General features: G+C 51.3%; 52 protein-coding genes, 1 tRNA gene, 1 other RNA gene and 1 pseudogene (1 of these 55 cut by a window edge). 19 read left to right on the top strand and 36 right to left on the bottom strand.

Annotation, left to right across the window (positions count from 1 at the left end):
• Window positions 1-1,191, bottom strand: the 5' portion of a protein-coding gene (locus JK198_RS03115) for a penicillin-binding protein activator (protein WP_212707085.1). 921 nt of this gene lie to the left of the window's left edge; only the first 1,191 of its 2,112 coding nucleotides appear in the window; it begins with the start codon at window positions 1,189-1,191; the stop codon falls past the left edge of the window.
• A gap of 62 nt (window positions 1,192-1,253) precedes the next feature.
• On the opposite strand from JK198_RS03115, the gene rsmI reads away from it, so the two are divergent.
• The 3 genes from rsmI to JK198_RS03100 all read left to right on the top strand — a co-directional run bounded on the left by rsmI (window position 1,254) and on the right by JK198_RS03100 (window position 3,271).
• A complete protein-coding gene (gene rsmI / locus JK198_RS03110; RefSeq protein ID WP_212707086.1) occupies window positions 1,254-2,129 on the top strand; it encodes a 16S rRNA (cytidine(1402)-2'-O)-methyltransferase in 876 nt (291 codons plus the stop codon).
• A gap of 33 nt (window positions 2,130-2,162) precedes the next feature.
• Window positions 2,163-2,537: RNase P RNA component class A (rnpB, locus tag JK198_RS03105), an RNA gene on the top strand.
• A 482-nt stretch (window positions 2,538-3,019) separates the two neighbouring features.
• Window positions 3,020-3,271, top strand: coding sequence for a hypothetical protein (locus JK198_RS03100; RefSeq protein ID WP_212711464.1), 252 nt, complete (start codon window positions 3,020-3,022; stop codon window positions 3,269-3,271).
• Between the two features lie 97 nt (window positions 3,272-3,368).
• On the opposite strand, the gene JK198_RS03095 is transcribed toward JK198_RS03100, so the two are convergent.
• Window positions 3,369-4,253: a LysR family transcriptional regulator gene (locus tag JK198_RS03095; protein WP_212707087.1), complete on the bottom strand. Its 885-nt coding sequence runs from the start codon at window positions 4,251-4,253 to the stop codon at window positions 3,369-3,371.
• Window positions 4,254-4,364: 111 nt separating this feature from the next.
• Between JK198_RS03095 and JK198_RS03090 the strand changes: the two genes are divergently transcribed.
• The 7 genes from JK198_RS03090 to JK198_RS03060 all read left to right on the top strand — a co-directional run bounded on the left by JK198_RS03090 (window position 4,365) and on the right by JK198_RS03060 (window position 11,530).
• Window positions 4,365-5,330, top strand: a complete 966-nt coding sequence (locus JK198_RS03090; RefSeq protein WP_212707088.1) for an ABC transporter substrate-binding protein — start codon at window positions 4,365-4,367, stop codon at window positions 5,328-5,330.
• Window positions 5,331-5,488: 158 nt separating this feature from the next.
• Complete coding sequence (locus JK198_RS03085; protein ID WP_212707089.1) at window positions 5,489-6,580, top strand: LLM class flavin-dependent oxidoreductase; 1,092 nt, start codon at window positions 5,489-5,491, stop codon at window positions 6,578-6,580.
• A 19-nt stretch (window positions 6,581-6,599) separates the two neighbouring features.
• Window positions 6,600-7,766, top strand: a complete 1,167-nt coding sequence (locus tag JK198_RS03080; RefSeq protein WP_212710177.1) for an acyl-CoA dehydrogenase family protein — start codon at window positions 6,600-6,602, stop codon at window positions 7,764-7,766.
• Between the two features lie 105 nt (window positions 7,767-7,871).
• Entirely contained in the window at window positions 7,872-8,969 is a 1,098-nt protein-coding gene (locus JK198_RS03075) for an ABC transporter substrate-binding protein (protein ID WP_212707091.1), read from the top strand.
• On the top strand, window positions 8,950-9,948 hold the full coding sequence (locus JK198_RS03070) for an ABC transporter permease subunit (RefSeq protein WP_212707092.1): 999 nt from the start codon (window positions 8,950-8,952) through the stop codon (window positions 9,946-9,948). Before JK198_RS03075 ends, JK198_RS03070 begins: the two co-directional genes overlap by 20 nt.
• Window positions 9,942-10,727 (top strand): ABC transporter ATP-binding protein, encoded by a 786-nt coding sequence (locus JK198_RS03065; RefSeq protein ID WP_212707093.1) that lies wholly within the window; start codon window positions 9,942-9,944, stop codon window positions 10,725-10,727. Before JK198_RS03070 ends, JK198_RS03065 begins: the two co-directional genes overlap by 7 nt.
• 20 nt (window positions 10,728-10,747) lie before the next feature.
• Window positions 10,748-11,530, top strand: a complete 783-nt coding sequence (locus JK198_RS03060; RefSeq protein WP_212710175.1) for a class II aldolase/adducin family protein — start codon at window positions 10,748-10,750, stop codon at window positions 11,528-11,530.
• A gap of 38 nt (window positions 11,531-11,568) precedes the next feature.
• On the opposite strand, the gene cybC is transcribed toward JK198_RS03060, so the two are convergent.
• The gene (cybC, locus tag JK198_RS03055) at window positions 11,569-11,955 is read right to left on the bottom strand and encodes a cytochrome b562 (protein WP_212707095.1); all 387 of its coding nucleotides are present in this window, start codon (window positions 11,953-11,955) and stop codon (window positions 11,569-11,571) included.
• A 73-nt stretch (window positions 11,956-12,028) separates the two neighbouring features.
• Window positions 12,029-13,369 (bottom strand): metalloprotease PmbA, encoded by a 1,341-nt coding sequence (pmbA, locus tag JK198_RS03050; RefSeq protein WP_212707096.1) that lies wholly within the window; start codon window positions 13,367-13,369, stop codon window positions 12,029-12,031.
• Window positions 13,370-13,482: 113 nt separating this feature from the next.
• Here pmbA and yjgA point away from each other — a divergent pair, with 113 nt between their 5' ends.
• Window positions 13,483-14,028 (top strand): ribosome biogenesis factor YjgA, encoded by a 546-nt coding sequence (gene yjgA / locus JK198_RS03045; RefSeq protein WP_212707097.1) that lies wholly within the window; start codon window positions 13,483-13,485, stop codon window positions 14,026-14,028.
• Window positions 14,029-14,068: 40 nt separating this feature from the next.
• Here the strand turns inward: yjgA and mpl are convergent, their stop codons facing one another.
• On the bottom strand, window positions 14,069-15,427 hold the full coding sequence (gene mpl / locus JK198_RS03040) for a UDP-N-acetylmuramate:L-alanyl-gamma-D-glutamyl-meso-diaminopimelate ligase (RefSeq protein ID WP_212707098.1): 1,359 nt from the start codon (window positions 15,425-15,427) through the stop codon (window positions 14,069-14,071).
• A 157-nt stretch (window positions 15,428-15,584) separates the two neighbouring features.
• On the opposite strand from mpl, the gene fbp reads away from it, so the two are divergent.
• Window positions 15,585-16,592 carry a class 1 fructose-bisphosphatase gene (gene fbp / locus JK198_RS03035; RefSeq protein WP_212707099.1) on the top strand — a complete coding sequence of 336 codons (1,008 nt, stop codon included), beginning with the start codon at window positions 15,585-15,587 and terminating at the stop codon, window positions 16,590-16,592.
• A gap of 57 nt (window positions 16,593-16,649) precedes the next feature.
• Here fbp and JK198_RS03030 read toward each other — a convergent pair whose 3' ends face one another.
• Window positions 16,650-18,206, bottom strand: a complete 1,557-nt coding sequence (locus tag JK198_RS03030) for a methyl-accepting chemotaxis protein (protein WP_249213245.1) — start codon at window positions 18,204-18,206, stop codon at window positions 16,650-16,652.
• 251 nt (window positions 18,207-18,457) lie between these two features.
• Here JK198_RS03030 and ppa point away from each other — a divergent pair, with 251 nt between their 5' ends.
• Window positions 18,458-18,988, top strand: a complete 531-nt coding sequence (gene ppa, locus JK198_RS03025) for an inorganic diphosphatase (RefSeq protein ID WP_212707100.1) — start codon at window positions 18,458-18,460, stop codon at window positions 18,986-18,988.
• Between the two features lie 59 nt (window positions 18,989-19,047).
• Here the strand turns inward: ppa and JK198_RS03020 are convergent, their stop codons facing one another.
• The 3 genes from JK198_RS03020 to JK198_RS03010 are packed head-to-tail and all read right to left on the bottom strand — an operon-like array spanning window position 19,048 to window position 24,946.
• On the bottom strand, window positions 19,048-19,395 hold the full coding sequence (locus tag JK198_RS03020) for a gamma-glutamylcyclotransferase (protein WP_212707101.1): 348 nt from the start codon (window positions 19,393-19,395) through the stop codon (window positions 19,048-19,050).
• A gap of 2 nt (window positions 19,396-19,397) precedes the next feature.
• A complete protein-coding gene (locus JK198_RS03015; RefSeq protein ID WP_212710173.1) occupies window positions 19,398-23,234 on the bottom strand; it encodes a translocation/assembly module TamB domain-containing protein in 3,837 nt (1,278 codons plus the stop codon).
• Entirely contained in the window at window positions 23,231-24,946 is a 1,716-nt protein-coding gene (locus JK198_RS03010; protein WP_249213247.1) for an autotransporter assembly complex family protein, read from the bottom strand. The genes JK198_RS03015 and JK198_RS03010 overlap by 4 nt, the downstream gene beginning before the upstream one ends.
• A 501-nt stretch (window positions 24,947-25,447) precedes the next feature.
• On the opposite strand from JK198_RS03010, the gene JK198_RS03005 reads away from it, so the two are divergent.
• Window positions 25,448-26,791, top strand: a complete 1,344-nt coding sequence (locus JK198_RS03005) for a hemolysin family protein (protein ID WP_212707104.1) — start codon at window positions 25,448-25,450, stop codon at window positions 26,789-26,791.
• Window positions 26,792-26,825: 34 nt separating this feature from the next.
• Here JK198_RS03005 and JK198_RS03000 read toward each other — a convergent pair whose 3' ends face one another.
• From JK198_RS03000 to fklB, 3 genes are all read right to left on the bottom strand, one after another.
• Entirely contained in the window at window positions 26,826-27,032 is a 207-nt protein-coding gene (locus JK198_RS03000) for a DUF1107 domain-containing protein (protein ID WP_212710172.1), read from the bottom strand.
• A 392-nt stretch (window positions 27,033-27,424) separates the two neighbouring features.
• The gene (gene cysQ / locus JK198_RS02995) at window positions 27,425-28,165 is read right to left on the bottom strand and encodes a 3'(2'),5'-bisphosphate nucleotidase CysQ (protein ID WP_212707106.1); all 741 of its coding nucleotides are present in this window, start codon (window positions 28,163-28,165) and stop codon (window positions 27,425-27,427) included.
• Between the two features lie 214 nt (window positions 28,166-28,379).
• The gene (fklB, locus tag JK198_RS02990; RefSeq protein ID WP_212707107.1) at window positions 28,380-29,000 is read right to left on the bottom strand and encodes a peptidylprolyl isomerase; all 621 of its coding nucleotides are present in this window, start codon (window positions 28,998-29,000) and stop codon (window positions 28,380-28,382) included.
• 322 nt (window positions 29,001-29,322) lie between these two features.
• Here fklB and JK198_RS02985 point away from each other — a divergent pair, with 322 nt between their 5' ends.
• Window positions 29,323-29,865, top strand: a complete 543-nt coding sequence (locus tag JK198_RS02985) for a LysM-like peptidoglycan-binding domain-containing protein (protein WP_212707108.1) — start codon at window positions 29,323-29,325, stop codon at window positions 29,863-29,865.
• A 74-nt stretch (window positions 29,866-29,939) separates the two neighbouring features.
• Here JK198_RS02985 and rplI read toward each other — a convergent pair whose 3' ends face one another.
• From rplI to rpsF, 4 genes are read right to left on the bottom strand one after another with little or no spacing between them, the layout of a single operon-like run.
• Window positions 29,940-30,389 carry a 50S ribosomal protein L9 gene (rplI, locus tag JK198_RS02980; RefSeq protein ID WP_212707109.1) on the bottom strand — a complete coding sequence of 150 codons (450 nt, stop codon included), beginning with the start codon at window positions 30,387-30,389 and terminating at the stop codon, window positions 29,940-29,942.
• Window positions 30,390-30,428: 39 nt separating this feature from the next.
• Window positions 30,429-30,656, bottom strand: a complete 228-nt coding sequence (gene rpsR, locus JK198_RS02975) for a 30S ribosomal protein S18 (RefSeq protein WP_000135199.1) — start codon at window positions 30,654-30,656, stop codon at window positions 30,429-30,431.
• 4 nt (window positions 30,657-30,660) lie between these two features.
• Window positions 30,661-30,975, bottom strand: coding sequence for a primosomal replication protein N (priB, locus tag JK198_RS02970; RefSeq protein WP_343876917.1), 315 nt, complete (start codon window positions 30,973-30,975; stop codon window positions 30,661-30,663).
• Window positions 30,976-30,984: 9 nt separating this feature from the next.
• Window positions 30,985-31,380, bottom strand: coding sequence for a 30S ribosomal protein S6 (gene rpsF, locus JK198_RS02965; RefSeq protein WP_212707111.1), 396 nt, complete (start codon window positions 31,378-31,380; stop codon window positions 30,985-30,987).
• A 239-nt stretch (window positions 31,381-31,619) separates the two neighbouring features.
• Between rpsF and JK198_RS02960 the strand changes: the two genes are divergently transcribed.
• Entirely contained in the window at window positions 31,620-32,087 is a 468-nt protein-coding gene (locus tag JK198_RS02960) for an Ivy family c-type lysozyme inhibitor (RefSeq protein WP_249213244.1), read from the top strand.
• A gap of 76 nt (window positions 32,088-32,163) precedes the next feature.
• On the opposite strand, the gene rlmB is transcribed toward JK198_RS02960, so the two are convergent.
• The 14 genes from rlmB to nnr form a co-directional block, all read right to left on the bottom strand.
• Complete coding sequence (gene rlmB, locus JK198_RS02955; protein ID WP_212707112.1) at window positions 32,164-32,898, bottom strand: 23S rRNA (guanosine(2251)-2'-O)-methyltransferase RlmB; 735 nt, start codon at window positions 32,896-32,898, stop codon at window positions 32,164-32,166.
• Window positions 32,899-32,969: 71 nt separating this feature from the next.
• Window positions 32,970-35,474, bottom strand: a complete 2,505-nt coding sequence (gene rnr, locus JK198_RS02950) for a ribonuclease R (protein WP_212707113.1) — start codon at window positions 35,472-35,474, stop codon at window positions 32,970-32,972.
• A 14-nt stretch (window positions 35,475-35,488) separates the two neighbouring features.
• Window positions 35,489-35,932, bottom strand: a complete 444-nt coding sequence (gene nsrR, locus JK198_RS02945; RefSeq protein WP_212707114.1) for a nitric oxide-sensing transcriptional repressor NsrR — start codon at window positions 35,930-35,932, stop codon at window positions 35,489-35,491.
• Window positions 35,933-36,127: 195 nt separating this feature from the next.
• Window positions 36,128-37,426 (bottom strand): adenylosuccinate synthase, encoded by a 1,299-nt coding sequence (locus JK198_RS02940; RefSeq protein WP_212707115.1) that lies wholly within the window; start codon window positions 37,424-37,426, stop codon window positions 36,128-36,130.
• 127 nt (window positions 37,427-37,553) lie between these two features.
• Complete coding sequence (locus JK198_RS02935; protein ID WP_212707116.1) at window positions 37,554-37,742, bottom strand: DUF2065 domain-containing protein; 189 nt, start codon at window positions 37,740-37,742, stop codon at window positions 37,554-37,556.
• 58 nt (window positions 37,743-37,800) lie between these two features.
• Window positions 37,801-38,808, bottom strand: a complete 1,008-nt coding sequence (gene hflC / locus JK198_RS02930; RefSeq protein WP_212707117.1) for a protease modulator HflC — start codon at window positions 38,806-38,808, stop codon at window positions 37,801-37,803.
• A complete protein-coding gene (gene hflK / locus JK198_RS02925) occupies window positions 38,808-40,043 on the bottom strand; it encodes an FtsH protease activity modulator HflK (protein ID WP_212707118.1) in 1,236 nt (411 codons plus the stop codon). The genes hflC and hflK overlap by 1 nt, the downstream gene beginning before the upstream one ends.
• A gap of 93 nt (window positions 40,044-40,136) precedes the next feature.
• Window positions 40,137-41,417, bottom strand: a complete 1,281-nt coding sequence (hflX, locus tag JK198_RS02920) for a ribosome rescue GTPase HflX (RefSeq protein ID WP_212710171.1) — start codon at window positions 41,415-41,417, stop codon at window positions 40,137-40,139.
• Window positions 41,418-41,492: 75 nt separating this feature from the next.
• Window positions 41,493-41,792 carry an RNA chaperone Hfq gene (hfq, locus tag JK198_RS02915; protein ID WP_212710170.1) on the bottom strand — a complete coding sequence of 100 codons (300 nt, stop codon included), beginning with the start codon at window positions 41,790-41,792 and terminating at the stop codon, window positions 41,493-41,495.
• A 99-nt stretch (window positions 41,793-41,891) separates the two neighbouring features.
• Entirely contained in the window at window positions 41,892-42,842 is a 951-nt protein-coding gene (gene miaA / locus JK198_RS02910) for a tRNA (adenosine(37)-N6)-dimethylallyltransferase MiaA (RefSeq protein ID WP_212707121.1), read from the bottom strand.
• Complete coding sequence (mutL, locus tag JK198_RS02905; RefSeq protein WP_212710169.1) at window positions 42,835-44,727, bottom strand: DNA mismatch repair endonuclease MutL; 1,893 nt, start codon at window positions 44,725-44,727, stop codon at window positions 42,835-42,837. The genes miaA and mutL overlap by 8 nt, the downstream gene beginning before the upstream one ends.
• A 50-nt stretch (window positions 44,728-44,777) precedes the next feature.
• Window positions 44,778-46,322 carry an N-acetylmuramoyl-L-alanine amidase gene (locus JK198_RS02900; protein ID WP_249213246.1) on the bottom strand — a complete coding sequence of 515 codons (1,545 nt, stop codon included), beginning with the start codon at window positions 46,320-46,322 and terminating at the stop codon, window positions 44,778-44,780.
• A 38-nt stretch (window positions 46,323-46,360) separates the two neighbouring features.
• Window positions 46,361-46,837: a tRNA (adenosine(37)-N6)-threonylcarbamoyltransferase complex ATPase subunit type 1 TsaE gene (gene tsaE / locus JK198_RS02895; protein WP_212707124.1), complete on the bottom strand. Its 477-nt coding sequence runs from the start codon at window positions 46,835-46,837 to the stop codon at window positions 46,361-46,363.
• A gap of 2 nt (window positions 46,838-46,839) precedes the next feature.
• Entirely contained in the window at window positions 46,840-48,348 is a 1,509-nt protein-coding gene (nnr, locus tag JK198_RS02890; RefSeq protein ID WP_212707125.1) for a bifunctional ADP-dependent NAD(P)H-hydrate dehydratase/NAD(P)H-hydrate epimerase, read from the bottom strand.
• An 815-nt stretch (window positions 48,349-49,163) separates the two neighbouring features.
• Between nnr and JK198_RS02885 the strand changes: the two genes are divergently transcribed.
• Window positions 49,164-50,021 (top strand): branched-chain amino acid aminotransferase, encoded by an 858-nt coding sequence (locus tag JK198_RS02885; RefSeq protein ID WP_212707126.1) that lies wholly within the window; start codon window positions 49,164-49,166, stop codon window positions 50,019-50,021.
• A gap of 170 nt (window positions 50,022-50,191) precedes the next feature.
• On the opposite strand, the gene JK198_RS02880 is transcribed toward JK198_RS02885, so the two are convergent.
• From JK198_RS02880 to JK198_RS02860, 5 genes and pseudogenes are all read right to left on the bottom strand, one after another.
• On the bottom strand, window positions 50,192-50,518 hold the full coding sequence (locus JK198_RS02880) for a hypothetical protein (RefSeq protein WP_212707127.1): 327 nt from the start codon (window positions 50,516-50,518) through the stop codon (window positions 50,192-50,194).
• 114 nt (window positions 50,519-50,632) lie between these two features.
• Window positions 50,633-50,708, bottom strand: a tRNA-Gly gene (locus JK198_RS02875).
• Between the two features lie 138 nt (window positions 50,709-50,846).
• Window positions 50,847-51,395, bottom strand: a complete 549-nt coding sequence (gene pgsA / locus JK198_RS02870) for a CDP-diacylglycerol--glycerol-3-phosphate 3-phosphatidyltransferase (RefSeq protein WP_212706649.1) — start codon at window positions 51,393-51,395, stop codon at window positions 50,847-50,849.
• Window positions 51,396-51,464: 69 nt separating this feature from the next.
• Entirely contained in the window at window positions 51,465-53,297 is a 1,833-nt protein-coding gene (gene uvrC / locus JK198_RS02865; protein WP_212706650.1) for an excinuclease ABC subunit UvrC, read from the bottom strand.
• Window positions 53,290-53,442 (bottom strand): annotated as a pseudogene (locus tag JK198_RS02860) (LuxR C-terminal-related transcriptional regulator); the annotation flags it as partial. The gene uvrC and the pseudogene JK198_RS02860, both read right to left, overlap by 8 nt.
• A gap of 307 nt (window positions 53,443-53,749) precedes the next feature.
• Between JK198_RS02860 and JK198_RS02855 the strand changes: the two are divergent.
• Both JK198_RS02855 and cycA read left to right on the top strand, forming a co-directional pair.
• Window positions 53,750-53,974, top strand: a complete 225-nt coding sequence (locus JK198_RS02855) for a DUF2594 family protein (protein ID WP_212710992.1) — start codon at window positions 53,750-53,752, stop codon at window positions 53,972-53,974.
• 315 nt (window positions 53,975-54,289) lie between these two features.
• Window positions 54,290-55,681, top strand: a complete 1,392-nt coding sequence (cycA, locus tag JK198_RS02850; protein ID WP_212710991.1) for a D-serine/D-alanine/glycine transporter — start codon at window positions 54,290-54,292, stop codon at window positions 55,679-55,681.
• 144 nt (window positions 55,682-55,825) lie between these two features.
• Here the strand turns inward: cycA and agp are convergent, their stop codons facing one another.
• The gene (gene agp / locus JK198_RS02845) at window positions 55,826-57,325 is read right to left on the bottom strand and encodes a bifunctional glucose-1-phosphatase/inositol phosphatase (protein ID WP_212706654.1); all 1,500 of its coding nucleotides are present in this window, start codon (window positions 57,323-57,325) and stop codon (window positions 55,826-55,828) included.
• Window positions 57,326-57,671: the final 346 nt, after the last annotated feature.

The following is a 57,671-nucleotide window of genomic DNA, read 5'->3' as shown; positions in this document are numbered from 1 at the left end:
ACTCTGTGCCTGCTTAATCAGCTGTTCGACCGGCTGTGTGTTCGTATCATACACTTTCACCAGCGTAGTGCTGTTGGCCGGTGCTGTCGCGGGTATCGTCGGTGCTGAGGAGGCTGCCGCCGTTACAGCGGCTGACGCAGGCGGCGTCGCTGCCGGAATCGTTGCCGCCGACGGGCTGACAACAGCATCAGTGTTTGCCGGTGATGTGGCACTGATCGGTGCATTAGCACTGCCGGTGACCGTGCTGGCCGCCGGAGCAGTTGCCCCTGTCACAGCCGCTGCCGCAGGCGTCGAGGATGGTACAACCGCTGAGGCAGTTACCTGACTGATTACACCATTACGCGCATCATCAAACCCTTTTTCTATCGCCTGTGAAAACACAGCCGCAGGGCCACTTAACGGCAGCAGTAATGCAATTGTATTGGTCGATGCAGGCGTCATATTCATGCTCTGCAGCAGACCCGCAGGCAATTGTTTTGCTGCCGGGTTATCCGGGTAACGGGTTTGCCAGTCTTTCACCCCGGATTTCAGCGCATTCAGATCACCGTTACTGCGGTAATAGACTCCCAGCAGATCCAGCCAGCCTTGCAGAATATTTTCATTGGCATTAATGATAAAGTTGCTGGCTTGCTGCTGAGGTATTTTGCGTAACGACAGCCAGGTATTATCAATATTTTGCTGTTGAGCATCACCCTTCAGCAAGGGCTGTAAGGCAATATAAGCGCGCAGAGTGTCCAGGCTCGGCTGATCGCGGCTCGCGGCAATGGTGGTCGCGTAATAACGGGTCTTTTGATCGGCCGATAACCCGGCGACATTCACCCCTTTCAGCAGCTGCAGCGCCGCTACCGAATGATTAGCCGATACCGCATACTGTGCTTTCAGTAAATCCAGCTCCTGCTGCCGGGTTGCAGAGACCTGTTGCGGTAATAATTGCAGCTGTTTACCGGCGGCAGAATATTTTCCTTCTGTCATTAACGCGCGGATTGCGAGTAATTGCCAGTCGGTCTTGCTATCATCACTGCTCTGCTGCATCTGTTGCAGGTAATAAGCAGAGGTACCTGTTGCCGGCCCCCCGACATTCACCGCAGGTGCCTGCGGCCCCTGAGAAGAACAGGCGGCCAGAATAAGCCCGGCAAGAACAACAGGAACAAAACGCCCTGCTTTACGACGATTCACATTTGAAAGAAGCATACGGTATCCGGTTATGTTTTTTTCAGAACGCCTAATATTAAATCGGCAATTCGGATGAAACAATGAAACAAAACGATCAGACAGATATTTCTGCGGGTACACTGTATATCGTCCCGACCCCCATAGGTAACCTGGGCGATATTACACAGCGTGCGCTGACTGTCCTGTCAAACGCAGACTTGATTGCCGCAGAAGATACACGCCACACTGGCATGTTACTACAACATTTCGCAATCAACGCGCGCCTGTTCGCACTCCACGATCACAATGAACAGCAAAAAGCCGATTATCTGATAACACGATTACAGGCAGGTCAAAGTATAGCGCTGGTTTCTGATGCAGGTACCCCGCTGATTAACGACCCTGGTTATCATCTGGTCACTAAATGCCGTGATGCCGGGGTAAACGTCGTGCCTCTGCCCGGCGCCTGTGCCGCGATAACAGCATTAAGTGCCTCAGGGTTACCGTCCGATCGATTCTGTTACGAAGGGTTTCTGCCGGCCAAAACCAAAGGCCGTTGCGACACGCTTCGGGCGCTGACGACCGAACCACGGACGCTTATTTTTTATGAATCCACCCACCGTTTGCTCGATTGCCTGCAGGATATGGTGCAGGAATGGGGGACTGAACGTTATGTAGTACTGGCGCGTGAAATTACCAAGACCTGGGAAAGTATTTATGGTGCCCCGGTCGGCGAATTACTTCGCTGGGTAAAAGAAGACGAGAACCGCCGTAAAGGTGAGATGGTACTGATTGTTGAAGGGTATCATGCTGATGCAGAAGCTCTGCCTCCGGAGGCTCTGCGGACTCTCGGCCTGTTACAACGCGAGTTACCACTGAAAAAAGCAGCAGCACTGACAGCAGAAATCCACGGGGTGAAGAAAAATGCACTCTACCGTTACGCCTTAGATCAACAAGAAGATCAGCAAGACGCGTGACAAATGGCCGCGAATGCCCTATTATCCGCGGCCGAAGCTGACCAGACAGTCGCCGCTTCGTCGTTGTCCCTTCGGGGAGACGGACGGAGGGGAGGAAAGTCCGGGCTCCACAGGGCAGGGTGCCAGGTAACGCCTGGGAGGCGCAAGCCTACGACCAGTGCAACAGAGAGCAAACCGCCGATGGCCCGTTTACGGGATCAGGTAAGGGTGAAAGGGTGCGGTAAGAGCGCACCGCGCGGCTGGCAACAGTCCGTGGCACGGTAAACTCCACCCGGAGCAAGGCCAAATAGGGGTTCACATGGTACGGCCCGTACTGAACCCGGGTAGGCTGCTTGAGCCAGTGAGCGATTGCTGGCCTAGACGAATGACTGTCCACGACAGAACCCGGCTTACCGGTCAGCTTCAACTTTTTATGGAAAAACCCGCTGCGGCGGGTTTTTGCTTTTCTGCTTCCGGGAAAGTCTTCTGCGGCCTGCGGTGTCGCGGACGTGTCCACGACGCTATTCACCCACAGGAACGCGGCTTACCGGCCAGCTTCCGCTGCTTATGGACAGCACGCTGCGGCGGGTTTTTGCTTTTATGTTCTCTGATAGCCTCCGGCGATCATATGGCTCAGGGGCGACCGTGCAATATTTCCCCGAAAAGAGCGGTCTGAGTAATGATATATTGGCTGAGTCGCAGTGAAATACCTGCCGCTTAAAAAGCGTACACCTGACATGATACACCCTGGGAAATGAAGAGGTAATAAATTGATATTATTAAATAAAATAATCCCTGCCTTGATGCTCTTTTCTGTAATCGTTATGACCAGCGGCTGCGTCAATAGCACTGCGGAATCAGTAAGTAGCACGAGCGGTGACAATTATCCGGCCCGGGTTGCGCTGGAGGCAATGGGTAGATCTTTTCAGGAAAATGCCACTGACTTAAAAGTCACACAGCAGGTAAATAGCGGAGAAGCGCCGGATAAAGCGATTGTCACCGTTGAACAATCGGGGCTAATGGACGATTCTGTCGCTGCCGAACGAACTGTTTTTACAATGAATTACCGCGAAGGTCAGTGGGAGACAGTCAGCCGGGTAACAACTCAGCGCTGCTGGCCTGAACGGGGGCATCAGCAGTTCTCTGAGCAGCCATGTGATTAGAGCCCGCGAACCAGGTGACTGACAGTCCGGCAGACAGCGACAATCTATAACAGCGCAGTATATCCTGCCTTCTGCCGTTCCGCGGAATGATGCTGATTCAGGGAAGCTGATCGGCAACCTGACGGGCAAATGCACGGATCGCCGGCATCAGATTGCCCTGCTCAGGGGCCGATAATAGCCAGAGATAGTTTTCCGGCTGATATTCCTGACTGGCGATAATTTGCAGGCTCTCCCGTAACGGGCTGCTCTCCAGTACTGCCAGCGGTACAATTCCTACACCGTTACCATTCGCCACCAGTTGCATCTGTAAGAGTGCTCCGGCACTTTCCACATTAACGTTGAATCGACTGCCTGAATGTTCAAGATAACGGATAATACCGGCTCTTAATCCGCACCCTTCAGGATTCAATACCCACCCCGTTTCTGCCGCTTCACCCAGTGTTATATGCTCACTGAACATTCCCTTACGGGCGATCACCGCTACCGCCATAGGTTTCAGTTTTACAGCCTGAATATTCTCCGGCACCGCAAGGTTCGCCGGACCTATCGCCAGCATGGCATCAAGGTCGAAGTTTTCCAGACGATTCAGTAACTGTCCGCCCCAGCCACAACTGACCGTGATTCCGGCATGAGAAAATTCCTGACGTAAGTTATTCAGGGTGTGCGTCAGACTCAGTTCACTCAGACTTTGGGGTAAACCTAACCGCAGAGGCCCCCGCGGCTGTCCGCCATCATCGGCCATCGCATACAAACGACGGGCCTCTCTTTTCAGAGCCAGGCACTGCTGATAAACCCGCTGTCCGACCGTGGTCAGCCGCAGGGGTTTGGTCTGCCGGTCCAGCAACCGGGTCCCTAATGACTGTTCCAGACTTTGTAATCTGCGGGTGATCGCTGACTGCGTAATCCCTAAATGTTCAGCGGCCTGACTCAGGGAAGAAAACTGTACTACCGCCAGTAATGCATCGATGTCATCTATTCGCATGCTGATCTCTTATGAACTTTTTGCATATTAGCTTAGATAAAAATTGAATTTTAGGAATAAAAATACCTTTGCTAACGTAATAACACATTTCATTTGTTGCAGGAATTATTTATGTCTTTTTCCTTACCGGGTACACAGGTCCGTCGCGTTATCCGGTGGATAGCGGTGTTATGGATCTTACCGGGGCTGGTATTCAGTGTATCTGCTGCACAAACCTCTCTGGTAGTCGGTGATCAGGCGCGTATTTTACGCAGTCTGATGGAGGCTTCCGGGGTATTGCAGGATCTGCCGTACTCGATCCACTGGGCCAATTTTCAGGGAGCCGCCCCGTTGTTTGAAGCCCAGCGGGCTGATGCCACAGACACTTCTTACGCCGGGGATTTACCGGTATTACAGGCACTGGCAGGCGGAGTGAATCTGAAAATTATTTTAACCGAAGTCAGTACCGGAAGGGGTAACGGCATTGTAGTGCCTGCCGACAGCCCGCTAAAAACGGTTAACGACCTGCGTGGTCAGCAGGTCGTTGTTTCCTCAGCGGCCGGCAGTATTTCACAGAATATGCTCTGGCTGGCACTGGAAAAAGCCGGTCTGTCGCGTCAGGATACGCGGATCCGGTTTGTATTGCCGGTTGATGCCAGCGCCGCTTTTAACAGTGGCCAGATCAACGCCTGGGCCGTTTTTGACCCCTACCTGGCCGTCGCTCAGCAAAACGGGGGCCGGTTAATTACCGATGCCAGCCACCTGACAACCTCATTTTCGTTTCTGACCGCTACGACCGCATCACTGGCTGATCCGGCGAAGCGACAGGCCATTCAGGACTTTGCTGGCCGGGTACGTAAAGCCAGACTTTGGGCGGTCAGTCATCCTCAGCAATATGCCGCCAGTTACGCCGCGCTCAGCCAGTTACCTCTCTCGACTGCCCGCCTGATTATCTCACGCGGATCGACAGACTCACGCAATGTCACTCCCGGCGATCTCAGCAACCTGCAATCCACCGCAGATCGTTTTTATCACTATGGCATTCTTCCGCAAAAAATTAACGTCAGCGAATACGCCATTACCGGTTTTCTGAATTAGCCCGCGACGTTAGCGCACGGTGCCTCGGGTTCATATCTGTTTAGCATAATTACTAATGTTAAAAATGAATTTTGATCATATTAACATTCGGCCTAGAGTATAAAAAACCACCGCTGATCTGTGCAGATCTGCGGGCCCTTTTGTGACAGGAAATAACTATGAGCATTCAGTTTATCGGCATGATTAGCCACCGTCTGGCATCTGAAACCATCGCCCCTTCAGGCCCTGTATTTGATAAAGACTACATTACTCGTATTGCACGGGCCCATGAAGCCGCAGGTTTCGACCGCCTGCTGGTCGCCCATGCTTCCGACCAGCCCGATGGATTTCTGGTCACAGCACTGGCCGGGCTCTCAACAGAAAAAATTAAGTTTCTGCTCGCCCATCGTCCCGGGTTCGTCTCCCCTACCCTCGCAGCACGTAAATTTGCCACCCTGAATCAGTTACTGGATAACCGTCTGGCAGTACATATTATCAGTGGCGGCAGCGATGCAGAGCAGCGTCGTGACGGTGATTATCTGGACCATGATCAGCGCTATGCCAGAAGTGAAGCTTTCCTCGACGTAGTACGTGATATCTGGAGCAATGATCAGCCCTTCAATATCAGTAATTCATTTTACCGGGCTGAGCAGGCGATCTCGGCAATACGTCCCCCTGCAGATCAGCCGATTCCGGTCTTTTTTGGCGGGTCATCCGATGCCGCGATTCGGGTCGCCGGTAAACATGCCGACGTTTACGCACTGTGGGGAGAATCTCTGGCCCAGACCAAAGAGACTATTGACCGCGTGACTGCCGAAGCAGCCCGTCATGGTCGGAAAACAGAGTTCAGTGTCTCTTTCCGCCCGATTATTGCCGATACAGAAGCGGAGGCCTGGCAGAAAGCTGAACTAATCCTTGCCACCGCGACCCGTCGTCAGCAGACCGCCGGGCCGCTGAAACCGGATAATAAACCACAGAGTGTGGGAGCTCAGCGGCTGCGTGCTACGGCCGCCCTCGGAGAAATTGTCGATAAACGTCTGTGGACCGGTATCGCAAAGCTGGTCGGCGGCGGACAAAACTCTACCGCGCTGGTAGGTACGCCAGAACAGGTTGCCGATGCATTACTCGATTACTACGACCTCGGGGTGCGAAATTTCCTGATCCGGGGTTTCGATCCTCTGAATGATGCGCTGGATTACGGGAAAGTATTACTACCACTGACACGGGAAAAAATCGCCCGCCGTGAACAGGCTGAACGCCAGCGTGCCTGATATCCATAAGGAGCATCCAATGAGACAGGCAGAACAGTCTGCGGCCCCCTGGCCTCCGGCATCATTACTCGCCGATATTCGCCACCGAATGGCAGAAACGGCGCAACAATATGATCAGCAAGGTGCTTTCCCGCACCAGAATCTGTCCTGGTTACAGCAGCATAAATTACTGGCACTGGCGACCGGACAATCCTATGGCGGAAGTGGCGCTTCCCTCGACACGCTGCAACAGGTGATCAGCGCCATTGCCGGAGGTGAGCCGTCGACAGCACTGATCACCTGTATGCATTATTTGCATCACTTACGGTTACGCCAGCCAAACCGCTGGCCGACAGAGCTGATCCGCAGGGTATCCGAAACCGCGGTCAGCGAGGGGGCCTTGATTAACAGTCTGCGGGTCGAGCCGGAAATGGGTTCACCGGCCCGTGGTGGCCTGCCACAAACCATCGCACGGCGTACCGCCACCGGCTGGGTACTGAATGGCCATAAGCTTTACACTACCGGGATTGAAGGGCTGCACTGGCTGGTCGTCTGGGCATGCAGTGATGACCAGGTCCCGCTGGTCGGCAGCTGGCTGGTGCCGAAATCGGCCCCGGGTATCAGCATTATTCCCAGCTGGGACCATATTGGTATGCGTGGCACCGGCAGCCATGAAGTCATTTTCAAAAACGTCACTGTGCCGCTCAATTATGCGGCCGATGTCACCCCGGTGAATGCCACGACTCACACGGATACCGCGTCTCAGACCGCATTTGCCAATGCCAATACGGCACTGCTGGCCGCCATTTACGATGCTATTGCCCGGGCCGCTGCCGACTGGCTGACCGGCTGGCTTCAGCTACGGACCCCTTCAGGTCTCGGCAAGCCTCTTGCCTCCCTGCCGCGGGTTCAGGAACAGGCCGGACAAATTGAATCGTTACTACTGATTAACAGCACACTGTTAAACCAGGCGGCGGCAGAAGCGTTCAGCTATTCGCAGGCCGGTTTAGCAAAAGCGACTATTACCGATAATGCTATCCGCGTGGTCGACCTGGCCCTGCAGTTATCAGGGAATTACGGGCTGACACGCAGTAATCCACTGGAGCGTCATTACCGCAATGTGCTCTGTGGCCGGGTACATACCCCGCAGCGAGACAGTGCCTGGTTATATGCGGGACAACAACGACTGAACACAGCCCCGGCCTGACTCGCCGCAGACATTCACCGGTGCGGCCGGCGGCTCTGTCCGGAGATGGTTTCCGGTGACAACATTAATTTCCCGGGTCCGGGAACAATAACAAGGAATTGACTGATGCGTTCTTCCCTATTATCCCGCAGGCGTTTTCTGGCCCTCAGTTCCGGCCTTGCAGCAACACCGTTGCTCGGCGGTTTTTCATCTTCTCTGTGGGCGGCTGAGCCTGTCGGTCATTCGATGGCAGGCATGGCCGGGATGATCGAAACCGCCGATAATACCAAAGGCGGCGTTGCAGATACTTCATCACTGCGGCTGGCCGAACCTTTTAAATTAAAACTGGCGATCAACCAGAGCGCGATCTGTATTGCGCCGGTCACCGTGGCACAGCAACAAAATCTGTTCAGCAAATACAATCTGGATGTCGAATTCGTCAATTTTGGTAACTCAACCGATGTGCTGTTACAGGCGATTGCCACCGGGAAAGCGGACGCCGGGATCGGAATGGCACTGCGCTGGCTGAAAGCCCTTGAACAGGGGTTCGATGTAAAACTGACCGCCGGTACTCATGGCGGCTGCCTGAGCCTGCTGACGGCAAATAATTCTCCTTATACCTCTCTTGCCAGTCTGAAAGGTCAGTCTATCGGGGTAACCGATATGGCCGGGCCGGATAAAAACTTCTTTGCGATTTTACTCAAAAATCACGGCGTTGACCCCATCGCGGATGTGCAGTGGAAGGTCTATCCTGCCGACCTGATGACCCATGCGCTGGATAACGGTGAAATTGCCGCCATCAGTGGCAGTGAACCTTTCAGCACGCGGATGCTGGATACGGGGAAATATCATCTGCTGGCCAGTAATATGACCGGAGAGTACGCCAACCTGAGTTGCTGTGTTATCGGCGTTAGCGGGGAGCTGGCCCGTAAGCACAAACCTGCAGCAGCGGCACTGACTCAGGCCCTGCTGGATGCCCACAGTTTTGCCGCCAGGAATCCGCAAAAAGTCGGTAGCGAATTTATGGCCCATGCACTGAATACCTCGCCACAGGAAGTGTCAGCAATTCTGATGAGTCAGGCCCATGACCATCATGCTGTCGGAGCAGCATTCGTCAACGAAATGACCCGCTATGTCACTGATTTACAGAGAGTACAGGTTATCAGTGCCTCAGTTAATCCTCATCAGTTTTCGGAGAGTATTTATGCAAATGTCTTCGCCTGATCATCTGATTGCCCCGGCCGGACTGACACTGCCCCGGCTGTGGAATAAAGGCGCAATTGCGGCGCTGGCATGGCTGGTTTCGGCCGCTATTACGCGGTACTGGCCAAACGGTGCCAGAGACTGGCCTTATTCACAACTATGGGCAGAGATTAATGTGACTATTGGCCTGTTGTTACTGCTACTGACAGTCACTTATCGCCACTGGGTCACTGCATTGCCCCGGCTCAGAGTCGCCGCGGCCTGGCTAATCGCCTTGCCTCTGTTACTCAGTGGCTGGCAGTTATTAACGGCAAAGCTGCTGGTACTGCCGGTCCCGTTTTTCGCGCCTCCCCAGGCACTGTTACAGGTGTTTCATGATGACTGGCCAAGGCTGCTCGACAGCCTGTATCACTCACTGTCTTTGCTGGTGAGTGGTGTGCTGCTGGGCACGCTGTTTGGTTTTATTGCCGGGCTGGCGATTGGCTGGTCACCGCGGGTTGGCTACTGGATGCATCCGGTACTGCGTATCCTCGGACCATTGCCGGCCACTGCCCTGTTGCCGTTATGCTTTTTTCTGTTCCCTACCAGCCATGATGCCAGCGTGTTTCTGATCGCACTGGCGACCTGGTTTCCGGTCACTGTGCTCACCTGGTCAGGTGTTGCCGGGATCGATCAGGCCTGGTATGACGTGGCCAGAACCCTGGGCGGGAACTCCCGTTTTCTGATTTTACGGGTAGCTATCCCTGCCGCTTTGCCGAGTGTGTTTGTCGGTTTGTTTATGGGGCTGGGAGCATCATTTTCGGTACTAATTATTGCCGAAATGGTCGGAGTTAAGTCAGGTATCGGTTTCTATCTGCAGTGGGCACAGGGCTGGGCTGCCTATTCAAATATGTATGCAGCACTGTTACTGATGGCCCTGCTGTGTTCCGGGCTGATTAGTCTGTTATTCGCGGTAAGAAACCGGGTACTCCGCTGGCAAAAAGGAACCATGAAATGGTAACCACCGCTCAGGCAACAGAAACATTCAGCGGGCTGAGTATCAGCCTGCAAAATATCAGCCACCGCTTTACTCTGAAAGATAAGCAACTGCCGGTACTGGATAATGTCAGCCTGCAGATTGCCCCGGGTGAAAGCGTGGCATTGCTCGGCCCTTCCGGTTGCGGAAAATCGACACTGTTGCGTTTACTGGCGGGTCTTGAACCTTTACAGCAAGGGCAGCTGCTGGCGGGAAACCAGCCGGTAACCGCCCCTGGCCCTGACCGTATTCTGGTATTTCAGGACCCGACGCTATACCCGTGGCTGACGGTACGGCAAAACGTTTTACTCGGCCCGCGGGCTCGCGGACTAAAAGGGCAACAACCCAAAGCTGATCAGCTGATCAGCCGCATCGGTTTGCAGGAGTTTGCTGATGCCTGGCCAGCCCAGTTATCGGGGGGGATGGCACAACGGGCGGCATTAGCCCGTGCGTTGCTGAATGAGCCCCGTTTGCTGCTGCTGGATGAACCCCTCGGTAAACTTGATTCCCTGACGCGGATCCGTATGCAGAGTGAATTAATTACCTTATGGCAAAACCAGGGCTATACCAGTGTGCTGGTTACCCATGATATCGAAGAAGCTTTACTGCTTAGCCACCGTGTGGTGGTTTTTTCACCCCGTCCTGCACGCATTCTTGCCGAATTCCGTAATCCGGCACCTTTTCCCCGTCATCGGGACGCCCCTTTACTGGTCAGACAACGTCAGGAAATTCTGGCTTTACTCGGCCAGGGCACTGACTGGTAATTTTTTATACAGGAATCATTATGACTACAGACACCCTGGTTCATCACACCGCCACAGATAGCCGCCACTGGTCTGATGAAGAATATGCTGTGCGGCTGGATCTGTCCCGCGCTTACCAACTGGCGGCGCGGCTGAAATTTACTGACCATATTTATACGCATTTTTCGGTGAGGGTACCGGGCAAAGAAGAACACTTTCTTATTAATCCCTACGGATTACTGTTCGGGGAAATAACCCCGCACAATCTGATTAAAATAGATATCCGCGGTAATATTATTGATGATCCGACCGGGCTTGGGATCAATCAGGCAGGCTATGTGATCCACGCAGCCATTCATGAAGCACGTTCGGATCTGAAAGCAATCCTGCATACCCATACCCGTGATGGTGTGGCGGTTTCTGCGCAGCGCGAGGGGCTGCTGCCCATATCACAGCACGCGCTTGGCTTTTACTCACGTATCACTTATCACGACTACGAAGGTATTGCCCTTGATATGGATGAACAACAACGGCTGGTCCGGGATTTGGCAGACAGTGATGTTATGATCCTGCGTAATCATGGTTTGCTGGCCGCGGGAAGCAACATAGCGCAGGCGTTTCGCAATCTGCATATGCTTGAGCGGGCCTGTAATATACAAATTGCTGCGTTGGCCGGCGGCCGGCAGAATATCCTGCTGGCGCCTCAGGAAGCGATTGATAAAGTCAGTGAACAGTCATCACGCTTCAGGGATGGGAATGATCCTGTGACCCTGAAACACTGGCAGGCGCTGGTCCGTACTTTGCCTGCTGAAATATCCGGTTAATACTGCCGCCCGGGCCCTGCATAGGTCCGGGCAGGCAGTCAGCGAAATTTTTTATGGTTCTGATTACGGATCTCAGCCAGCTTTTTCGCTTCAGTTCTGGCTTCCGGTAGTTTATTCAACACCGCAAGTTTATCAACCACCACAATCTGTGTGATTAACTGATCCAGTCCGGCACGGTAATCTTTCATACCGGCACTGTCAGGTGCCTGCCCCTGCAACGTATAGGGCGCCGATTTTTTTGCATCTTCGGCCGCCGCCTGCATTTTTTGCAGGGCCTGATGCATTTCCGGGCCACTGTCAGTGCTCTGCACGGTTGCCAGCTCCACCCCCAGAATATCCATATCCTGTTCCAGTGGCAGGGCATAGGCCGAAGCGCAGGAAAGAAACAGCACGGCAGTGAATGCCGCAATCACAGATTTACCCATTGCTCACTCCTTAATGATTATCAGCGTACCGGCATTATTAGTTTTATCACCGGTATCGACTGCTGCCAGCCGGTTACTGACCGGCGATTTTCATTCCGTCCAGTAATACAGAGCCGCACTGAATATTACTGCGGGTTTCGATGTCATCGCCGACAGTGACCATGTTTTGCCACATATCTTTCAGGTTACCGGCAATAGTAATCTCACTGACCGGATACTGTATCTGGCCATTTTCGACCCAGAAACCGGAGGCACCACGAGAGTAGTCACCGGTGATAGCACTTACCCCCTGACCCATTAACTCGGTGACCACCAGCCCGGTGCCCATCTGCTGTAATAACTGTTCAAATGAGTGGCCTTGTCCGGCAATACGCCAGTTATGGATGCCGCCGGCATGCCCCGTACTGTGCAGACCCAGTTTGCGCGCAGAGTAGCTGGTCAGTAACCAGTCCTGTAAAACACCATGATTAATAATCGTCCGGTCGCAGGTTCGGACGCCTTCACTGTCAAACGGGGTAGAAGCTACGCCTTTCAGCAAATGCGGACGTTCTTCAATATTCAGCCAGTCAGGGAAAATCTGTTTACCCAGTGAGTCCAACAGGAAGGTCGATTTACGGTAAACATTACCACCACTGATAGCTCCGACCAGATGACCAAATAGCCCCGTCGCCACTTCAGCAGCGAAAATAACCGGAGCCTGCATGGTAGACAGTTTTCTCGGGGCCAGCCGTGCCAGAGTACGACGGGCACACTCTTCACCGACCCACTGTGCCGTGCGCAGGTCAGCAAAATCGCGGGCCGCGGTATACGCGTAATTGCGCTCCATCTGCCCTTCCTGCTCAGCAATCACACTGGCCGAAATACCATGGCGGCTGCTGCAATAACTGTTCAGTAAGCCATGGCTGTTACCGAATACACGGATACTGGCATGGCTATTAAAACTGCCACCCTCGGTATTAATAATCCGCTTATCCGCCTGCAGGGCTGACTGTTCTGCCGCCGCCGCCAGTTCAATGGCACGATCAACTTCAATCTCCGCAGGATGGAACAAATCCAGGTCCGGAGCATCCCAGGCCAGCAGATCTTTTTCCGCCACTCCGGCGCAGGGATCCGGTGAGGTGTAACGGGCAATATCAACAGCAGCCTGAACCGTACGCTGGATAGCCTGCGGGCTGAGATCGGTCGAAGAAGCACTGCCTTTACGCTGCTGCAGATAGACGGTGATTCCCAGCGCACCATCACTATTGAACTCAACATTTTCCACGTCGCCATAACGGGTACTGACACTGATCCCTGTCGTTTTACTTACTGCGACCTCTGCGCCGTCGGCGCTGGTTTTCGCCAGCTCCAGCGCGTGAGAAACTGCCTGTTCCAGCACTTTACGTTGCTCTGCAACCTGAGTTGATACCTTCATCGATTCGCCGTCTGCTGTTATGTATGAATATATTCAGTCTATCAGAGTCAGAGAACAATTTCGCAGTCACCCTGTAACCTGTTAGCATTAGCTTCTTTTTCAGGAGCCCTATAATGACCAGACAGCCCGATGAGTGGCTCGACCACGAGCCAGACCCCCAGCAAGATGAAGATGAAGAGATTATCTGGGTCAGTAAAAGTGAAATTAAACGTGATGCCGAAGAGCTTAAACGCCTGGGTGCAGAACTGACTGACCTGAGTAAAAATGAGCTGGAACGCATCCCGCTGGATGAACAGTTGCGCGATGCAGTTGAACTGGCTCAGCGAATCAGGAAAGAGGCACGCCGCCGCCAGTTACAACTGATTGGTAAGTTATTACGTTCACGTGACGTCGAACCTGTTCGCCAGGCACTGGATAAACTGAAGAACCGCCATAATCAGCAGGTAGCACTGTTCCACAAACTGGAAGCGATCCGTGACCGGCTGATTGAACAGGGCGATGATGCGATTACAGAGGTGATTAATTTATATCCGACAGCCGATCGTCAGCAATTACGCAGTTTTATCCGTAATGCTCAGAAAGAAAAAGCGGCCAATAAACCGCCGAAATCTGCACGACTGATTTTCCAGTATCTGCGTGAGCTGGCGGAAGCTGAGTAAGGCTTCCGGCAGGGCGACATTTCGCCCTGCCGGCCGCGGCTTACCGGTTTTCCAGTCGCTGGCGGAGCTTCTGATGGATCCCTTCAAAACCGCCATTACTCATGACCAGCAGGGTATCACCGGGTTTTGCCTCTCTGGCTATCATTTCCACCAGCGTATCAATATCCGCACTCCAGTGTGCAGGCTGGATACAGGCATCAGCCACATCCGTAACCTGCCACGAAATATGCGGCGGCTGGAACAGGAATACCTGATCGGCTTTGGCCAGTGACGGTGCCAGCTCATTTTTACTGATCCCCATTTTCATGGTATTGGAGCGCGGTTCGAGTATCGCGAGGATCCGTGCATTACCACCGACTTTACTGCGCAAGGCCGATAACGTGGCCAGGATAGCCGTCGGATGATGGGCAAAGTCATCATAGATATCCATGCCATTGATATTGCCCTTCCATTCCAGACGACGACGGGCATTGATAAAATCATTCAGGGCTAATGCTGCATCCTGCGGAGTAATGCCGACATGCCGGGCGGCCGCCATCGCCATTAATCCGTTATGCATATTATGTTCGCCCACCAGTGACCAGTTCACTTCTGCCACCGGCTGGCCATCAAACCAGACTTCCCAGTGGGATGCATCGGCGTTCAGTTTTTTCGCCTGCCAGTGCCCCTGTTCTCCCAGAGTTTCCTGTTCACTCCAGCAGCCCATCTGAATCACCTGACGCAGGTTAGTATCCTGCTCCGGCCACAGGATTTTCCCCTGACCGGGAACAATACGGATCAGGTGATGGAACTGGCGCTGAATAGCACGCAGATCATCAAAAATATCCGCATGATCAAACTCCAGGTTATTGAGGATCAGTGTCCGCGGGCAGTAATGCACAAATTTAGATCGTTTATCAAAGAAGGCACTGTCATATTCATCTGCTTCAATGACGAAAAACGGGCTGTCACCGGGCCGGGCAGAGACATCAAAGTTGCCCGGCACACCACCGATAACAAACCCCGGCGCCAGGCCACAGGCGTCGAGGATCCACGCCACCATCCCCGAAGTGGTAGTTTTACCATGAGTGCCGGCAACGGCCAGCACCCAGCGGTCGCGCAGCACAAAATCATGCAGCCATTGCGGACCGGACATATAAGGCATATTTTTTTCCAGTACCGCTTCAACACAGGGGTTCCCCCTGGCCATCGCATTACCGATGATCACCAGATCCGGTGCCGGATCCAGCTGCTGAGGGTCGTAGCCCTGAGTGAGTTCAATTCCCTGTTGTTCCAGCAGAGTACTCATTGGCGGATATACGTTGCTATCAGAACCGGTCACTTCGTGTCCCAGAGATCGCGCAAGTATTGCCAGCCCACCCATAAAGGTGCCACAGATACCCAGAATGTGAATTCGCATAAACTGATCCATTACCCAAAAGTTGCGGTACAGTGTAACGCTACAGCCGGTAACTAAGAAATAAGATGATTGATTAAGTTATTATGGCCAGTTAAGTTTGCATTGGTGTTAACATAAAGTAAGAAATTAATTAATTAACTTATCCCGGATAATTGTTATGAAAACATTGGGTGAATTTATTGTTGAGAAGCAGCATGACTTTCCTCATGCCACAGGCGAACTGACAGCGCTGATTTCAGCGATAAAACTGGGCGCAAAAGTTATTCATCGCGACATCAATAAAGCCGGTCTGGTCGATATTCTTGGCACCAGCGGCGTCGAGAACGTACAGGGTGAGCAGCAAATGAAGCTTGACCTGTTCGCTAACGAAAAACTGAAAGCCGCCCTGAAAGCACGCGGAATTGTGGCGGGCATCGCCTCCGAAGAAGAAGATGAATTTGTCATTTTCGAAGGTGTGGAAAACGGTAAGTATGTGGTGCTGATGGACCCGCTTGATGGTTCCTCAAATATTGATGTCAATGTCTCTGTCGGTACTATTTTCTCAATTTATCATCGTATTACTCCCGTAGGGACGCCGGTCACTGAAGAAGACTTTATGCAGCCCGGTACCGCTCAGGTTGCTGCCGGATATGTGGTTTATGGTTCATCGACCATGCTGGTTTATACCACCGGCCACGGCGTACATGCCTTTACCTACGATCCGTCACTGGGCCTGTTCTGTCTGAGTCAGGAACGGATGACTTTCCCGGCACAAGGCAATATTTACTCGATTAACGAAGGTTACTATTCACGCTTCCCGCAGGGGGTGAAAAAGTACCTGAAATTCTGTCAGGAAGAAGATACGGCTACCCGCCGCCCTTATACTTCACGTTATATTGGCTCTCTGGTCGCAGACTTCCATCGTAACCTGTTAAAAGGCGGTATTTATCTGTACCCGAGTACCGCAAGTTATCCGACAGGAAAACTGCGTTTATTATATGAATGTAATCCGATGGCCTTTCTCGCCGAACAGGCTGGCGGCAAAGCCAGTGACGGCACCACCCGTATTCTGGAACTGAAACCCCAGAGTATTCACCAGCGCAGTCCGTTCTTTGTCGGTCCTGAAACGATGGTCAACGACCTTGAACGTTTTATCCGCGAGAACCCTGAAGAAAACGCACAATAATTACCGGTTTTCCCCCGCAGATCTTACCCGGTGCCGATCTGCGGGGCTGGTGACGCTTTACGCCGTCAGACGAAACCCGGCGACCGTATGCTGTAGCCGGGAACTCTGGTCTTCGAGTGTATGAGTCGCTGACGTTGCCTGTTCCACCAATGCGGCATTCTGCTGCGCCACGTCATCCATCTGTGTGACCGCAATATTTATCTGTTCGATACCGCGGCTCTGTTCATCAGAGGCAACCGAAATTTCTTTCATCAGCAGACTGACCTGCGATACTTCAGAATAAATTTCACTCATCGATTCCCCGGCCCTGCTGGCCATCCTGCTGCCATCAGCCACCTGGCTCTGGGAAGTGACTATCAGCTGACGGATCTCTTTTGCGGCACTGGCACTGCGCTGGGCAAGGCTGCGGACTTCGTTAGCAACCACCGAAAATCCCCGGCCCTGTTCCCCGGCCCTGGCCGCTTCAACCGAAGCATTGAGAGCCAGTATATTGGTCTGAAAAGCAATACCATCGATCATAGCCAGAATATCGCCAATTTTTTGCGAACTGTGGGTAATCTCCTGCATTTTTTCGACAACCTGATTGACCACTTCTGCACCACGATGGGCAGTTTCCGACACCCGGCTGGCAAGCTGATGCGCCTGATGCGCATTACCTGCATTCAGGCGGACTGTGGCGGTGATCTGTTCCATACTCGCGGCCGTCTGTTCCAGAGAGGCTGCAGACTCTTCTGTACGCTGAGACAGGTTAAGGATCCCCGCCCCCAGTTCACGGCATCCCTGGTCTATCTGTAAACTGGCCCCGGAGACTTGCTGTACCGAAGTCCCCAGCGCACTTTGCATCGCCTGCAGTGTATTCATTACCCTGAGCAGCTCTTTACTGCCTGCCAGAGGCACCTGACGGGTTAAGTCCCCTTCGGCAATAAATGTCAGATGTGTCGTCATCAGCGCCAATGGCTGTAACAAGGCCTGCCGCAGGATCCGCCAGCTGATCAGTAAGGTACTGATGGTAATGATTGAACAGAGAGCCAGTAATATTTCCATATTCCTCTGCCGTTTTCCGGCAAGGATAAATTGCTGTTGTGCAACATTACTGGCGTAACGATTAAACGTTTGTACCGACTGACTGAAGCTGGCCATCAGGGCAGGGAATTTCTCAATATTTTGATAGTAACTGGCAAGATCTGCTGCTTTAAGGCTGGTGACCATCGGAAAAATAGCCTGCCCGGTATAGGCCTGAAAACTGCGACTGATGTCAGCCGCCATCTGTTTTCCTTTCTGCGTCACCGTCCCGGCTTTCATAAACAGTTCCATATGCAGCAGTGAACTGGCAACCGCATCATTTACCCCCTGCAGATACTTTGCTGCGGCCTGTTTATCCCCCGATTCCTGCTTGAGGACCACCAGTGCCGCCAGTGAGCGACTATGCAGTAAGTCGCTGTTACTCTGGTAAAGGTTAGCCAGCTCATTCTCATGGATACGATTGATCTCAGTCAGTGAGCGATCGGCGGCTCTCAGAGCGATAAACCCGGTGGCGCTGACAATGCATAACAACGCGGTCATTAATAACAGAATAATCAGCAACCCGCTGCGTAATGATAATTTAAACAGCATAAAACCTGTTCCTTAGCCGCTATGTACGGAAATACCTTATTTATCGTCACGGCGGGGCGATCCTTTACTGACAACTGACCCTCTGCTGAATCATCCGCAGAGATCTTTATCTCTGATAGCTGTGCGGCGGGTTTGTTTTTCGCCGAAAGCTCTGTGCGGATCACTCTGAAAGCAGAAAAAGAGGCAATACTTTCACTGTCAGTTAGCTATAATACCGGGCACTTAATTGATGTCATTGAAGGAATTAAACGATGAGTTTGAACCTGGTTGAAGCAGGTAAAGATCTGCCAGAAGATATTTACGTTATCATTGAAATCCCGGCGAACGCTGATCCAATTAAATATGAAGTTGATAAAGAGTCAGGCGCACTGTTTGTCGATCGTTTCATGTCTACGGCCATGTTCTACCCATGTAATTACGGTTACATCAACCACACTCTGTCACTGGATGGTGACCCGGTAGACGTTCTGGTCCCGACGCCGTATCCGTTAGAGCATGGTTCAGTGATCCGCTGCCGTCCGGTTGGCGTACTGAAAATGACTGATGAATCAGGTGAAGATGCTAAAGTCGTTGCTGTCCCCCACAGCAAACTGACCAAAGAATATGATCATGTTAAAGACGTGACAGATCTTCCTGAGTTACTGCGCGCCCAGATTACCCATTTCTTTGAACATTACAAAGATCTGGAAAAAGGCAAGTGGGTTAAGGTCGATGGCTGGGCTGATGCCGCCGCGGCTAAAGCAGAAATCGTTTCTTCTTTCGAACGTGCTGCTAAAAAGTAATCTTCTGCTTTTGCTGTAAAAAAAACGCCGTCTGCTAACAGACGGCGTTTTTCGTTGTCTCAGTTTTCACTATCCTTTTTAAGCCAGTCACCACTGATAATCTGCTGGCTGCGGACGACTGGCCGCTGATATATATACATCCACGCAGTACCGTACGGCGTCGATATCAGCTGACGCTTGTACTCTCCGCCACGGGTCCTCAGGGCATCCAGTTCACCCAGAGTTGTGGCATCTATCCGGTATACCTCACAACACACACGTCCTTCACCGGCAACAATCCCGGGGTACAGACCAAGATTATACAGGTCATACCCTTCAACCTGATAATCCCCTAACCACTGCGCATTGGTCATCCAGTGACTGTTTCCCTGCTTGCGCCTCAAACTACCATAGACGATTATTCGCATTGCTAAAACTCAAACTGATAAAGCAAATCAAGTGCCTGATCAACACCAGACACCGCTTCCAAATAGAGTTTAGGCATCAGCCGGTAGCGCAGGGTCAGCGTCGCCAGAGAATCAAACAAGCCGATACCATATTTCACCTGCAGCCCCGGCAGGACATAACCACTGACCTGCACCTGCTGACTATCACCGACCCCTGCGGTATCGAGTGCAAGGTTACTCACACCGAAGGTTTCGCCGATTTTGCCCATTACCTGCCCGCTTTGTGCAACCCCTAATCCAACCAGAGCAGATGTCAGTGCGTTGCCGTCACCGTCACTGCCGAGTCCCTGCCCGCGTAATAAATAAGACAAGGCCGCCTGTTGTGACATCACCGGATCAGAGAACACCTCAACCTTAGGTTCATCTGCCATGCCTGTCACACGGATACCCGCAGTCACATCATCTTCTGTGGCTTCAGGGTTACGGATAGCTTCCAGATTGACATATGGCTGGTCAGGCGGGCCGGAGAACTGTAACTGTCCTTTACGTACCACCAGATCCTGGCCATAGGCATGGAAGCGTCCTGAAGGAATATTAATCTGTCCATTCAGTCCGAGTCCATTTTTATCCTGCAATACTTTCAGGTCTCCCGTCAGACGGGCATTCAAGCCAAAGGCAGACAAACGAACATCATTACCTACATGTATGATTAAATTACTGTTTATAGGAATTGAGGTGGTTTTTGGCTGTATCGGCTGCAGATTCTCATTCAGCATCACCAGATCAGGAGATACGCCGACGGCACTTTCCGGTACCTGCTGTACCGTAATCCGCGCCCAGGGAATATCCACACGGCCATCCAGATTAAAGGCTGCCGGCGTGGCTTCAAACACAAGATCCGGAGAGACATCCATCCTGACCATCGGCGGCACCGTGACACGAATTTTTTCACCTTTGGCAGCAACCCGAGCCCGCCAGTTATCAATCTGAGCCCAGTCAGCATTACCGGTCAGATTCAGGTTTCCCTGCCGGGTCTGAATCAGACCTTCGAGGGTTGAACTGACCCCGTTAAATACCAGTTTCAGGTTCGCCGATGTCATATCAACCGGCATAAAATTGGCATTAATATCAAGGCCGTCCAGCGTAGTCTGACCATAGACCCGCGGGTTCTGCAAATTACCGGATAAACGCAACTGGCTGTTCAGCATACCGGTAATTTGTTCCCCTTTCGCCAGCGCCGGATTAAACAGCCCCAGAGAAAAACCGGCAATATTCACGCTACCACTCAGATTACGGGCCCGTTGCGGATCGCTGATCCGGACACTGCCGTTCAGCTGACCGTTATTAGCAATTTTTACCCGCCAGTCAAGCTGAGCTTTTCCGCCTGCCAGCGAGGCTTTCAGGTTCAGGGCATCAAATGCAATAGGCAGTGTATTGCCCTGCACGTTCTGTTTCACCTCGACACCTTTCCCGCTGAGGGTCACATTACCTTCCGGGAGTCCTCCGTTGGCGGTCCATTTCACCCTGGCATCTCCGCTGAATACACCTTTCAGCTGAGTCTCCGCAGGTAATACCGGTTTTAACATCCCGAGGTCAAACCGGGTCAGTTGTATCCGTGCATGCCCGTCAGCACCGGCGACAATCGGTTCCGGTACACAAATCTGTGCATCAGGATTCAGCCAGCAGTGGCTGCCAATTGTGATCGTTTTCAGGGTATTTTTATAATCCAGGCTGACCGCTTTACTCAGCCGCCATTCGCCAACCGGGGTGTTAAAGCGGGTATTGTTAAGTGATCCCTGCCAGCGCTGTTGCTGGCGATCAAAGCTGCCGGTCAGGGACAACTGACCCGAAACAGGTTCACCGGCCACCGTCAGTTTCAGCTGATGCTGTTTTTCGTTACCATCGGCATCCAGTACCACACTGCTGATGTTAAGGGCATCCTGTTGCAGCTGTGATACCCGTAACGCAAGTTTACCGGCAATCTGCTGGCCGGAACTGACATTGCCTTTAAGGCTGACACGACGAATTTTCAATTGCTGCCAGCGTAACCCCTGTCCGTCAAGATCCGCACGAACTTCAGGCTGCTGTAAGCTACCGCGCGCCAGTATTGTTCCTTTAACCACCCCACCCAGTCCCGGCAATGCATTATCCAGGTGTGACGCATCAATGCTGGCATCCAGGTTAATCTTATCCGACAGAGATCCTTTAATATTCAGCCGGTTTTGTCCCAGTAACAGATCAATACCCGGAATATTCCATTGATTGTAACTGTTGCCGTAAAGTGAACCTTTTACATTCACCGCATTCTGCTTCACATTACCGGTAAGTAACAGTTCAGGTACCCTGATTTGCCAGCTGCCGCCATACAGACTGCCACGGGTTTTAATACTGCCGTTCAGTTTTGCCGGCCAGTCAGGATACTGTCTGGCGGTATTAATACCTGCCAGGGTTAACTCACTGTTCCAGCTGACGGCTTTGGTCCAGTCAACCAGCGCACGTAAATCAACATTTCCTTGTAATGCTGAGATACGCAGTTTATCCAGCGAGAACCGATCCGTATTCCCTTTGCCGTCCAGAGCAATATCTGCGGGAGGTATGCTGTTGCCTGAAACCGCGCTGCGCAGGGAAATCGTGTAGCCCGTCGCTTTCCCCTCAGTAGTCAGTGCCAGATTTTTCACCTGCCAGTCAGGCTCTCCGGTCAGCGGCCAGCGTAATTGCGGGCTGTTTAAACGCAATGAAAAAGGCAGCCCGATGTCAGCCGGACGGGCCATCGCCTGTAACTGTGCTTTCACTGGTCCGGAAAGATTAACTTTCAGATCTACCTGCTGTTTTGCGGCACCACTGACAGTCAGCCTGACTTTCTGGCCTTTTACCGGTGCCATATTGATATCACTGTTCAGTGTCAGGCTGAGCGGCCAGTTATCTCTGAGGCTGGCTTCGCCGCGGGCACTCAGGATCCCCTGCTGTGCGTTTATCTTCAGGGTCTGTAACTCAACTTTATTTTCCTGAATCAGGGCCCGGAGCTGTAAACGATTAACGGTCAGGTCCGTATCCCCGGTCAGACGCAGGTTTTCGCCAAGAATATCCTCAATACGGATATCTATCGGTAAACGGAATTCGGGTAAATTCAGTAGTGGTTTAGCGAATAACGCCCGCAGCATTTCTGCCGGTGATTGCTCCGTAACAGGCTGCGAAGCTGCCGCAGCCACCGGCTGCCCTGTTCCGGACGTTGCCGAAACTGGCGGTGTGACTTTGGCAGCTTGTACGGCAACCGGCCCGGCGGCTGCCTGTGCTGCGGCTGTTTTGCTTTTTGGTAATGCCAGCAGCAGATTTTCTATCCTGGTCGGTGTCAGGGTCAGCTGACGCCCCTGCCAGTGAATCCCGCTCGAGAAACTGCCCAGAGAAATCGCCGTGTCATCGATTTTCAGATTCACATTATCCAGCCCGAGGTGACGTAACACTATCGGATACGGGGTGGAAATGTCGCCACTGCTGCTCTCTTCGGCCGGTTTCTCCGGTGATGCGGGGGCCATTTTGCTGCTGTCCACGACCACGCTGACATCTTTAAGTCCGATGTCATTAACACACACTGAAGAGTGGATCAGACATGACGCATCCAGCGATAAATGAAACTCCCCGCCGGAGACACTGACCCCGGGCATCTGATACGCCAGCCCTTTAATCGTCAGATTTCGCCAGCCACCTTCGACCTGTTGAATCTGTAAACCCGGAACCCAGCGCGCAGCGCTGTTAAGCACCAGATGTAAGCCGGGCGTAGTCCCAATCAGGAAGCCAATAATAACCACCAGCAGTAACAGAAATATCAGGATCCCTGCCAGAACTCTTTTCAATAGCGTCATAACTCCGGCCCCAACCCGATATAAAACTGTAATCCATGCTCGCCTGAATCGCCTACCGGCCGGGCGATATCCAGCTTGATCGGCCCAACCGGTGATGCCCAGCGGATCCCCACTCCGGCACCGGTTTTGAAATCAGAATCTTTGATATTATTGACCGCTTCACCGGAATCGATAAAGACTGCCCCCCACCATTTGCCCGTAAAATTATACTGATACTCGGCCGAACCGGTGGCCATTTTGGAGGCCCCGGTCAGCTTGCCATCAGAATCACGCGGTGAGATATCTTTATATTTATAGCCACGGATACTGCGGTCACCCCCGGCAAAAAAGCGCAGGTCAGGCGGGATACGGTTGAAATTACTGGTTTCTATCCAGCCAAGGTTACCACGGAATACAAAACGGTTTTTTTCGGCCAGGGTACGGATCCAGACATTTTGTGCCTGCATAATGACAAAATCGACATCCGAGCCCCACCCCGTATCAGAAACGTCGACAGAGTAACGCTGAGAGTCCCCCCATGTCGGCATCAGCCCGCCCCGTGAGCGGGTACGGTTAACACTGACCCCCGGATAAATCAGCATCGTATTATCCGATATATTCCCCTGGGTATAGTTATCCAGACTCCAGCGCAGGTTTACCGCTTTTTGCCAGCCCGACTGATTATCCCAGTAGCGGGATACTGCCAGTGTCGAGGTATCAGAACGGGTATCATTCAGGTCGGTACGCTTTACACCGCCCTGTAACAGATAATATTGTTCCAGCGGACTTTTCAGTAACGGTATTTTATAGGTCATGTCGAGCTGTTGTTCCGGCTGCGACAGGTAAGTGCTGACCGACATGCTGTGGCCGTAGTCGTTTACCCAGGGACGTTTCCACGATGCTTTAACATGGGGCCCGACATCAGTTGAGTAACCGATACCCGCTTCGGCGGTATTTTTCACTGCGGGGGTCAGTACCGCACTCACCGGTAGCACCTTATCCTGACGGGACTTACCGAATTCCGGAGATGCCACCACCGAGCTGAACCACCCGGTGGCAGATAAACGGCGGTTGAGTTCGGCTAAGTCCCGGGAACTGTAGTAGTCGCCTTTGTGATAAGGAACCAGCTGGCGCAGATACTCTTCACGGATCTGTGAGCCTGTAAAGCTGACATCACCAAACCGGTAACGCTGCCCGCTGTCATAGTCGATATCCCAGAACGCTTCATGCCGCTCAACCGAAACACCAAGCTGACTTTTTTTAAACTCACCATCAAAATAACCGTTGCGCAGAGCAATGCCGGAGAAGCCGCTTTTAAAGCTGTCGTATTTGCCCTGATTAAGTACCGTACCGACCACCGGACGTCCTGCGGCTATCCACTGTTGGTAATCAGGGTCTTTACTGCCTTCCCCCCCGACCACAATCGTGCTGCCGGCAATCTTTACCGGCGGACCGGCATCAACCTTTACGCGGATGATCGGGTTTTTACGATCCAGAGACTCAGGAGGGGTCGGAAACGTAATTACCGGTTGAAAGTAACCGAGCGCTTGCAGGCTCTGTTTAATGGAATCGGTCAGTCGTGCCTGGAAACGGTTATCCGCCGTAACTTCTTCACTGGCAATCGCTGCCAGACGGATCCGCACATTATTTTGTAATTCACCTGACAATCCCGTCAGTTGTAACTGAACGGTCGCAGCCTGAAGGGCAGGCGCTGTCAAAAGCATTACCGTCATACCAAATAGCGATAAACGTAGACGTGGCACGTAAACTCCTGTTTAAACCGGCCGTTTTCCCGGTGAGCTTTTCCGGCTATCGGTAGCCGGAAAGGCAAAAACAACGAAAAATGAAAAACTAAGATAGTTAGCGGCTATTGTCGATAAATGCTGCAGTTAACACAACACCTGGCAGTAAGATATAACGCTATTTTTCGGTTTAATGACGTAATGATGGCGGTAAAGCTAAGATAAAAAACCAGCACAGACTGTTTTACGACAGATTATTTGGGCGATGAAAATTTGTTCATCTTTCCCTCTGGCGGCCTCTCTGTGGCTGCTGCTATAATCGCTTCTTCAGGAAAGCCTGAGCCGTTCTGTCTGAGAGGTACGCTAATTAAGCTGCCGGACAGACATTTTTGGCGCGGATAGCCGATGTTACTGATATAAGCACTGTCAGCGCACGAGAAGGTCTATGTTGCCCACGCCAAAAATGACAAGAGTATAAACACTGGACCCTTTATGTTAGATAGCTTATTTGTCATTTTATTACTGATAGTCATCAGTTCTTTTTTCTCCCTGTCTGAAATTTCTCTGGCCGCTGCACGCAAAATAAAACTGAAATTGCTGGCAGATGACGGTGATGTCCGTGCCCAGCATATCCTGAAGATGCAGGAATCCCCGGGCATGTTCTTTACCGTAGTACAGATTGGTCTGAACGCGGTTGCCATCCTCGGCGGTATCGTCGGTGATGCTGCATTTTCCCCGGCATTCAGTTCGCTGTTCTCACGCTTCTTTGCACCGGAAATTGCCGATCAGCTGAGTTTTATCTGCTCTTTCACCATCGTCACCAGCCTGTTTATTCTGTTTGCAGACCTGACACCAAAACGTATCGGGATGATTGCACCGGAAGCCATTGCTCTGCGTATCATCCACCCGATGCGTTTTTGTCTGATGATCTTCCGGCCACTGGTGTGGTTTTTTAACGGTATGGCGAATAATATTTTCCGCCTGTTTAAAATTCCAATGGTCCGCAAAGATGACATCACCCCTGATGATATCTACGCGGTCGTCGAAGCCGGGGCGCTGGCCGGGGTACTGCGTAAACAGGAACATGAACTGATTGAAAATGTCTTTGAGCTGGAGTCACGCACTGTGCCTTCATCCATGACATCGCGGGAAAATATTGTCTGGTTCGATTTGAATGAAGATGAAGAAAGTCTGAAGTCAAAAATTGCACAGCACCCGCATTCTAAATTCCTGGTCTGTAATAACGATATTGACCATATTATTGGTTATGTTGACTCCAAGGAGCTATTACTGCGGGTGCTGGGGAATCAGAGCCTGACCCTTAACAGCGGCGTGCAGATCCGCTCTGCACTGATTGTTCCTGACACACTGACCCTGTCTGAAGCGCTGGAAAGCTTTAAATCTGCCGGGGAAGATTTTGCAGTGATCATGAACGAATATGCATTAGTGGTGGGCATTATCACACTGAATGATGTGATGACCACTCTGATGGGTGACCTGGTCGGTCAGGGCTTTGAAGAACAGATCGTTGCCCGTGATGCTAACTCATGGCTGGTCGAAGGAGGAACCCCGATCGATGATGTGATGCGGGTGCTGAACATTGACGAATTTCCCCATTCGGGTAATTACGAAACCATTGGCGGCTTTATGATGTACATGCTGCGTAAAATCCCGAAACGTACCGATTTTGTGATGTTTTCGGGGTATAAGTTCGAAGTGGTGGATATCGACAGCTACCGGATTGACCAGTTACTGGTCACCAGAATAGATGAACGCCCGGCAATGCTGGCCCCTGCCGGCACTATTGTCGCAGACGAGAATATCTCTGCCAGTTAAATGATTCAGGGCGCCTTCCGGCGCCCTGGCTTTATTAACGATACTCAGCCTGTAAACGCAGCACCTGGCGGTTAATTTCCGACATCACATTCAGTTGCTGCTTATCTTTTACAGTCGGCAGTAACAACCTGCCCTTATCGAAGTCAAAAGCCCCGATACCGCGAATATATAAGCGGCCTTTAAACAAAATTTTCACGTATTTAGCGATTTGCAGAGGGTTGTATCGCTGAAAAATCTTCATCCTTTCGATCCTTACTTGCTGATGCCCTGATATCCGCAACCGGATATCACTGCTATGACCACAATTTACCGGTAAATTGTCACACTGCTCAATCAGATAAACCATAAAAATGGTATGGATTAGTCTTATATTTTGTTTATCTATGTTAATACAGTATAAAAATCACATCTGTGCAGTAGCACACAATTATTTAACAACTGATGGCGACATATAATGCCGGGCATATATGTCAGTAAGATGATCACTGCACAGAAGAGTGGCCGTACCGCAGTTAAGGGTGTTGCAGAGAAAAGTGCGTAGCAAGCCGGTAAGGGATACAGCACAGGGCACGCCGGCGCCCCCGCGGGCTGAATAGGATTAGCCCGCCGATGCAGTCCGGCGGGAGAGAATGGTCAGAACACACTGACCCGGAAACCGGGATTGAGGAAGGACTCACGTGGCGTATAATCCAGTGTTTTTCCGGTCCAGTCAGTGACATGCGCCCCGGCAGCTTTTGCTACAGCATGTCCGGCCCCCGTGTCCCAGATATTCGTCGGTCCGAAACGCGGGTAGAGTTGTGCTTTGCCCTCTGCGACCAGACAAAACTTCAGGGATGATCCGACAGACGTGGTCTGATGTTCTCCCAGTTGTTGCAGATACTCTTTCAGTTCACTATCAGCATGGGAACGGCTTACCACAACCAGCGGCGGATTTGCCTGCTGCACCTGAATCTGACGGCGGTCCCCCTGTGTTTCTTTCCAGGCTTTTCCTTCCGCGGCAAAATACATCAGGTCCGTCGCGGGTGCATAGACAACACCTGCAACCGGCACCCCCTGCTCAATCAGGGCGATATTTACCGTGAACTCTCCGTTACGACGTATAAACTCTTTAGTGCCATCGAGCGGATCAACCAGCCAGTAACGCTGCCACTGCTGACGTTCTGGCCAGCTTACGGGTGACTCTTCCGATAGCACCGGAATATCCGGAGTTATTCGGCTCAGCCCGTCGAGGATCACATGATGAGCTGCTATATCCGCGGCGGTCACCGGGGAATTATCTGCTTTATGCAGGATGTCCGGCGGCTGTTCGGCATTATATATCTGCATAATTTCCACACCGGCTGCTCTCGCTAACTGACAGAGTTGTTCCAGCATTATTCACCCCCTTCATGTTCGGCACCCCACAGAGAAGTGCGCCGTCATTAGTTGTCGTTTTTTCAGTGTACCGTATTTTCTCTGCTGACGCAGAGAGGGTGGCGGGAACAGATATCGCTGACAACACCCTGAGCGAATCCGTCATCCCGCGCCAGGTCTACGGGCGCAGGCAAAAAAAACCGGCCCTGTGGCCGGTTCAGATTAATGCAGTGAATTACAGAATATCCAGTAACTCTACTTCGAAGACCAGAGTGCTCAGCGGAGGAATTGATGCACCGGCACCACGCTCGCCGTATGCCAGCTGCTGAGGGATCACCAGCTCCCACTTCGAGCCTACCGGCATCAGGGTCAGAGCTTCAATCCAGCCCGCGATAACGCCGCTGACAGGGAATTCTGCCGGTTCACCACGCTGTACAGAACTGTCGAATACGGTGCCATCGATCAGTTTGCCTGTATAGTGTACGCGGACACGATCCTGACGCGAAGGTATCGCACCTTCACCCTGAGTCAGTACGCGGAATTGCAGACCAGACTCAGTGCTGCTGACGCCTTCACGCTGACGATTTTCTTCAAGATATTTCAGCCCTTCTGCTGCCATAACCTGAGTACGTTCCTGACGAACCGCTTCAGCGCGTTCATGAACTTCACGCAGTGCGCGATGTACGACGTCCACAGGGACAGCCGGCGAATTTCCTTCCAGCGCATCACGCAGGCCGGCGAGTAAAGCTTCAGGCTGTAACCCTTGTAAACCTGATTCCAGCAGTTGCTGCCCGACCTGCAGACCAATACCGTAACTAGCCTGTGCTTCAACGCTATCAAAAGAAAGAGTCGTCATTTCTGTTCCTGATTTATCTTAAAAAAGTGAAACGGCAGCATAACAGCGCACGCCGCCGGGGTAAAACCGAACCTGCTGCTGGTGACTTTTTTTTCTGAAAGATGAACAATAGTCAGCTTAAGGTGCGTATATCCGCCGGCCGGTGATAACTACGACGGCAGTTCAGCATCGCGACTATCATTATCTGTGTAAGAAGAGAGACAAAATGGGCCAATTTGCCCGCCGTAATCCCCCTGTCACCCGGAACCGCGTAGCCGCTGTCCTGAGGGCCGCACGCCCCGCAGCCATACGCAAATTAATTACCCCGCAACAGGACACTACTATGCGGAAACAGAAAAAAAATATCAGTCCGGATTCACTGATTAGTAATATCCGGCAATGGCCAGAAAAGTTGCACTGGCTGGATCCCCTGCCGCTGACTCACCGCTGGGGAATATTTATCGGTCTGTTGCTGATAATCACGGGTTTTTTATTACCGGGTCAGTCCACGCAATTTCCGGTACAACGGTCCGTGAATACTTCACAGGCGATAATGCAGGCACAGCTGGATAATAGCAGTGATAGCTCGTCATCGTTGCCAGCCCCTTCGTCAGATGATCCGCAGGGACAATGGCATAATTACCAGATAAGCGATGGGCAGACGCTGGCTCAGCTATTCCGTGATAATAATTTACCGGTCAGTGATGTGTTTGCGATGGCAAACGCAGAGGGTACAGATAAGCCTTTAAGTAATTTACAGGCAGGACAGCAGATTCGGCTGCGGATTAATGCCCGTGGCACCGTGACAGCCCTGACACTGAATAACAGCAACGGACCCGTGCTTTTTACCCGTCAGAGCAACGGCAGCTTTATCCGGGCGCAGTAAAACTGTCTGTCATGCAGGCGGACTGTACAAACAAAAACGCCGGCACAAGGCCGGCGTTTTCGCATTACTGCAAATTATGCAGCAACGACGTTAACAACCAGTTTAGCAACTACTTCGCTATGAACCTGGAAATTAACTTCGTATTCGCCGGTAGAGCGCAGAACGCCTTCGGCTAAACGAACTTCGCTTTTCGCAACGTCAACGCCGGCAGCAGATACTGCATCAGCGATATCGCGTGCGCCGATAGAACCAAACAGTCTGCCACCGTCACCGGCTTTAGAAGTAATGGTTACTGTCGCCAGTGCGTTGATTTTCTCAGCACGGGCATTGGCAGCAGCCTGAGTTTCAGCCTGTTTAGCTTCCAGCTCAGCACGACGAGCTTCGAAAAACTCGATGTTAGTTTTAGTTGCAGGGACAGCTTTACCCTGTGGAACCAGGAAGTTACGAGCGTAGCCCGCTTTTACGTTTACCTGATCACCCAGGTTACCCAGGTTTGTTACTTTATCAAGCAGAATAACTTGCATTACCTTATCCTCTCAAAGTCGTTAATGGACAGTGGCCGATTACTGATGACGATCAGTGTACGGCAGCAGAGACAGGTAGCGCGCGCGCTTGATAGCACGGGCCAGCTGACGCTGGTATTTTGCGCGAGTACCGGTAATACGGCTCGGTACAATTTTGCCACTTTCAGTGATGTAGTTTTTCAGCGTTGCGATATCTTTATAATCGATCTCTTGAACGCCTTCCGCGGTGAAACGGCAGAACTTGCGACGACGGAAATAACGTGCCATTAGGCTAGTCTCCAGAATCTATCAATTCAATCTGCTCGGCATGTAACACTATTCGGCTTTGTCCTGTCGCTGCCTGATGGCAATGCAGGAAACCTTCCAGAATAAGTTGCGTGCCGACCGTTATATGTTGAGTAATCTGCTGATGTTCGTTACCACTGACAATAACAGGGATACGACACCATGCATGCCGGGATAATCCGGCTTCCTCCTGTAAGGATTTATGCTCAAGCACAAACTGACAGTGAGGAATTCCTGAGGGGCTGGTCTTTCTGACAACCTTGCCACAGACATTGCCGGACAGGTGCAGACGATTAGCCACCCTCATGGATTACTCTTCAGTTTCCTCAGCATCTGAGTCATCAGTGGTTTCGTTAGCGAAGTCTTCACGACGATCACGACGTTCTTCTTTCGCTTTAACCATTGGTGACGCTTCAGTTACCGCGTTTTTAACGCGCATAACCATGCTACGGATAACGGCGTCGTTGAAGCGGAAATTAGTTTCCAGCTCATCGATAACACTCTGCGGAGCTTCAACGTTCAACAGAACGTAGTGTGCTTTGTGCAGTTTGTTGATCGGGTAAGCCAGCTGACGGCGACCCCAGTCTTCCAGACGGTGGATCGTGCCTTCTGCACCGGTGATAGCACCAGTGTAACGCTCGATCATTCCTGGAACCTGCTCGCTCTGGTCAGGATGGACCATAAATACGATTTCGTAATGACGCATCGGTTGCTCCTTACGGATTATTCAGCCTCCTGTCAGGGTCAGCCGCGGCCCATGGAAGCAAGGAACGTGTTTAAGTGCGGCCGAAAAATTGACGCGTAATAATACTGACCCTGAGGGCGAAATTCAAGCAATTAAATCACGAATAATGACAAAGATTGCATCACCATAATATGGCGTAGCAGCGATTAGCGGCACTACCGCTAACAGACTATAATAATGCCACTTTACAGGAGGAACAGATGAAGATGATATTCCGGATGTTCTGTGCTGCAACCCTTTGTTCGGCAGTAACTTTCCCGGCCGTCGCAGGGCAGCAAACCAGCTTAAATACGCTTATCCATAGCCCGCAGGGCCGTCAGCAATTTTCACAGCTGGTCACAGGACAACATCTGCCTGACTGGGTAAAGAAAGGAGGGACCGAAACGCCGGCACAGCCGGTGACGCTGAACGGTGAGCGGTATCAGGTATATTATGCCTGTAAACCGCATAACTGCTCTGCCGAACAGTTCGCCCTGCTTTACTCGCCGGCAGAAGGCACAATGAGTGGTGTATTTGTTCGTCATGATGAAAGACGTCATACGGAGCAATTACTCTGGCTGAACCTGAGTGACAAATTATCCATTGATGGCAGAACCGTATTATATGCGGCCATTACCGGCAGCCTGGAAAATCACCCTGATGATTTCAACTATACCGCCAGCCACTGACTGACAGCCCGGCCGGTGGCAGAGTAAAGCAATATTCTGTGCCACGCCGGGAGCACTCCCGGCACAGCAGCTGTAGTTATGACTGACGCTGGCGTACCGCTTCGAACAGACAGATTCCTGTCGCCACCGATACATTCAGTGATGACACACTGCCCGACATAGGAATACTGATAAGTTCATCACAGTGTTCACGGGTCAGACGGCGCATTCCGTCACCTTCTGCTCCCATCACCAGTGCCATAGGTCCGGTCATTTTACTCTGGTACAGATTGTGGTCGGCTTCGCCGGCAGTGCCGACAATCCACACATGGTAGTCCTGCAACAAACGCATGGTACGAGCCAGGTTAGTTACACGGATCAAAGGCACCGATTCGGCAGCACCACAGGCGACTTTCCTGGCGGTCGCGTTCAGTGAAGCAGAACGGTCTTTCGGTACGATGACCGCATGGACTCCGGCCGCATCAGCACTACGCAGGCATGCGCCCAGGTTATGCGGATCCGTCACTCCGTCGAGGATCAACAGGAAAGGCTGTTCAGTTTTTTCCAGCAAATCAGGCAGATCACCTTCCTGATAATGACGGCCGGGTTTAACGCTGGCAATAATCCCCTGGTGAACTGCGCCTTCGGCTTTGCTGTCCAACCACTGGCGGGTCGCTACCTGAACAGCAACCCCCTGAGCTTCCAGTGCGGCGACCAGCGGTTGCAGACGGCGATCATCGCGCCCTTTCAGAATAAATACTTCCTGAAAACGTTGCGGGTCACGCTCCAGTAAGGCCTCTACGGCATGAATACCAAAAATAATTTCGCTCATAACTCAGTTCAATGGTTGGACGTTAATAACAGGCGCTTTCCGGGGGACGGAAAGCGCCCTGAATAAGGGAATCAGTCAGCTTTCTTCGCGACTGCTTTGCCCTTTCTGGCTGCACGTTTCGCTTTAGTTGCTGCCGCGATTTTACGTGTTTTCTCTGATACTTTTTTGCCTTTTTTCACCGGTTGTGCCGGAGTTTCGGGCTGGCTGCTGTTCTGCGCAATTTTCTTTTTTGCAGAACGCTTTTTTCCTGATTTCTTTTTATCCGCGCGGAAGCTGCTGTCAGCCTCAAAGTTCTTTGCTGACCCCGTTTCGCGGCGACGCTTACCGGCAGAAGATGCCGATTGTTTTTCTTTCTCACGGGCGGTTTTACCTGCTCCGCGAGGCTGACGCTTACTGGAGATCAGCGCAAAATCAATCTTACGCTCATCCATATGTACCGCATCGACCCGGATCTCGACAATATCACCCAACCGGTAGGTGTGTGCACCGGACTCGCCGATCAACCGCTGACCTACCGCATCAAAACGGTAATAGTCATTATCCAGCGTCGAAACGTGTACCAGGCCATCGATAAACAGATCATTGAGGCGTACAAAAAAGCCGAAGCCGGTCACACTGGAAATCACACCGCTAAAGGTATTCCCCACCTGATCCTGCATAAAGTCGCATTTCAGCCAGTCGGCAACATCACGGGTCGCTTCATCAGCCCGGCGCTCAGTCATTGAACAGTGCTGACCTAATTGCAGCATCTGTTGCAGATCATAGTGATAGCCGCCGGTCGGTGTACTGTTTGCTTGTAATTCCCCGGCATTTTTCGCCAGCAGATACTTGATTGCACGGTGCAATAACAAATCCGGATAGCGACGGATAGGCGACGTAAAGTGCGCATAGGAGGCAAGTGCCAGACCGAAGTGCCCCCGGTTTTCCGGATCATAAACCGCCTGCTTCATCGAACGCAGCAGCATGGTCTGTAACATTTCCGCATCCGGCCGGTCGGCAATTTTTTCCAGCAACTCAGAATAATCGAGCGGAGCGGGTTTGTTCCCCCCTGACAGGCTCAGGCCCAGCTCACTAAGGACCGTACGGAAGCTCTTGATACTGTCTTCTGAAGGTCGATCATGGTCACGGAATAACGCAGGTTCCTGGTATTTTTCGACAAAACGTGCTGAGGCAATATTAGCCAGGATCATACATTCTTCGATAAGTTTATGGGCATCATTACGTACCGTACGCTCAACCCGTTCAATACGGCGTTCCGCATTGAAAATAAACTTAGCTTCTTCAGTTTCGAAAGAAATGCCTCCGCGCTGAGCACGGGAGGTTTCCAGCACCTGGTACATACGATGCAGTTCTTCCAGGTCACCGACCAGTGGTGCGTAATGTTCACGCAATTCCTGATCCCCCTGCAGAATATTCCAGACCTTGTTATAGGTCAGGCGGGCATGGGAATTCATTACCGCTTCGTAGTGTTTATAACCACTCAGTTTACCGGCCGCAGAAATCGTCATTTCACACACCATACACAGACGATCGACCTGCGGATTCAGTGAACACAATCCGTTAGACAGGACTTCCGGCAGCATAGGTACGACCTGTGAAGGGAAATACACGGAGGTGCCGCGCTGCTGAGCTTCATTGTCCAGTTCACTGCCGGGACGAACATAGTAACTGACATCGGCAATCGCAACCCACAGCCGCCAGCCGCCACCCCGTTTTTTCTGGCAGTAGACCGCATCATCAAAATCACGGGCATCTTCGCCATCGATGGTGACTAACGGCAGGTGACGTAAATCGATGCGTCCGGCTTTCGCCTGCTCCGGAACCTGCTCGCTAAGCGCAGCCATTTGCTGCTCAACGGCTTCCGGCCAGCTGTGGGGAATTTCATGGGTACGCAGGGCCATATCCACGGCCAGGCTGGTGCCCATATCATCGCCAAGGATCTCGATCACCCGGCCAATGGCTTTCGCGCGGCGGGTCGGACGTTTTTCAAGTTCGACCACAACCACTGCCCCCATCCGCGCATTCAGGGTAAATTCCGGTTCAATAAGAATATCAAAACTCAGACGGCTATCATCGGGCACCACAAAACCGGCACCGGCGTCGACAAAGTAACGTCCGACAATCTGGTTATTGCGGGGTTCAACCACCCGCACCACCCTGGCTTCACGCCGGCCTTTACGGTCGGAACCTCCTGGCTGAGCCAGAATAATGTCGCCATGCATACAGAATTTCATCTGCTCAGCTGACAGATACAGGTCATCTTTGGAATTTTCTATCCGCAGGAAACCGTAGCCGTCACGGTGCCCTATCACTTTACCGCGCAGCAAATCCAGCCGTTCCGGTAAGGCATAGCACTGACGACGGGTAAAAACTAATTGTCCGTCGCGCTCCATCGCTCTCAGGCGGCGGCGCAACGCTTCGATCTGTTCTTCACCGCTGATACCCAGCTCACGGCCGAGTTCTTCACGGTTAGCAGGTTTTTCACGTTTATCTAAATGGGCAAGGATAAATTCCCTGCTGGGGATCGGATTATCATATTTTTCCGCTTCCCGTTGCTGAAAAGGGTCTTTTGACACAGGTACCTCCAATGTCATGAATGTGTATTTACCACAGCGGCATCCGTGATAAAAATTTTATATAAGTTGTCGTTATTTTGAACGATATCCGCAAGCGTATAGTTATCCAGTTCTTTCAGAAATTGTTCCATTGCACTATGTAACGCTGCTTTCAGGCGGCAGGCCGGGGTAATAGCACACTCATCACAATTCACTAGCTGTAAAGGTTCTAACTTTCGTACTACTTCACCGAGATTAATCGCTTGTGCAGGCATGCCAAGACGAATACCACCATGCTTTCCGCGACTGGTCTGAACAAAGCCCTCGCGGCTTAACTGGTTAATAATTTTAACCATATGGTGTCGCGAAACGCCATAGACATCCGTCACTTCAGTGATACTTGTCATCTGCTGCTCCGGTAAGGTTGCCATAAAAATCAACGCCCGAAGACCGTAATCTGTAAAGCTGGTTAGCTGCACTGTTTCCTCATCGTGTTCGCCGGATAAAAATGGCGCAGTGATTAAGCAAAAGGAACCTCTGTATATTGATAATAAACCAGAGTTCAGGATGCCGGAGAATTATTTAAACAACCAATGAACCGGATCAGAAAACAGGAGGAAAGGAAAACGCTGGCAGGAAAGACAAAGGCCGGAATAATTCCGGCCTGAGTATGATTAAGCATCAAACGGGTCGCGCAAAATCATCGTTTCACTACGGTCAGGACCGGTTGAAATAATATCCACCGGTACGCCGGTCAGTTCTTCAATACGTTTAATATAGTCATGGGCAGCTTTCGGCAATCCTTCCGGTGTTTTAACGCCGAAAGTTGTTTCGCTCCAGCCAGGCATTGTTTCATAAATTGGCTCAATACCTTCCCAGCCTTCTGCTGCCAGCGGAGTCGTCGTCACTTCACGACCATCCGGCATCCGGTAACCGACACAGATCTTAACGGTTTCCAGACCATCCAGTACATCCAGCTTAGTCAGACAGAAACCTGACAGGGAGTTGATTTGCACCGCACGGCGCACTGCGACTGCATCCAGCCAGCCAGTACGACGACGGCGGCCGGTGGTGGCACCAAACTCATTACCTTTCTGTCCCAGGAACTCACCCGTTTCATCAAACAGTTCGGTCGGGAACGGACCCGCACCGACACGGGTTGAATAGGCTTTCACGATACCCAGCACATAATCAACATAACGCGGGCCCAGACCTGAACCGGTCGCAACACCCCCGGCGGTGGTATTCGATGAAGTCACATACGGATAAGTACCGTGATCGATATCCAGCAATGTCCCCTGAGCACCTTCAAACATAACCAGATCACCGCGTTTACGGGCGTTATCCAGTAATTCAGAAACGTCCACCACCATGCCGGTCAGAATGTCGGCGATCGCCAGAACATCATCGAGGACTTTCTGGTATTCAACCGGTTCGGCTTTGTAATAATGGACCAGCTGGAAGTTGTAATATTCAACAATTTCTTTCAGCTTAACGGCGAACGTTTCTTTATCAAACAGGTCACCTACACGTAAACCGCGGCGGGCCACTTTATCTTCATAAGCAGGGCCAATACCACGTCCGGTAGTCCCGATGGCTTTATCGCCGCGCGCTTTTTCGCGAGCCAGATCCATCGCCACATGATATTGCAGAATTAACGGACAAGCTTCAGATAACAGCAGACGTTCGCGTACCGGTATACCGCGATCTTCCAGGCCTTTCATCTCTTTCATCAATGCTTCAGGAGACAAAACCACGCCATTACCAATAATGCTGGTAACGTTATCGCGCAGGATACCTGATGGAATTAAGTGGAGGACGGTTTTTTCACCGTTGATGACCAGTGTGTGACCGGCATTGTGGCCACCCTGATAGCGAACAACATATTTCGCACGTTCAGTCAGAAGATCTACGATTTTACCTTTGCCTTCGTCACCCCATTGGGTGCCAAGTACGACGACGTTCTTACCCATTTTCCAAAACCACCGATTGCTTAAAAAAGGATTCTACCATCTGAAATAGTCTCTTTCAGCATTTTTAGCATACGGTTGCGTACTTTTTTTGCGGTGATTTTATTCAGTATCGTAAAACCCGCAGACTTCAGCGACTGACCATATAATAGATCACGATTCCCGCGACCACCAGTCCGCCACCGAAACGTCGTAATACGTTATCAGGCAGTTTTACCATCGCGGCAATAAATTTACGCCAGCCTCCGGGATAGAGCATCGGCCCGAGGCCTTCCAGAACCAATACCAGCGCTAACGCCATCCAGATTGTTGTATTCATCTTGCGGTCCAATAGAAAAGGCCGGCAAACGCCGGCCTGTCAGTGTAAAACAGTAAAATCAGTGACTTGCAGCGGTTGACGGTGATTTCATAAAACGTAAGAAATCATTGTCCGGGCTCATTACAATCACGTCTTTATTGCCACGGAAGCTGTTTTCATAAGCGGTCAGACTTCTGATAAAGGCATAAAAATCAGGATCTTTACTGAAAGCATCTGCAAACAGTTTTGCGGCTTCTGCATCCCCTTCACCACGGGTAATCAGAGCCTGGCGTTGTGCTTCAGCCAGAGTCTTAGTGACCTGATAGTCAGCCTGAGCGCGCAGCTTTTCAGCCTCTTCCTGTCCCTGAGAACGCTGACTACGGGCAACAGATTCACGTTCCGCACGCATACGATTATAAATAGCCCCTGACACTTCAGCAGGCAGGTTGATCTGTTTGATACGAACATCAACAACATCAATCCCCAGTGCGGCCATACTGTTTGGATTTACCGCAGCCACTTTCCCCTGAGTCTCCTTCTCTACCCTTGCCGCCGCGCTGGCAATGGCATCATCTGCGGCCGGGGTTTGCACATCGTCGTCACTGCCGGCACTGCCGGTATTCAGGGCATCCCGTACATCCGTCGTCAGGCGGCCACGTGAATCGGTAACGATATCACGCACATCCAGCCGGCCGATTTCAGAACGCAGACGGTCACTGAACTTACGTTTCAGTAATAACTCAGCCTGGGAGATATCTCCGCCACCGGTCGCCAGATAGTAACGACTGAAATCACTGATCCGCCATTTAATGTATGAATCAACGATCAGATCTTTTTTCTCTTTGGTCACAAAACGGTCGGCCTGGTTATCCATGGTCTGGATACGTGCATCCAGTGTTTTTACGGTCTCAAAGAAAGGCACTTTGAAATGCAGACCCGGCGTATACACCAGCGGTTTATTCTCGCTGTCACGTAACACTTTACCGAAACGAACCACGATACCGCGTTGTCCTTCCGGGATAACGAACATTGAGGTGAACAATAACACCACCACAATCACAGCCACTACAATTACAGACTTACGCATTATTCATCTCCTCCATCACGCTGGCCATCATTGCGCAGCGCATTCGCCCGTCGCTGATCCATAACACTTTCCGGCGAAAAGCCTGAGGTATTACGACGCATGCTGACTTCAGAAGAGGAAACCGATGACGGTTTAAGCGGTGTCATCGGGGCGACTGCTTTTTCCCGGGTCACTGCAGCAGTGCCGCCTTTCAATAGCTGATCCAGCGGCATAACCATCAGGTTATTACTTTTGTCATTGACGATAACTTTACGGGTCTGGGACATAACCCGTTCCATAGTGTCCAGATACAAACGTTCTTTGGTGATCTGTGGCGCGGCTTTATATTCCGGTAAAATCTCGGCGAAACGGGCGACTTCACCCTGAGCTTCCAGCACAGTACGTTCTTTATAAGCACGTGCTTCCTCAAGAATACGCTGAGCCTGGCCGTTAGCCCGTGGCTGTACTTCATTCGCATAGGCTTCAGCCTCACGAACATATTGTTCACGATTTTCACGCGCAGCGATTGCATCATCAAATGCCGCTTTTACTTCTTCAGGCGGACGGGCAGCCTGGAAGTTAACATCCAGCACACTGATACCCATATTGTAAGGGCGAATAGTATCTTCAATCTCACGCTGAGTTTCGCTACGCACGACAGTACGTCCTTCCGTCAGCACACGATCCATGGTTGAACGACCAATCACACCGCGTAATGCACTGTCAGTCGCCTGACGCAGACTGTCATCAGCATTGGTTACCGAATACAGGTAACGTTCGGGATCCGTGACCCGGTACTGAACGTTCATTTCCACCCGCACTACGTTTTCATCGGAAGTCAGCATTACTCCGGAGGTCGCCAGTTCCCGAACGGCTTCTACGTTGACCGGACGGACATTATCAATAAATGTCGGTTTCCAGTTCAGCCCGGGACCTACCAGATGGCTGAACTGCCCGAAACGGGTGACGACCCCGCGTTCAGCTTCGCCAATGGTGTAAAATCCGCTGGCGGCCCAGACCGCCACCACAACTACCGCAACAATGCCTGCAATTTTTCCGGTGGACGGACCATCGCCTTCTGATTTTCCTCCACCAAATTTCCCCAGTTTACTGCTGAGTTTTCGGAAAATGTCGTCCAAATCAGGAGGGCCCTGATCACGACCCCCACGATTTCCCCCGGAGTTGCCGCCTTTATTATTGCTGCTTCCCCACGGGTCGCGGTCCTGTCCGTTATTACCGGGCTGATTCCACGCCATGCTTATACTCCATTTATAGTAGTGCGGTGATAATTTAACGTAAGTGCGGTGGTATCCGATGTTGAGATACTATTATTCAGGTATTGCTAAAAATCAGACAATATAATCAATGACTGAGGGCTCCTGCTTGCACAGGCGCCGCCAGTCAACAATTGGCATACGGATCTGTATTCCGGTACTGCCGTCTTCTTCATTCCACTCTTTTTCTATCGCATGCAGCTGATAGAAGCGGCTGCGTAACTTACCGGCTTCCGGTGGCAGTCGCAGCTGATAGCTGGCAATTTCACCAGCCAGCCGTTCAGACAAGGCCTGCCAGAGTAACGGCAGTCCGACACCACTGCGGGCAGATAACCACACCCGTACCGGCATATTCTCTTCATTACGATCAATACGCGGCTCAAAATCGTCCAGCATATCGATTTTATTCATCACCAGTAATGCCGGAATTTCATCTGCTTCAATTTCGGCCAGTACGTCATTGACCGCATCAATATTTTCGCTGACCCGTAAATCGGCGGCATCAATAACATGCATCAGTAAAGAAGCCTGCCGGGTTTCCTGTAATGTGGCTTTAAACGCAGCCACCAAATCATGAGGCAAATGGCGGATAAATCCGACGGTATCGGCCAGCACAACTTCACCGACATCAGCAACCTGTAACCGGCGCAGTGTCGGGTCAAGGGTGGCAAATAACTGGTCTGCCGCATACACCTCTGCGGAAGTCACCGCATTAAACAGTGTTGATTTCCCGGCATTGGTATATCCCACCAGCGAAACCGTGGGTACGTCAGCTTTTGCACGTGCCTGGCGCCCCTGTTCGCGCTGCTTCTCTACCCGTGACAGGCGCGATAATATCAGGCTGATACGATTACGCAGTAAACGACGGTCAGTCTCCAGCTGGGTTTCCCCCGGGCCACGCAGTCCTATTCCGCCCTTCTGACGTTCAAGGTGTGTCCAGCCCCGTACCAGGCGGGTTGCCAGATGACGTAGCTGGGCAAGCTCAACCTGCAATTTACCTTCGTGAGTACGGGCCCGTTGTGCAAAGATATCCAGAATAAGTCCGGTACGATCGACCACCCGGCATTGACATAAACTTTCCAGGTTACGTTCCTGGGCTGGTGACAGTGCATGATCAAACAGTACTACCGACGCACCGGTCGCTTTCACTGTTTCGGCAATTTCTGCCGCTTTGCCTTCACCAACGAAGTATTTGGGATGGGGAGCTTTACGGCTTCCGGTCACGACCTGGAGTGATTCAACACCTGAAGAAGAAACCAGTGTTTCAAATTCTTCTAAATCCTCCACGTCCCGGTCCTGTGAAAACCAGATATGGACCAGTACGGCCTGCTCGCCGGCATCATAACGCTCAAACAAGCGAAAACCTCTCTTTAAAAAAGACCAGGACGGGAAACACTAAATTGTTGCCAGCCCTGGCATGCGAGTGACTAATTACTCTGCGCTGTCACCGTCTTGTTGTGACTGTGTCGGTGCTGTCCCGTTATTATGATAGTTGCTAACACCTGCCGGAGCATTGGTGTGATGAGACACAGGACGAGAAGGCACCACGGTAGAAATCGCGTGCTTATAGACCATCTGACTAACGGTATTTTTTAACAGAATGACAAACTGATCAAATGACTCGATCTGACCTTGCAATTTAATGCCATTCACCAGATAAATCGAAACCGGTACACGTTCGCGACGCAACGCGTTCAAAAACGGGTCTTGTAATGATTGCCCTTTAGCCATTCTATCTTTTCCTTATATGCTTGTTGTTTATTATTTCAGAACCAACAGTGTAAAAATTGCGAAAAATTTTGCGCACGGTAACGAATCAATTGTACACAATCACCGAATGTTAGCACTAACTACCTGCATAATCGCATCTTGTGCCAATGCGGGTTGATCACTGTCAAGCCAGTGAACATTTTGCCAGCCACGTAACCAGGTCATCTGCCGTTTTGCCAGCTGTCGTGTGGCACAGATTCCGCGAAAAACCATTTCATCGTAATCTGTTTCACCCGATAAAAATGCCCACATCTGGCGATAGCCCACACAGCGAATTGACGGCATATCCGTATGCAGATCACCTCGTGCAAATAATTCCCGTGCTTCAGCCTCAAAGCCCGACGCCAGCATCTGCTGAAAACGTAACGCAATGCGCTCATGCAATAATTCCCGGGTTGCAGGCGCAATAGCGAACTGCATCACATCGTAGGGTAACGTTTCACCAGAAATTTTTGTCAGCTCAGTTAAAGTTTTACCCGAAATCAGGAAAACTTCCAGTGCCCTTGAGAGTCTCTGCGGATCATTCGGATGAATACGCAGACCCGCTTCAGGATCTATCTGACATAAATCACGATGCAGGGACTCCCATCCCTCATTTTTCGCTCTGTCTTCCAGCTGTTTGCGGACTTCAGGGTTTGCCGCAGGCAACGGTGACAATCCCTCAAGTAACGCTTTGAAATAGAGCATCGTTCCGCCAACAAGCAACGGAATACGCCCGTCTCTTACAATATCATCCATTTCTTTCAGCGCATCACGACAGAAATCTGCCGCTGAATATGCTTCAGCAGGATCCCGGATATCCAGCAACCGGTGCGGCGCCAGGGCCAGTTCTTCTGCCGAAGGTTTTGCGGTACCGATATCCATCCCTTTATAGATCAACGCAGAATCGACACTGATAATTTCCACCGGCAGCTTCTGGCGCAATGCAATGGCCTGTGCCGTTTTTCCGGAGGCTGTCGGCCCCATTAAAAATATCGCCTTCGGCCGGCTGGCCTGGTTTATTTCACTCATTTTTCAACGCTTCAAAGACATTATCTAAATCTACTGCCTGCAATAAGCCTGCCGGAGGTGCTGAAACCAGCGACGGTGTCAGCCTCTCCAGATCTGCCAGTAAGGCAATAGCCTGTGAGTGATTCCATTCCGAGTGAACAGTGTGGCAACGTGACGCCAGCCACTGGGCGAGTTGCTCTGCACCGACCTCTGACTGCAGGGCAAGATAGCCTAACAGTTCCGGAATCAAGTTTTGTAAATTTTGTGTTCGTAATGGTAAAGGCACACCACGTAAGGTCACATGCTGCGCATCTGTCGCAAAATCCATTCCCAGATATTGCAGGCTGTCGATGTGGGTTGTCAGGGCCCGGAGTTCCTGCTTCCCTGCTTTCAGGCGTACGGGGATCAGTAATGGCTGAGTACGCAGCGGCTCCCCGTCCGGTTGTAATTGCGCACGGATCAGCCAGCGTGCTGCGACTGTCAGGGAAATGATCCTCAGGCCCTGAGCGTTTTCCGTCACGGCATACGACTGGCGCAGCACCGTAAGCACCCGGCCAAAGCTCTGCTGATGGGCCTCCAGTGGTGAGTCTGTGGCTACTGGCCCGGGAGCTGATATACCGGTCGCCAGCGGCTCACGAGCAGCCGATAACATACGCTGGTAGGCCTCTCCCTGTTTCGCCTGATACCCTTCGCCAGCAAAAGTTTCCCTCGCAGGCCTGCTGGTGGCAGTGCTGCCACCACTGCGGCTCTGGCGGGCAGGCGGTTCACTGCTGCGGGTATCCCTCTCCGGGTGTCGCTCCGTCTCAGGTGGTGAGGAGAAACGGTTCGTTCCGGCAGAACGACGATTCTCCGGCGTGTGGCTGGCTGAAGGGGGATTATGTTGCGACTCTGTCAGCGGATCCCGTTGTGCTGCACTCTGTAAAGCACTGAGAACGCCCTGGTAAATAAAATCATGTACCAGACGTGACTGATGAAAACGCACTTCATGCTTGGCCGGATGTACATTAACATCAACCTGGTGGGGATCAATTTGCAAATAAAGCACATAAGCCGGCTGCTGATCATCCCCCAGCTTGTCCTGATATGCCTGGCGGATAGCGTGGTTGATCAACTTATCGCGCATCATACGACCGTTCACGTAACAATACTGCACGTCAGTGATCTGCCGTGCGCCCTGAGGTTCAGCCACCCATCCGTTCAGATTCAGCGAACCATGTTGCCACTCAAGGTACAGGGCATGCTCAACAAAAGTTGTCCCGCAAATAGCCCCTAAACGACGCTCACGCTGACGCTGGTCATTGGCAATCCGGTACTGACGCACCATTTTACCGTTATGGCTAAGGGACAGTTCCACGTCAAAACGTACCAGCGCAATCCGGCGAATAATTTCGTCGATGTGGGTAAATTCGGTTTTTTCGGTACGTAAAAACTTACGCCGGGCGGGCGTATTATAAAACAGGTCTAAGACTTCCAGGGTAGTACCGCAAGGGTGCGCAGCGGGTTTCAGTGTTACTGCCATATCACGGCCTTCGGCATAGGCCTGCCATGCGCCGCTCTGTTCTGCGGTGCGTGACGTCAGTATCAGCCGCGACACCGAACTGATACTGGCCAGCGCCTCTCCCCGGAAGCCGAGACTCATAATGGCTTCAAGGTCATCCAGACTGGTAATCTTACTGGTGGCATGACGGGCCAGGGCCATCGCCAGTTCATCTTTAGCAATACCCGCGCCATTGTCCCGGATAGAAATACGCTTAGCTCCGCCTTTTTCTATCCCGATATCAATTTTCGTCGCCCCGGCATCCAGACTATTTTCCACCAGCTCTTTCACCACTGATGCCGGACGCTCTACCACCTCTCCGGCAGCTATCTGGTTAGCCAGCTGAGGTGGTAATATCTGTATAGCCATAGCCGATCCCCGCAGAAATAGCTTATCAACAGCCTCCGTTTCCGGATAATTTATGGCTGAGAAATAGTCAGAGTCTGGCCCAGCATTACATTTTCTGAGCGCATATTATTTTGTTGCATAATAGTTTTACCACTGACGCCGTAGCGCGCAGCAATACTGCTTAATGAATCACCTTTGACGACCTTATGCTTAATCATCGACGCTTTTCTGGCTACCGGTACACTTTTTCCGGCCACAGCGATCTTCAGACGTTGTCCTGTCCAGACGCCTTCTTTTTTCAGTTTATTTAGCGCTACCAGTGAACCCGGGGTGACACCATAGCGCTGAGCGATCCCTGACAGGGTTTCTCCCCGCTGCACAATATGGATGTGTGTCGTTCCCTTGCTAAGATTTCCCGCGGAACTCACCGCAATGGCTTTATTCTCTTTCTGCGGAATACTTTGCAGCGGATGGATTTTAAAATAGTTATACAGCCCGTGATAGATAGCTTTCGCTATTTTATCCTGATAAGCACTGCTGCCCAGTAAACGTTCTTCCTGACGGTTACTGATGAATCCGGTTTCAACCAGTAACGACGGTATATCCGGTGACCGTAACACACCGAGACTGGCATGCTCTGGTAAACGTTTATGCATCGGGGTGACCACCCGCAGTTGCTGAATCACTTTGACGGCCACGTCATACCCTACCCGCTGCGAGTGCCCAAACTGCAGGTCCAGTACTGCCTGGCTAAAATAGGGGTCAGCTTTATTGCTTGCCAGCAGATCACCGGCACCGCCTAATAACTCAGATTGCTTCTCTGTTTTTTCCAGCCAGCCTGCCATTTCAGAATTTGCCCGCCGGTTTGAAAGTACCCAGACCGAAGCACCACTGGCTGTATGGCTGGGTGCTGAATCCGCATGGACAGACAACAGCAGATTGGCGTTTTCTTTACGTGCCACTTCCGAACGGCCCATTACTGATACGTAGTAATCCCCGTTACGGGTCATAACGGCCTTGAACATCCGGTTAGCATTCAGCAGTTTCTGTAATTTACGGGCAATAGAAATAGTGACATTTTTCTCTTTCAGGCCATTCTGGCCGATAGCGCCCGGGTCCTGTCCGCCATGGCCTGCATCAATAGCAATGATGACCTGCTCGTTACGCTGCGGTTGACTCACCGTCGTCGCAACTGCCTGACTGGCCGGTGGCTGCACCACCTGCGGGGTCACCGGACTGACCGGCGCTGCTTTGGCCGTTTGTCGCCCGCGTAAAGAAAAAATGACCTGATACTGATCACCTTGTTGTGTTAGCCGGGTGACAGTGCTGGCCGGCTGAGTCAGTTCGAACACCAGCCGGAAACTCTGATTATCCGCCGGTTGACTGGTACGAATGCGTTTTACAATATTTTCACCACTGAAGTTCAGCGGCAGGCCATTAATTTTCCCGGTCTGACGAATATCCATCACGACTCGTTCAGGATTGTGCAGAGAAAACCATGAATAGGCAGGTTTACCGCTAAAATGCAGGGTCACTGTCGTCAGTGAGTCGCCGTTCCGGACACCAATATTGGACAAGCTCGCCGCGACAGAAAGCCCCGGGAGCAGCAATATCATCCACAGAAACAGCCGGTAACGGCTAAAAAACCGCCGTGTCATATCTCTTTCCCGTCCGCGGTCAGTATGCTCAGCAGCGTTTCACCATACGGGCTTTCGGCAACAATTTCTGCCTGACGGGCATCACTGACGTAGCTCATCGTTACCGTCAGGTCAGGGTCAGGTAAGAAACCGTTTCCGCGCTGCGGCCATTCCACCAGACAGATGGCATCCCCGGAAAAATAATCACGGATCCCCATAAACTCCAGTTCTTCCGGATCAGCCAGCCGGTATAAATCGAAATGATATATTGCACGATCACCAAGGGTATAGGGCTCAACCAGCGTATAAGTCGGACTTTTTACATTACCCTGATGCCCAAGTGCCTGAATAAAACCACGGCTAAAGGTGGTTTTTCCTGCCCCCAAATCACCATACAGGTAAATGACCGTGGCACGCTGGCTGGCAAGTGCCAGGGCAGCACCTAATCGGAGGGTAGCTGATTCGTCGGGTAAAGAGATTACAGAGGTTTTCATTCTTATTTCAGATTCATTTCCGGATTAACTAATCGCCTGAGCGGATAAAATAAATCGCTGGCTAACATACCCCGCATACCATACTCACGGGCAACAAGATCGGCAGCACCGCCATGGGCAACAACGCCTGCGCAGGCTGCATCATAGAGAGAGAGTTTCTGTCCGGCAAGTGCAGCAATGATACCGCTCAGTACATCGCCCATTCCTCCGCTAGCCATCCCCGGATTGCCCACATCAGCAATCACCGTCGCTCCGCTTTCAGACGCTATCACAGTACCGGCACCTTTAAGCACCACTACTCCGCCATAACGCTGTACCAGCTTATGTGCCGCCTGCAGCCGGTTACTCTCCACAACCTGAACCGATGTACCTAACAACCTGGCAGCTTCCCCCGGATGAGGGGTCAGGATGCGATTCTGACGTGTATCGGGGTCGATTGCCAGAAGGTTAAGGGCATCCGCATCCCAAAGTGTGTCTTTTTTACTTTTTTTTACCTGAGCAAGGATTCGGCGTCCCCAGTCTCTCTGGCCAAGGCCGGGACCGGTCACCACTATATCGGCCCAGTCGATACTTTCCTGTAATCGTTGTTCTGACACCGCAGCCACCATAAGTTCCGGACGAGCGGCCAGTAACGCGGTCACATGTTGCGGATGGGTCAGTACCCGTACCAACCCGGCACCACTGCGTAATGCGGCTTCTGCTGCCAGCCTTATAGCACCGCCGGTCCCCTCATCTCCCCCTGCCAGTAATAGCCGGCCATTATTCCCTTTATGTGCGGTTGCATTGCGGGGGAGGATCCAGCCCGATAAATCTGCCGTATCTTTACGACGGATCGGCGGCTCGCTATATATTTCACTGAGGGATGGCCCCAGCGGATCCACAAGGATCTTCCCGCAGTATTCCCGGGCTTGACCGGTCAGTAAACCTGCTTTTAAGGCAATAAAACTCAGTGTTACTGTCGCTTTGATCGCCTCTCCGGGTACGGCTCCCGTATCAGCCATCAGCCCTGACGGAATATCCAGTGCCAGCACCGGGCAAGATCGTTGTAAGGTTTTACGGATCAACTGACAATAAGGCTCTTGCGGTGCCCGGTTCAGTCCTATTCCCAGTAACCCGTCAATGATCAAATCCTCGTCACCGGGCCATTCACCGTCAGCAGCTGTGCATTTTCCGCCACACTCAAGCCACTTTTCCCGTGCACGGTGAGCTTCCGGCGGCGCATTCTGCCAGTCACAGGCGACCAGAGTTACCTGATATCCCGCCTGTTTTGCCAGCCGGGCGATAATATAGCCATCGCCACCGTTATTACCGCCACCGCACAGGACCCGCCAGTGTCTGGCCTCTGGCCATAACTGACATGCTCTGGCAAAAGCAGCCTGCCCGGCACGCTCCATCAGCGTATAAGGGCTGATACCCTCGGTTTCACATAAATATTTTTCAAGCCGGGGAAAGTGAGCGACAGGCCATACAGCCTCAGGTAATAACGGGGAACAGGGATCCTGAACAGACATTTGCCACCTCTTACGGGAGATAACGACAGGCAGCCACCATATCATGCTCCCGGTCCAAAATGGAGCTGACCCGCAGATATTGCAACTTCATACTTTACCTGCGCCGCGAGGTTTTATCCGATCCTGAGATAACATCGTGCTGAATTTTCTGACCGGAAATTTTTCTGTGGATAAAAATAAAAACGCTTGGTGATTCAAGGTGTACAGACGAAATATGACCAATACTGCATCAGGAAGATATTTGAATTATAAATAATTAAATCAATGCATTAAACACGACAATATCCGTTCGTGATGTCGGTAAGTTATGAGGAATGTTGTATGGGCGATTGTGGATAACTCTGTTCACAGAAAACGGAATATTACCATTAATACTGGGCAATATTTCGGGAAACAGGTCACTGATTGTAATGTTACCCACAGATTTCCATCTGGCGATGAATTTCGGGGAGGCGCATTATGCCGCTATCACCTGCTGATAGCAATCATCAAATCACATCCCTGAGACTGAATGGTTATTATTTGTTCATGTCAAAAAATACAGCCACTGAAAAAATCAGTATTAACTGGAATAATACGATAGTTATCAGACAACTATATTGGATTAGTAGCAGATCATTAATTTAATCAATGATCCTTAAGTACTGAGCAGGATCATCACTACGGCCGGAATAGATCGCATCAAAATCATCCCTGCAGAAACTATTCAGTGGCTACTTTTTCTTGCTATGCTGGGATTCGTTGTTGTTGTTCCTGTTTTCTGAACAACATCGTTTCAATAGTAAATAATCTATCGGCAATCTGGAAAATAAATAATGAATAGTCGCGAAATCATCTGGTTTGATGGGGAGTGGAGTACCAAGGATAAACCGGTTATTGGTTTAACCGATCATGCACTATGGATGGCCTCCGGAGTGTTCGATGGTGCCCGTTCCGTTAAAGGCCATCTGCCGGATTTGGATGCCCACTGTCAGCGGGCGATAAAGTCAGCTATTACCATGGGAATGGCACCTAAAATTTCTGCAGAAAATATTGCTGATTTAGTCCGTGAAGGCTTAACTCAGCTGCCACATGATACCGATTATTATATTAAAGTACTGTTCTTTTCACCGGGCGGATTCCTGTTACCGGATCCGGACAGTACAACTTTCGCACTGCATATTTTTGAAACTGCGCTTCCGGAAGATAACGGTTTCAGTGCGACTTTCAGCCCTTATCGCCGTCCGGATGCCAGCATGGCGCCTACCGAAGCGAAAGCCTCCTGCCTGTATCCGAATACACAGCGTATTATCCGTGAAGCTAACCAGCGCGGCTTCAATACTGCCGTAGTACTGGATGCCGAAGGCAATATTGCCGAGTTTGCTGCGGCAAATCTCTGGATTGTTAAACAGGGTACCGCGTATACCCCGTTACCTAATGGCAGCTTTCTGAACGGAATTACCCGCCAGCGGGTGATTAAACTGCTGCGCGCAGAAGGTATTCCGGTGGAAGAAGTCACACTGACAACGGAAGATGTACTGAACGCTGACGAAATTTTCAGTACCGGTAACCATGGCAAAGTATTGCACTGTAATCGTATTGAAGAAAAAACATTATCCTGTGGCCCTGTCAGCAGCCTGGCCCGCCGGTTATATCAGGACTTTACCTTACAGTCTGAAAAAGTGACCGGCTGACCTGCCGCTTTCCATTGCTATAGAATCGTCAGCGTAAATCGGCGCTGACTTTTTTTTGCCGGTCATTTCTGCCCCGCTTTCTCTGCCAGTCACCTGCATACCTTAGTCATATGACCAGTACGGAGGTGACCCGAATTTTTCGGCAAGAAAGTCACTGACGGTACGGACATTCAGCGGGATAAACCGCGCCCGGGGATAGACCATGGCAATAACGCTTTTTCCTGACTGACTCCGGCCTGCCACTCCGGTAATAGTCGAATAAACCGTTTTTGTCGTAACAGTTCACCTGCCTGCCAGTCCGGCATTAACACAATATCAGCCCCCTTAAGGGCTGCGTTGACCAGTGTTTCCGCATTGTTTGATAACAGAATCGCGTCCGGGGCGTTAATCCTGACCAGCCCTGCCGGTGAATTCTGGCGATCACGCAAACGCTGTGCCGTATCATTCAGTACCTGGCGGAAAGTATTACCATACATCAGCCCGGCTTCGTTTGGCACGATAGTCCGGGTATTACGGTAAGGTTGTCTGAGGGAAAATAGCAACGAAAAAAGGACCCGAAGGTCCTTTTTTCTGCGACTTGCAAATACTCTCTCGTTTCGCAAATCTGAATCTGGAGCGGGAAACGAGACTCGAACTCGCGACCCCGACCTTGGCAAGGTCGTGCTCTACCAACTGAGCTATTCCCGCAATATTATCCATCGCTGATAAAGCGTATAAGCTGTATCCGGACAATTTTTTGATGTGCTGTATTCTACTAAGCACGACAGACCAGTCAACCATTTTTTCAATGACAGCAATCATTTGCTGTCATTTTCATCGCATTGCTTACTGATCGAGCAAGTCTTTGCGGGCCGCACTCAGGTACTGGAACATCGACCAGAAAGTTAATGCCGCCGCTATATACAGTGCCAGAATACCGGCAAGCTCGACACTGCTGTTAGGCCGCCACAGCAAGGCAACTAATGCCAGCATCTGTGCGGTTGTCTTTACTTTGCCAATCCATGAAACTGCCACACTGCTACGTTTTCCTATTTCAGCCATCCATTCACGCAGCGCAGAAATAATAATTTCCCGTGCAATCATGGTTGCAGCCGGTAATGTAATCCACCAGGAGTGAAAATATTCAGCCACCAGCACCAGTGCAATTGCCACCATAACTTTATCTGCTACCGGGTCGAGAAATGCACCAAAAGCAGTGGTTTGTTTCCAGCGCCGCGCCAGAAAACCATCAAACCAGTCAGTAATCGCCGCAAGGACGAACAATAACGCACAGCAGACCGGCGCCCAGCTAAAAGGCAGGTAAAACGCCAGTACAAAAAAGGGAATTAAAACAACCCTGAACAGCGTGAGATAGGTCGGTATGTTAAATTGCATAGGGGACTGACAGCCTGGATACGGTAGCGATAGCCTCTATGTTGCTACATTGCCCCTGCTGTTTCAATGCTAGTGTTTGAGAGAATGGAATATTTTTTCCGCCAGAGCCACAGAAATCCCGGGAACCCTGGCAATTTCATCAACAGTGGCATTTTTTAATGGCTGCAAGCCCCCCATATATTTCAGTAACTGCTGGCGACGTTTAGGTCCGATCCCTTCAATGCCTTCCAGGCTGCTGGCCGATTTTACTTTCGCCCGTTTCAGACGGTGTCCGGAGATCGCATGGTTATGAGATTCATCACGGATATGCTGAATAACATGCAGTGCCGGTGAGTCAGGAGGTAATGACATCCCCTCGCCTTCTGCATCGAGAAATAAGGTTTCCAGCCCGGCTTTACGGTCACTGCCCTTTGCCACGCCCAGTAATAGCGGGTGGTTTTTGTCCCAGTCGACTTCCAGCCCCGCAAAAACATCTTTCGCCTGAGCCAGTTGCCCCTTACCACCATCAATCACAATAACATCAGGAATTTTACTTGCCTCGAGTGCTTTACTGTAACGCCGCTGCAGTACCTGATTCATTGCCGCATAATCATCCCCCGGTGTAATGCCGGTAATATTATAACGCCGGTATTCGGCACGCAGCGGGCCATTGGTATCAAAGACAACACAGGATGCAACCGTTTGTTCACCCATAGTATGGCTGATATCAAAACATTCCATCCGTCGAATTGCGGGCAGACTAAGATAGCTGGCCAGTGCAGCCAGCCGCTGATGGACCGTTGACTGCTGTGCCAGTCTTGACGTCAGTGCTGTCGCCGCATTCGTTCTGGCGAGCTTAAGATACCGTGCTCTGTCACCACGGGGTTTGCTTTGCAGGCTGATTTTACGCCCCGCCATTTCTGACAAAGATTCACTCAGCACACTAATTTCAGGCAAGGTAAAATCGAGCAGAATATCACCCGGTAACGTACGGACTTCACTGCCCTGCAGATAAAACTGACCGACAAACGTCTGCACAACTTCTGCAAGCTCAGTACCCGGTGGCACTTTAGGGAAATAACTCCGGCTGCCCAGTACTTTCCCCTGACGGATAAACAGGACATGGACACAGGCCATCCCTGAATCGAAAGCAATACTGATAGCATCCAGGTCATCCCCCTGGTTTGATACAAATTGTTTTTCGGTGATCTGTCTGACCGCCTGAATCTGGTCACGGAGCCGGGCTGCTTCTTCGAATTTTAGCTCTGCACTTGCCTGCTCCATGCGACTGATCAGTAATTTCAATACCTGATCATCTTTCCCCGCGAGGAATAAACGGACGTATTCGGTCTGTTGCTGATATTCCTGTTCCGTGACCAGCCCGCTGACACAGGGCCCCAGACAGCGACCTATCTGATATTGCAGACAGGGACGCGACCGGTTGCGATAAACATTGTTCTCACATTGCCGGATAGGAAAGACTTTCTGCAAAATGGCCAGGGTTTCGCGCACTGCACTGCCATTAGGAAAAGGACCAAAATATTCACCTTTCGCCTGTCTGGCACCACGGTGGGATGCAAGCCGTGGATGCTTATCATTACTGAGCAGGATGAAAGGATAAGATTTATCATCCCGCAGCAAGACATTATAGCGGGGCTGGTATAGTTTAATGTAGTTGTGTTCAAGCAGTAAGGCTTCCGTTTCACTGTGAGTCACGGTGACATCAATATGCACAATATGCGCCACCAGAGCCTCTGTTTTCCGGCCCGGGACCTGAGCGCGGAAGTAACTGCTCAGTCGTTTTTTAAGGTCTTTCGCTTTACCTACATAGATAACTTCATCACCGGTACCGTACATACGGTATACACCCGGCTGGTGGGTCACTGTCCGAAGAAAATCTGCAGGGTCAAAAATATCATTCACTGCTTATCACCAAATCCGTATTAATCAGCCCGTGACGTATGGCAAGAGGTGTCAGCTCTGCATCGCCGTTGATATTCAGTTTACTGAACATACGGTAACGGTAACTATTCACTGTTTCAGGGCTGAGATTCAACTGTATTGAGAGAAGAAACAACCGGGTTTATTTCTGGCAGTTTGACATAAAAGGCCGCCGGGATCCGTTGAGAGACATTACGTTTTTGACTCTTATCAAATTCTGATTATAGCAATAGTTGCCGAACCTTCTCTGTCTTTTACCGGATAATACCCGCGAGAAATACAGGCTATCCGCTGTTTTCCGTTATTTCCCCGCCGGTCTTCCCCCGCCAATACCGGCCTCTGTGTCAGGCGGAAAATGCTAATGCCCCCATCATGATTCTGTTATAATCCACGCCATTATGGCAAGGTATTGCCGGTTAACGGAGTCTGAAACAATGAATTATGTAGAATTTCCTACAGAAAAAACCCCTGAAGCATTATCCCGTGAAGTCACCTGTCTGAAGATGATGATAACCTGTATTTTGCAATCCATGGGCCAGGTCGATGCCGGTAAGGCGATCCTGAATATGGAGCGTTATCTGGCTTCACTGGATGCTGACGCCGATACCGAATTATTTATTACCACGCTGAAACAGATTAAATCGGGCTATTTGCAATAATAGTCTGTTTTCCTGTCTCCCCTGAGGCAGGAAACATTCCCCTCTTCTGACCTGCTGCTGTTTGTTATGGCTGCCTGTATCACCCGGCCATAGATGCTCCGCTGCCCTTGTCCTTCAGAAATACCGGGTGAAAAATCATCACTTAGCATGGCCGGTTACGCTGGTTATTCCTCCGGTTGCAGAGAGTGTGGTACAAGGTAAACAGGCCCCGTCAGGGCGCTGCCATTTACTGGCTACGAAATACTGACTATCGTCCGGACAGATAACAACAAAACAGCCAACAGAGCTGAAAAAACAATCACAGGAAATAAAAACATGACACATCAACCTCAGGATAATGTGACCGGTGAGGATCCGCAAAAACTGCGGCGTAATTTAAATAATCGCCATATACAATTGATAGCGATTGGTGGCGCTATCGGCACCGGATTATTTATGGGATCCGGAAAAACCATCAGTCTTGCCGGACCATCGATAATTTTCGTCTATATGCTGATCGGCTTTATGCTGTTTTTCGTTATGCGGGCGATGGGCGAATTATTACTGTCAAATATGGAATATAAATCCTTTAGCGATTTTGCAGCGGACTTACTCGGCCCGTGGGCCGGTTATTTTACTGGCTGGACATACTGGTTTTGCTGGGTTGTCACCGGTATTGCTGACATTGTTGCTATTACGTCATATTTGCAGTTCTGGATGCCGGGATTCTCTGTCTGGATGAGCGCCATACTCTGTATTGCCGTTTTCCTGGTCCTGAATATTGCGACTGTAAAACTGTTCGGCGAAATGGAGTTCTGGTTTGCTATTATCAAAATAGTCGCCATTATTGCGCTGATCGCCACAGGAATTGTTTTAACCGGTATTCACTACAGCGCACCGGACGGTACCCGGGCGGCTGTCAGTAATATCTGGTCCCACGGCGGCTTTTTCCCGAAAGGTCTGAGCGGTTTCTTTGCCGGATTTCAGATTGCCGTATTCGCGTTTGTCGGTATTGAGCTGGTGGGGACGACTGCCGCCGAAACCCGCGATCCGCAAAAGGTTCTGCCACGGGCAATTAACGCTATCCCGTTACGTATCATTATGTTCTACGTCTGTTCTCTGTTAGTCATTATGGCAGTGACGCCCTGGGACCTGGTCGTTCCTTCACGCAGCCCGTTTGTCGAAATGTTTGTGCTTACAGGTTTACCTGCGGCTGCCGGTATTGTGAACTTCGTCGTGCTTACCTCCGCAGCGTCATCCGCCAATAGTGGTATTTTTTCCACCAGCCGGATGCTATTTGGTCTGGCGGAACAAGGGGTTGCTCATCGCAGGTTTGCCCGTCTGTCAGCACGCTCCGTCCCGGTCAGTGGTCTGCTGTTTTCATGCTTCTGCCTGCTGGCAGGAATCGCCCTGATTTATCTGATCCCTAATGTCATGACCGTATTTACTCTGGTGACGACTGTTTCCGCTATTTTATTTATGTTCGTCTGGTCGATCATTTTATGCAGTTACCTTGTTTACCGCAAAACAAGGCCGCAACTACATAATATTTCAGAGTTTAAAATGCCGGCAGGGAAAGTAATGAGCTGGGTATGCCTGCTATTTTTTGCTTTTGTCTTAGTGCTATTAACCTTACAGCCGGATACCCGTCAGGCACTGATGGTAACGCCATTATGGTTTATTGTGCTGGCTATCGGCTGGCAGGTGCAAAAACGTAAAGCTGCATAAGTGCCCGATTAAGAACAGGGTCAGTCCCCTGTTCTTAGTTCTTACCACTGGATAAAAAAGGCAGCCCCGCATTATTTGATTTGCGGGGCTGCCTTTTTATATCACTGTACGGTCAGCAGATGACTGATATTGCTGCACCGGAAATCAGTGCTTTTCTCCGCCACTATCCTGACTGTGACCCGACCGGGATTGTCCGGCCTCTGCCCCTGAGGCGTGAGTAGCTTCTGTGGACGTCCGCTGGGCTGGTGCCGGCTCGCTGCGTTTCGCCGGTTTCTCTGCCGCGGGTTGCGCAGAAGCAGCCGTCCCGGCTGCCGTGGTTACGGCTCCATCCTTCGGCTGCGGGCCCGCAGCTGCAGGAGTGTCAGTAGTTGCCATATGCGGTTGCATAGCCGTTCCCTGCAGTGCGGTATTCAGCACAGTCGCGAAATCGGACCAGGCACAGTATCCGTTGCTGTCCGTCGGACAACCTTCCAGTTGTAAAGTCACCCGTTGCGGCGGATGACTCAGACTCAGCGGCTCCGCATCTCGCAATTGCTGAGTGCTCTGATAAACGTATTCGATTTTCAACAGATCTTTGTTGTTGTTTTTATCATGCCAGCGTTCAAATACCAGCTGTCCGCCAATCGGCGTCTGTTCATACTGGCCCGGTAACTGGTAAGGCTTCACTTTCAGATCTGCCAGTAATGATGCGATATTCGAATCGTGCCCGACCATAAAGGTGAATACCGGCGCGCTGGATTTATCCTGGTCAATCAGCTGACTGCGTATATAGTCAACCAGCGGCGCAGCAACATCATGGGCAACCGGTGGTGTAGTGAACAGAATATCCTGGTAGGCATTTTTTATTTCAGACAAGGCTTTCCATTGATCCGGGGTTTTAATTTGTCCCCATGCCACCTGATCAGCCGGGAATCCCTGGTAATACTGTAACGTGAACGCATCAACCAGCGCGTTGCCGATTTTCAATGGCCCGTCAACCGAAGGTTCCTTGCCTTTTTCGATGCTGAAAGTATTGGCCATACTTCCCGGGCTGCATTTTTCTTTACCTTTACACAGGGGAGCGTTCGCGAAATCAGCCACTTTATTCAGCTGGCTGTAAGCGCCCTGCAATTGCGACTGCTGCTGTTTCTCAGCGGCGACCATCGCTTCAATTGCCGCCTTTTTAAATTCAGCACTGCCGTTAGTGATCACCGGATTAAATACCGGATCCATGGTACCCATTGCATCCTGATGGGTAATGGCAATATCACACCCGGGGAAAGCACCACTGACAAAGAATTGTGCTGTGGCTACAGTACGCTGCAGGCTGTTAGCATAAACAAATACTGACGCCGGGTTCGGACACTGGTTTTTATCAATTACTCCCTGCCTGGCCAGCCAGTCATGGGTATATTTCCCCATGTAAGCTTCAAGCACTCCGCCACGGGTGGTCAGTTCACCACCGGCAACATCCCATTGCGGCCAGCTCCGGCTGGCAGACTGCTCAAGAATACTGCCTCCATTCGCCAGCGGCGCCCGCAGGTTATGACGGCTCAGCATTAAAACCTGTTCCAGTTGCATACCATTTTCTTCCGCCAGAGCGTTCAGACTTACAGGTAATGCCGCCAGCACCGCGAGAGTGCACAAGCTTAATTTTTTAATCATTGTAACTAATCCATGAATTCTGAGGGGCACGGGTTATTGTCTCTGACAGATTCCTTGCAGATCAACAGGCTGTCAGCCGCCTTTCACTCTTCTCCGGCGACGTCTGTCAGAGCAAAGATTTCCATCACTATAGCAAACTTCATTGCCAGCGTTAGTGAGAATAGACTGTTTCTGTGCGTGTAAAGTTCCCGCCACTGGCGGAAAAGCGCTCAGGGAGGAGACTACCGACGAAAAAAAACCAGCCTGGTAGCTGGTTTCTTCTGAAATATGGCGGAGGAGGAGAGATTCGAACTCTCGGATGGTTTCCCATCGGCGGTTTTCAAGACCGCTGCCTTCAGCCGCTCGG

It is taken from the genome of Tatumella sp. JGM91 (genome assembly GCF_018257575.1).
GTDB classification, from domain to species: Bacteria; Pseudomonadota; Gammaproteobacteria; order Enterobacterales; family Enterobacteriaceae; genus Tatumella; species Tatumella punctata.
This window is presented reverse-complemented; position numbering and strand designations above follow the sequence as displayed.

What these genes read in the sequence shown, in the direction of transcription:
- rsmI (WP_212707086.1), top strand. Translation starts at nt 1,254, where the DNA reads ATGAAACAAAACGATCAGACAGATATTTCTGCGGGTACACTGTATATC.
- JK198_RS03100 (WP_212711464.1), top strand. Translation starts at nt 3,020, where the DNA reads ATGGGTAGATCTTTTCAGGAAAATGCCACTGACTTAAAAGTCACACAG.
- JK198_RS03095 (WP_212707087.1), bottom strand. Translation starts at nt 4,253, where the DNA reads ATGCGAATAGATGACATCGATGCATTACTGGCGGTAGTACAGTTTTCT.
- JK198_RS03090 (WP_212707088.1), top strand. Translation starts at nt 4,365, where the DNA reads ATGTCTTTTTCCTTACCGGGTACACAGGTCCGTCGCGTTATCCGGTGG.
- JK198_RS03085 (WP_212707089.1), top strand. Translation starts at nt 5,489, where the DNA reads ATGAGCATTCAGTTTATCGGCATGATTAGCCACCGTCTGGCATCTGAA.
- JK198_RS03080 (WP_212710177.1), top strand. Translation starts at nt 6,600, where the DNA reads ATGAGACAGGCAGAACAGTCTGCGGCCCCCTGGCCTCCGGCATCATTA.
- JK198_RS03075 (WP_212707091.1), top strand. Translation starts at nt 7,872, where the DNA reads ATGCGTTCTTCCCTATTATCCCGCAGGCGTTTTCTGGCCCTCAGTTCC.
- JK198_RS03070 (WP_212707092.1), top strand. Translation starts at nt 8,950, where the DNA reads ATGCAAATGTCTTCGCCTGATCATCTGATTGCCCCGGCCGGACTGACA.
- JK198_RS03065 (WP_212707093.1), top strand. Translation starts at nt 9,942, where the DNA reads ATGGTAACCACCGCTCAGGCAACAGAAACATTCAGCGGGCTGAGTATC.
- JK198_RS03060 (WP_212710175.1), top strand. Translation starts at nt 10,748, where the DNA reads ATGACTACAGACACCCTGGTTCATCACACCGCCACAGATAGCCGCCAC.
- cybC (WP_212707095.1), bottom strand. Translation starts at nt 11,955, where the DNA reads ATGGGTAAATCTGTGATTGCGGCATTCACTGCCGTGCTGTTTCTTTCC.
- pmbA (WP_212707096.1), bottom strand. Translation starts at nt 13,369, where the DNA reads ATGAAGGTATCAACTCAGGTTGCAGAGCAACGTAAAGTGCTGGAACAG.
- yjgA (WP_212707097.1), top strand. Translation starts at nt 13,483, where the DNA reads ATGACCAGACAGCCCGATGAGTGGCTCGACCACGAGCCAGACCCCCAG.
- mpl (WP_212707098.1), bottom strand. Translation starts at nt 15,427, where the DNA reads ATGCGAATTCACATTCTGGGTATCTGTGGCACCTTTATGGGTGGGCTG.
- fbp (WP_212707099.1), top strand. Translation starts at nt 15,585, where the DNA reads ATGAAAACATTGGGTGAATTTATTGTTGAGAAGCAGCATGACTTTCCT.
- JK198_RS03030 (WP_249213245.1), bottom strand. Translation starts at nt 18,206, where the DNA reads ATGCTGTTTAAATTATCATTACGCAGCGGGTTGCTGATTATTCTGTTA.
- ppa (WP_212707100.1), top strand. Translation starts at nt 18,458, where the DNA reads ATGAGTTTGAACCTGGTTGAAGCAGGTAAAGATCTGCCAGAAGATATT.
- JK198_RS03020 (WP_212707101.1), bottom strand. Translation starts at nt 19,395, where the DNA reads ATGCGAATAATCGTCTATGGTAGTTTGAGGCGCAAGCAGGGAAACAGT.
- JK198_RS03015 (WP_212710173.1), bottom strand. Translation starts at nt 23,234, where the DNA reads ATGACGCTATTGAAAAGAGTTCTGGCAGGGATCCTGATATTTCTGTTA.
- JK198_RS03010 (WP_249213247.1), bottom strand. Translation starts at nt 24,946, where the DNA reads ATGACGGTAATGCTTTTGACAGCGCCTGCCCTTCAGGCTGCGACCGTT.
- JK198_RS03005 (WP_212707104.1), top strand. Translation starts at nt 25,448, where the DNA reads ATGTTAGATAGCTTATTTGTCATTTTATTACTGATAGTCATCAGTTCT.
- JK198_RS03000 (WP_212710172.1), bottom strand. Translation starts at nt 27,032, where the DNA reads ATGAAGATTTTTCAGCGATACAACCCTCTGCAAATCGCTAAATACGTG.
- cysQ (WP_212707106.1), bottom strand. Translation starts at nt 28,165, where the DNA reads ATGCTGGAACAACTCTGTCAGTTAGCGAGAGCAGCCGGTGTGGAAATT.
- fklB (WP_212707107.1), bottom strand. Translation starts at nt 29,000, where the DNA reads ATGACGACTCTTTCTTTTGATAGCGTTGAAGCACAGGCTAGTTACGGT.
- JK198_RS02985 (WP_212707108.1), top strand. Translation starts at nt 29,323, where the DNA reads ATGCGGAAACAGAAAAAAAATATCAGTCCGGATTCACTGATTAGTAAT.
- rplI (WP_212707109.1), bottom strand. Translation starts at nt 30,389, where the DNA reads ATGCAAGTTATTCTGCTTGATAAAGTAACAAACCTGGGTAACCTGGGT.
- rpsR (WP_000135199.1), bottom strand. Translation starts at nt 30,656, where the DNA reads ATGGCACGTTATTTCCGTCGTCGCAAGTTCTGCCGTTTCACCGCGGAA.
- rpsF (WP_212707111.1), bottom strand. Translation starts at nt 31,380, where the DNA reads ATGCGTCATTACGAAATCGTATTTATGGTCCATCCTGACCAGAGCGAG.
- JK198_RS02960 (WP_249213244.1), top strand. Translation starts at nt 31,620, where the DNA reads ATGAAGATGATATTCCGGATGTTCTGTGCTGCAACCCTTTGTTCGGCA.
- rlmB (WP_212707112.1), bottom strand. Translation starts at nt 32,898, where the DNA reads ATGAGCGAAATTATTTTTGGTATTCATGCCGTAGAGGCCTTACTGGAG.
- JK198_RS02940 (WP_212707115.1), bottom strand. Translation starts at nt 37,426, where the DNA reads ATGGGTAAGAACGTCGTCGTACTTGGCACCCAATGGGGTGACGAAGGC.
- JK198_RS02935 (WP_212707116.1), bottom strand. Translation starts at nt 37,742, where the DNA reads ATGAATACAACAATCTGGATGGCGTTAGCGCTGGTATTGGTTCTGGAA.
- hflC (WP_212707117.1), bottom strand. Translation starts at nt 38,808, where the DNA reads ATGCGTAAGTCTGTAATTGTAGTGGCTGTGATTGTGGTGGTGTTATTG.
- hflK (WP_212707118.1), bottom strand. Translation starts at nt 40,043, where the DNA reads ATGGCGTGGAATCAGCCCGGTAATAACGGACAGGACCGCGACCCGTGG.
- hfq (WP_212710170.1), bottom strand. Translation starts at nt 41,792, where the DNA reads ATGGCTAAAGGGCAATCATTACAAGACCCGTTTTTGAACGCGTTGCGT.
- miaA (WP_212707121.1), bottom strand. Translation starts at nt 42,842, where the DNA reads ATGAGTGAAATAAACCAGGCCAGCCGGCCGAAGGCGATATTTTTAATG.
- mutL (WP_212710169.1), bottom strand. Translation starts at nt 44,727, where the DNA reads ATGGCTATACAGATATTACCACCTCAGCTGGCTAACCAGATAGCTGCC.
- JK198_RS02900 (WP_249213246.1), bottom strand. Translation starts at nt 46,322, where the DNA reads ATGATATTGCTGCTCCCGGGGCTTTCTGTCGCGGCGAGCTTGTCCAAT.
- tsaE (WP_212707124.1), bottom strand. Translation starts at nt 46,837, where the DNA reads ATGAAAACCTCTGTAATCTCTTTACCCGACGAATCAGCTACCCTCCGA.
- nnr (WP_212707125.1), bottom strand. Translation starts at nt 48,348, where the DNA reads ATGTCTGTTCAGGATCCCTGTTCCCCGTTATTACCTGAGGCTGTATGG.
- JK198_RS02885 (WP_212707126.1), top strand. Translation starts at nt 49,164, where the DNA reads ATGAATAGTCGCGAAATCATCTGGTTTGATGGGGAGTGGAGTACCAAG.
- pgsA (WP_212706649.1), bottom strand. Translation starts at nt 51,395, where the DNA reads ATGCAATTTAACATACCGACCTATCTCACGCTGTTCAGGGTTGTTTTA.
- JK198_RS02855 (WP_212710992.1), top strand. Translation starts at nt 53,750, where the DNA reads ATGAATTATGTAGAATTTCCTACAGAAAAAACCCCTGAAGCATTATCC.
- cycA (WP_212710991.1), top strand. Translation starts at nt 54,290, where the DNA reads ATGACACATCAACCTCAGGATAATGTGACCGGTGAGGATCCGCAAAAA.
- agp (WP_212706654.1), bottom strand. Translation starts at nt 57,325, where the DNA reads ATGATTAAAAAATTAAGCTTGTGCACTCTCGCGGTGCTGGCGGCATTA.